The organism is Streptomyces sp. NPDC055189 (genome assembly GCF_053606765.1).
Map to the genome: position 1 here is coordinate 1 of NZ_JBSGSG010000009.1, position 57,671 is coordinate 57,671.

At 69.9% G+C, this 57,671-nt stretch carries 46 protein-coding genes (1 of these 46 running past the window's edge); 32 read left to right on the forward strand and 14 right to left on the reverse strand.

From position 1 onward, the window contains the following. Positions 1-63 precede the first annotated feature (63 nt). From ACWFR3_RS08980 to ACWFR3_RS08995, 4 genes are all read right to left on the reverse strand, one after another. Entirely contained in the window at positions 64-1,011 is a 948-nt protein-coding gene (locus ACWFR3_RS08980) for an amino acid ABC transporter permease (protein WP_453733893.1), read from the reverse strand. Next, positions 1,008-1,655: an amino acid ABC transporter permease gene (locus ACWFR3_RS08985; protein WP_453733894.1), complete on the reverse strand. Its 648-nt coding sequence runs from the start codon at positions 1,653-1,655 to the stop codon at positions 1,008-1,010. The genes ACWFR3_RS08980 and ACWFR3_RS08985 overlap by 4 nt, the downstream gene beginning before the upstream one ends. A 168-nt stretch (positions 1,656-1,823) precedes the next feature. After that, positions 1,824-2,744 carry a glutamate ABC transporter substrate-binding protein gene (locus tag ACWFR3_RS08990; RefSeq protein ID WP_453733895.1) on the reverse strand — a complete coding sequence of 307 codons (921 nt, stop codon included), beginning with the start codon at positions 2,742-2,744 and terminating at the stop codon, positions 1,824-1,826. Between the two features lie 46 nt (positions 2,745-2,790). Continuing rightward, complete coding sequence (locus tag ACWFR3_RS08995; RefSeq protein ID WP_365858116.1) at positions 2,791-3,570, reverse strand: amino acid ABC transporter ATP-binding protein; 780 nt, start codon at positions 3,568-3,570, stop codon at positions 2,791-2,793. A 287-nt stretch (positions 3,571-3,857) separates the two neighbouring features. Here ACWFR3_RS08995 and ACWFR3_RS09000 point away from each other — a divergent pair, with 287 nt between their 5' ends. Both ACWFR3_RS09000 and ACWFR3_RS09005 read left to right on the forward strand, forming a co-directional pair. Next, entirely contained in the window at positions 3,858-4,547 is a 690-nt protein-coding gene (locus ACWFR3_RS09000) for a response regulator transcription factor (RefSeq protein ID WP_453733896.1), read from the forward strand. Between the two features lie 16 nt (positions 4,548-4,563). Next, positions 4,564-5,979: an ATP-binding protein gene (locus ACWFR3_RS09005; protein WP_453733897.1), complete on the forward strand. Its 1,416-nt coding sequence runs from the start codon at positions 4,564-4,566 to the stop codon at positions 5,977-5,979. A 33-nt stretch (positions 5,980-6,012) separates the two neighbouring features. On the opposite strand, the gene ACWFR3_RS09010 is transcribed toward ACWFR3_RS09005, so the two are convergent. Continuing rightward, positions 6,013-7,008, reverse strand: a complete 996-nt coding sequence (locus ACWFR3_RS09010; RefSeq protein WP_453733898.1) for a TAXI family TRAP transporter solute-binding subunit — start codon at positions 7,006-7,008, stop codon at positions 6,013-6,015. An 86-nt stretch (positions 7,009-7,094) separates the two neighbouring features. Here ACWFR3_RS09010 and miaB point away from each other — a divergent pair, with 86 nt between their 5' ends. From miaB to ACWFR3_RS09025, 3 genes are read left to right on the forward strand one after another with little or no spacing between them, the layout of a single operon-like run. Continuing rightward, entirely contained in the window at positions 7,095-8,615 is a 1,521-nt protein-coding gene (gene miaB, locus ACWFR3_RS09015) for a tRNA (N6-isopentenyl adenosine(37)-C2)-methylthiotransferase MiaB (protein ID WP_453733899.1), read from the forward strand. A gap of 34 nt (positions 8,616-8,649) precedes the next feature. Then, on the forward strand, positions 8,650-8,934 hold the full coding sequence (locus tag ACWFR3_RS09020) for a hypothetical protein (protein ID WP_160507594.1): 285 nt from the start codon (positions 8,650-8,652) through the stop codon (positions 8,932-8,934). Positions 8,935-8,962: 28 nt separating this feature from the next. Beyond that, on the forward strand, positions 8,963-9,703 hold the full coding sequence (locus tag ACWFR3_RS09025; protein ID WP_453733900.1) for a class III extradiol dioxygenase subunit B-like domain-containing protein: 741 nt from the start codon (positions 8,963-8,965) through the stop codon (positions 9,701-9,703). Between the two features lie 271 nt (positions 9,704-9,974). On the opposite strand, the gene ACWFR3_RS09030 is transcribed toward ACWFR3_RS09025, so the two are convergent. Continuing rightward, positions 9,975-10,241 carry an antitoxin gene (locus tag ACWFR3_RS09030; protein WP_453733901.1) on the reverse strand — a complete coding sequence of 89 codons (267 nt, stop codon included), beginning with the start codon at positions 10,239-10,241 and terminating at the stop codon, positions 9,975-9,977. A gap of 25 nt (positions 10,242-10,266) precedes the next feature. Continuing rightward, complete coding sequence (locus ACWFR3_RS09035) at positions 10,267-10,602, reverse strand: hypothetical protein (protein ID WP_453733902.1); 336 nt, start codon at positions 10,600-10,602, stop codon at positions 10,267-10,269. A gap of 182 nt (positions 10,603-10,784) precedes the next feature. Here ACWFR3_RS09035 and miaA point away from each other — a divergent pair, with 182 nt between their 5' ends. From miaA to hflX, 6 genes are all read left to right on the forward strand, one after another. Then, positions 10,785-11,723, forward strand: coding sequence for a tRNA (adenosine(37)-N6)-dimethylallyltransferase MiaA (miaA, locus tag ACWFR3_RS09040; protein WP_453733903.1), 939 nt, complete (start codon positions 10,785-10,787; stop codon positions 11,721-11,723). A gap of 101 nt (positions 11,724-11,824) precedes the next feature. Continuing rightward, on the forward strand, positions 11,825-12,286 hold the full coding sequence (locus ACWFR3_RS09045) for a hypothetical protein (RefSeq protein WP_453733904.1): 462 nt from the start codon (positions 11,825-11,827) through the stop codon (positions 12,284-12,286). Positions 12,287-12,361: 75 nt separating this feature from the next. Then, positions 12,362-13,243: a diaminopimelate epimerase gene (gene dapF / locus ACWFR3_RS09050; RefSeq protein ID WP_453733905.1), complete on the forward strand. Its 882-nt coding sequence runs from the start codon at positions 12,362-12,364 to the stop codon at positions 13,241-13,243. A gap of 142 nt (positions 13,244-13,385) precedes the next feature. Further along, positions 13,386-15,539, forward strand: a complete 2,154-nt coding sequence (locus tag ACWFR3_RS09055) for a RelA/SpoT family protein (protein WP_453733906.1) — start codon at positions 13,386-13,388, stop codon at positions 15,537-15,539. A 113-nt stretch (positions 15,540-15,652) separates the two neighbouring features. Next, positions 15,653-17,140 (forward strand): M1 family metallopeptidase, encoded by a 1,488-nt coding sequence (locus ACWFR3_RS09060; protein ID WP_453733907.1) that lies wholly within the window; start codon positions 15,653-15,655, stop codon positions 17,138-17,140. Positions 17,141-17,321: 181 nt separating this feature from the next. Next, positions 17,322-18,821 carry a GTPase HflX gene (hflX, locus tag ACWFR3_RS09065; protein ID WP_453733908.1) on the forward strand — a complete coding sequence of 500 codons (1,500 nt, stop codon included), beginning with the start codon at positions 17,322-17,324 and terminating at the stop codon, positions 18,819-18,821. 105 nt (positions 18,822-18,926) lie between these two features. On the opposite strand, the gene ACWFR3_RS09070 is transcribed toward hflX, so the two are convergent. Further along, complete coding sequence (locus ACWFR3_RS09070) at positions 18,927-20,153, reverse strand: trypsin-like serine peptidase (RefSeq protein ID WP_453733909.1); 1,227 nt, start codon at positions 20,151-20,153, stop codon at positions 18,927-18,929. A 247-nt stretch (positions 20,154-20,400) separates the two neighbouring features. Beyond that, positions 20,401-21,642, reverse strand: coding sequence for a trypsin-like serine peptidase (locus tag ACWFR3_RS09075; protein WP_453733910.1), 1,242 nt, complete (start codon positions 21,640-21,642; stop codon positions 20,401-20,403). Between the two features lie 327 nt (positions 21,643-21,969). Between ACWFR3_RS09075 and ACWFR3_RS09080 the strand changes: the two genes are divergently transcribed. The 5 genes from ACWFR3_RS09080 to ACWFR3_RS09100 all read left to right on the forward strand — a co-directional run bounded on the left by ACWFR3_RS09080 (position 21,970) and on the right by ACWFR3_RS09100 (position 30,628). Then, positions 21,970-23,478 (forward strand): diaminobutyrate--2-oxoglutarate transaminase family protein, encoded by a 1,509-nt coding sequence (locus ACWFR3_RS09080; protein WP_453733911.1) that lies wholly within the window; start codon positions 21,970-21,972, stop codon positions 23,476-23,478. 98 nt (positions 23,479-23,576) lie between these two features. Further along, a complete protein-coding gene (locus ACWFR3_RS09085) occupies positions 23,577-25,703 on the forward strand; it encodes an IucA/IucC family protein (RefSeq protein ID WP_453733912.1) in 2,127 nt (708 codons plus the stop codon). Between the two features lie 36 nt (positions 25,704-25,739). Continuing rightward, positions 25,740-26,621 carry a GNAT family N-acetyltransferase gene (locus ACWFR3_RS09090; RefSeq protein WP_453733913.1) on the forward strand — a complete coding sequence of 294 codons (882 nt, stop codon included), beginning with the start codon at positions 25,740-25,742 and terminating at the stop codon, positions 26,619-26,621. A gap of 58 nt (positions 26,622-26,679) precedes the next feature. Continuing rightward, complete coding sequence (locus tag ACWFR3_RS09095) at positions 26,680-28,560, forward strand: IucA/IucC family protein (RefSeq protein ID WP_453733914.1); 1,881 nt, start codon at positions 26,680-26,682, stop codon at positions 28,558-28,560. Positions 28,561-28,600: 40 nt separating this feature from the next. Beyond that, positions 28,601-30,628, forward strand: a complete 2,028-nt coding sequence (locus ACWFR3_RS09100) for an ATP-dependent DNA helicase (protein ID WP_453733915.1) — start codon at positions 28,601-28,603, stop codon at positions 30,626-30,628. A gap of 99 nt (positions 30,629-30,727) precedes the next feature. On the opposite strand, the gene lexA is transcribed toward ACWFR3_RS09100, so the two are convergent. After that, a complete protein-coding gene (gene lexA, locus ACWFR3_RS09105) occupies positions 30,728-31,510 on the reverse strand; it encodes a transcriptional repressor LexA (protein ID WP_190085118.1) in 783 nt (260 codons plus the stop codon). Positions 31,511-32,005: 495 nt separating this feature from the next. On the opposite strand from lexA, the gene nrdR reads away from it, so the two are divergent. Both nrdR and ACWFR3_RS09115 read left to right on the forward strand, forming a co-directional pair. Next, positions 32,006-32,560, forward strand: a complete 555-nt coding sequence (nrdR, locus tag ACWFR3_RS09110) for a transcriptional regulator NrdR (protein WP_371526810.1) — start codon at positions 32,006-32,008, stop codon at positions 32,558-32,560. 133 nt (positions 32,561-32,693) lie between these two features. Then, on the forward strand, positions 32,694-35,591 hold the full coding sequence (locus tag ACWFR3_RS09115; RefSeq protein ID WP_453733916.1) for a vitamin B12-dependent ribonucleotide reductase: 2,898 nt from the start codon (positions 32,694-32,696) through the stop codon (positions 35,589-35,591). A gap of 152 nt (positions 35,592-35,743) precedes the next feature. Here the strand turns inward: ACWFR3_RS09115 and ACWFR3_RS09120 are convergent, their stop codons facing one another. After that, a complete protein-coding gene (locus ACWFR3_RS09120; protein WP_453733917.1) occupies positions 35,744-36,271 on the reverse strand; it encodes a TerD family protein in 528 nt (175 codons plus the stop codon). A 191-nt stretch (positions 36,272-36,462) separates the two neighbouring features. Here ACWFR3_RS09120 and ACWFR3_RS09125 point away from each other — a divergent pair, with 191 nt between their 5' ends. The 5 genes from ACWFR3_RS09125 (at position 36,463) to ACWFR3_RS09145 (ending at position 41,582) form a co-directional block, all read left to right on the forward strand. After that, the gene (locus ACWFR3_RS09125) at positions 36,463-37,299 is read left to right on the forward strand and encodes an arylamine N-acetyltransferase family protein (protein ID WP_453733918.1); all 837 of its coding nucleotides are present in this window, start codon (positions 36,463-36,465) and stop codon (positions 37,297-37,299) included. Between the two features lie 33 nt (positions 37,300-37,332). Continuing rightward, the gene (locus ACWFR3_RS09130; protein ID WP_453733919.1) at positions 37,333-37,938 is read left to right on the forward strand and encodes a YdbC family protein; all 606 of its coding nucleotides are present in this window, start codon (positions 37,333-37,335) and stop codon (positions 37,936-37,938) included. 133 nt (positions 37,939-38,071) lie between these two features. Beyond that, positions 38,072-38,731 carry a histidine phosphatase family protein gene (locus ACWFR3_RS09135; protein WP_453733920.1) on the forward strand — a complete coding sequence of 220 codons (660 nt, stop codon included), beginning with the start codon at positions 38,072-38,074 and terminating at the stop codon, positions 38,729-38,731. Between the two features lie 12 nt (positions 38,732-38,743). Next, a complete protein-coding gene (locus tag ACWFR3_RS09140; RefSeq protein WP_453733921.1) occupies positions 38,744-39,652 on the forward strand; it encodes an ADP-ribosylglycohydrolase family protein in 909 nt (302 codons plus the stop codon). A gap of 448 nt (positions 39,653-40,100) precedes the next feature. Beyond that, a complete protein-coding gene (locus tag ACWFR3_RS09145; RefSeq protein WP_453733922.1) occupies positions 40,101-41,582 on the forward strand; it encodes a DUF4153 domain-containing protein in 1,482 nt (493 codons plus the stop codon). Between the two features lie 59 nt (positions 41,583-41,641). Here ACWFR3_RS09145 and ACWFR3_RS09150 read toward each other — a convergent pair whose 3' ends face one another. Further along, a complete protein-coding gene (locus ACWFR3_RS09150; protein WP_453733923.1) occupies positions 41,642-43,198 on the reverse strand; it encodes an MFS transporter in 1,557 nt (518 codons plus the stop codon). Positions 43,199-43,324: 126 nt separating this feature from the next. Between ACWFR3_RS09150 and ACWFR3_RS09155 the strand changes: the two genes are divergently transcribed. From ACWFR3_RS09155 to ACWFR3_RS09165, 3 genes are all read left to right on the forward strand, one after another. Beyond that, positions 43,325-43,939 (forward strand): TetR/AcrR family transcriptional regulator, encoded by a 615-nt coding sequence (locus tag ACWFR3_RS09155; protein WP_453733924.1) that lies wholly within the window; start codon positions 43,325-43,327, stop codon positions 43,937-43,939. Positions 43,940-43,986: 47 nt separating this feature from the next. Next, the gene (locus ACWFR3_RS09160; protein WP_453733925.1) at positions 43,987-44,688 is read left to right on the forward strand and encodes a ribonuclease HII; all 702 of its coding nucleotides are present in this window, start codon (positions 43,987-43,989) and stop codon (positions 44,686-44,688) included. Between the two features lie 77 nt (positions 44,689-44,765). Further along, complete coding sequence (locus ACWFR3_RS09165; RefSeq protein ID WP_453733926.1) at positions 44,766-45,440, forward strand: hypothetical protein; 675 nt, start codon at positions 44,766-44,768, stop codon at positions 45,438-45,440. Between the two features lie 293 nt (positions 45,441-45,733). On the opposite strand, the gene ACWFR3_RS09170 is transcribed toward ACWFR3_RS09165, so the two are convergent. Together ACWFR3_RS09170 and ACWFR3_RS09175 are read right to left on the reverse strand one after the other, a co-directional pair. After that, a complete protein-coding gene (locus ACWFR3_RS09170) occupies positions 45,734-46,372 on the reverse strand; it encodes a hypothetical protein (protein ID WP_453733927.1) in 639 nt (212 codons plus the stop codon). Between the two features lie 213 nt (positions 46,373-46,585). Next, positions 46,586-48,775, reverse strand: coding sequence for a RecQ family ATP-dependent DNA helicase (locus ACWFR3_RS09175; RefSeq protein ID WP_453733928.1), 2,190 nt, complete (start codon positions 48,773-48,775; stop codon positions 46,586-46,588). Between the two features lie 133 nt (positions 48,776-48,908). Here ACWFR3_RS09175 and ACWFR3_RS09180 point away from each other — a divergent pair, with 133 nt between their 5' ends. The 6 genes from ACWFR3_RS09180 to ACWFR3_RS09205 all read left to right on the forward strand — a co-directional run. Continuing rightward, the gene (locus tag ACWFR3_RS09180) at positions 48,909-50,336 is read left to right on the forward strand and encodes a DUF4192 domain-containing protein (RefSeq protein ID WP_453733929.1); all 1,428 of its coding nucleotides are present in this window, start codon (positions 48,909-48,911) and stop codon (positions 50,334-50,336) included. 492 nt (positions 50,337-50,828) lie between these two features. Continuing rightward, complete coding sequence (locus ACWFR3_RS09185; RefSeq protein WP_453733930.1) at positions 50,829-52,733, forward strand: glycogen debranching N-terminal domain-containing protein; 1,905 nt, start codon at positions 50,829-50,831, stop codon at positions 52,731-52,733. 153 nt (positions 52,734-52,886) lie between these two features. Then, on the forward strand, positions 52,887-53,648 hold the full coding sequence (locus tag ACWFR3_RS09190; protein ID WP_453733931.1) for an NUDIX hydrolase: 762 nt from the start codon (positions 52,887-52,889) through the stop codon (positions 53,646-53,648). Between the two features lie 190 nt (positions 53,649-53,838). Then, the gene (locus tag ACWFR3_RS09195) at positions 53,839-55,899 is read left to right on the forward strand and encodes an ABC transporter ATP-binding protein (RefSeq protein ID WP_453733932.1); all 2,061 of its coding nucleotides are present in this window, start codon (positions 53,839-53,841) and stop codon (positions 55,897-55,899) included. A 161-nt stretch (positions 55,900-56,060) separates the two neighbouring features. Then, positions 56,061-56,948 (forward strand): FadR/GntR family transcriptional regulator, encoded by an 888-nt coding sequence (locus tag ACWFR3_RS09200; protein ID WP_453733933.1) that lies wholly within the window; start codon positions 56,061-56,063, stop codon positions 56,946-56,948. Between the two features lie 418 nt (positions 56,949-57,366). Next, positions 57,367-57,671: the start of an RNA polymerase sigma factor gene (locus tag ACWFR3_RS09205; RefSeq protein WP_453733934.1), read on the forward strand. It continues 1,240 nt past the right edge of the window; 305 of the gene's 1,545 nt are visible here — the first part of the coding sequence; the start codon lies at positions 57,367-57,369; its stop codon lies beyond the right edge, outside the window.

Below are 57,671 nucleotides of genomic sequence, written 5' to 3' on the forward strand. Positions count from 1 at the left end.
AACGAATTCGACGGGCCCTGACGCATGTACCGACGGCAGAGGTTCACCGACGCTGAGGGCGCGTCAGTTCTTCTTCTCCGTGGGGCTGTCGCCCGGCTCGGCGTCCGCTGCCGCGGTGTCCCCGGCGGTGGGGCCGAGCGGCGCGGAGGGATCGAGCACACCGGGTGCCTCGGCCGGTTCGGCGGCCGCGGCGACGGCGATTCCGGTCTTGGCGCGGCGTCCGCGCTTCTCGATCCAGGTGGCAAGCGACGAGAGGAGCAGGCAGAGCCCGATGTAGATGGCGCCGAATACAGTGACCGTCTGGACGAACGGGTAAACGCCGTTGACCGGGGTGTTGTTGGCGATGAGCCGGGCCGAATGGAGCAGCTCGGGGTAGAGGACCATGAACCCGAGCGAGGTGTCCTTCAGCGTGACCACCAGCTGGCTGATGATGGTCGGCAGCATCGACCGGACCGCCTGCGGGAAGAGCACCGTGGTCATGACCTGGGTCTTGCGCAGGCCCAGGGCGTAGGCGGCCTCCATCTGCCCCTTGGGCACCGCGTTGATGCCTGCACGGAGGACCTCGGCCTGGACACATCCGTTGTAGATGGTCAGGCCGATCACCAATGCCCAGAACGGGGTCATGTCGCCGAGCAGGCCGACCCAGAGGGCGAAGATGGTGATGAGCAGCGGGATGGACCGGAAGAGGTCGATGAAGGCGACCGCGATCCAGCGCACGGGCTTGTGCTCGGAGAGTCGTGCCACGCAGAGCACCACGGCGAACGCCAGGGAAAATACGCCGGCGAAGGCGAACACCTTCAACGTGGCGACAAGGGCGTCCAGAATATTCTGCTGGATTCCGGTGTAGTTGAAGATGTCCCACAAACCGGCTTCGAACTCGCCCTTGTCGTTCAGGCGCAGAACGATCCAGGCAAGGCCGCCCAGAAGGGCCGCAGTGCCGATGATGCTGTAGATGATGTTCCGGACACGCGCCTTGGGGCCGGGGGCGTCGAAGAGGACGTTGGCACTCATCGGGCGACCTCCAGGCGGTGCTCCAACAGCCGGAAGACTCCGCTGATGGCGTACGTGATGACCAGGTACCCGAGGGTGATCCAGACGAAGATCACCGCGATGTCGTAACCGTCATTGCTCAGCGTCTTGGAGACGTTGAAGAGATCGACGTTGTCGAAGGCGCCCGCGATCGCGGTGTTCTTCGTCAGGGCGATGAAAATGCTGGAGAGCGGCGGCACCACCGTGCGCGTGGCTTGGGGCAGGACGACGAGCCGCATCGTCTGGGTGAAAGTGAGGCCGATCGCGCGGGCCGCCTCGGCCTGCCCGAGCGGCACGGTGTTGATGCCCGAGCGGACCGCCTCGGCCACGAACGCGGAGGTGTAGAAGCCGCAGGCGAGTGTGGCGAGAAGGAACGAATCCAGGTCGGGGAAGAGCACCTTGGGGACAATGAAGAACGCCACAAGGAAAAGCAGAGTCAGCGGGGTGTTCCGCAGCAGCGTTACCCAGAGAGTTCCGAATATTCGCAGCGGCGGTACGGGGGATACCCGGAACCCGGCGATGATGACCCCGGCCACCACAGCCACGAGCGCGCTGGATGCGGTCAGCTTCAGAGTCCCCAAAAACCCTTCGCGGAAAAGCGACAGGTTGTCGAGCAGTACGTCCATGAATTCTCCGCGAGGTCTTTCGCGACGGGTCGCAGGTGATCGCGACGGGCCCCGGCCGTCAGGCTCGGGGGCGGTGGCAGGGTTTCGCGACGGGTCCGGCAGCGATGCGCGCAGCGAACGTCCCGCTCCGTACCGCAGGCGAGTGCGGACGGAGCGGGGCGTGCCGGATTACTTCGGGTCGGTGAAGGCCGGCGGGTCCTTGTAGTCGGAGCCGGACTTGCCGAGGGTGGCCTCGTAGGCCTTCTTGTAGTCGCCGTTCTCCTGGTGGGCCTTGATGGCGTCCGCGACGGCCGTCTGCAGGGCCGCGTCGCCCTTCTTGAGGCCGACACCGTAGGGCTCGTCCGAGAACGGCTTGCCGACGACCTTGAGCTTGCCCTCGTTCTGCGCCGCGTAGCCCATCAGGATCGCGTCGTCCGTGGTGACGGCGTCGATCTGGTTGTTCAGGAGCTGGGCGACGCACTCCGAGTACTTGGAGAGCTCGGTGACCTTGGCGCCGTACTCCGGCTTCTTGATGTTCTGCAGCGGCGTGGAGCCGACGATGGAACAGACCTTCTTGCCGCGGACGGTCTCCGGGCCCTTGACGTCCTTCTCGTCCTTGCGGACCAGGAGCGAGGCGCCGGCGTGGAAGTACGGTCCCGCGAAGTCGATCTGCTTCTTGCGCTCGGGGTTGATCGTGTACGTGCCGATCATCAGGTCGACGTCGCCCTTGGAGACCGCGGTCTCACGCGCGCCGGAGTCGACCGTCTTCCACTCGATCTGCTTCGTCGAGAAGCCGAGGTCGGCCGCGATCATCTTGGCGATCTCGATGTCGAACCCGGAGTACTCCTTGGTCGACTGGTCCTGGAAGCCCAGGTACGGCTGGTCGGCCTTTGCACCGATGACGATTTTCCCGCGCTTCTTGGCGGCCTTGAAGACGGCAGAGTCGACCGCCGCGTCCTTCTTGACCTCGTAGCTGAGGGCCTTGGAACCGGAGGTGTTCGGGCCCTCGGGCTTGTCGCCGGCGGAGCCCTCCTTGCCGCCGCAGGCCGTGGCGGCGAGCGAGAGCGCGGCGATCGCCGCGGCTGCGGCGGCGGACTTACGGAGCTTCATGGTGAACATCCTTTGTTTCGACTGGCGTTGAGACGACGTAGGAGCCTCAGTGTTTAAGGATCTTCGACAGGAAGTCCTTGGCCCGGTCGCTGCGCGGGTTGCTGAAGAACTGGTCCGGCACGGCCTCTTCGACGATGCGGCCGTCCGCCATGAAGACGACGCGGTTGGCCGCGGATCGTGCGAAGCCCATCTCGTGGGTGACCACGACCATGGTCATGCCGTCGCGTGCGAGCTGCTGCATGACTTCCAGGACCTCGTTGATCATCTCCGGGTCGAGCGCCGACGTGGGCTCGTCGAAGAGCATCACCTTGGGGTCCATCGCCAACGCGCGTGCGATCGCGACGCGTTGCTGCTGGCCGCCGGAGAGCTGCGCGGGGTACTTGTCGGCCTGCGAGGCGACACCCACGCGGTCCAGGAGGCCGCGTGCCTTTGTCTCTGCTTCCGCCTTGGACGTCTTGCGCACCTTGGTCTGGCCCAGCATCACGTTCTCGAGCACGGTCTTGTGCGCGAAAAGGTTGAAGGACTGGAAGACCATGCCCACGTCCGCACGGAGACGGGCGAGCGCCTTGCCCTCCTGGGGCAGCGGCTTGCCGTCGATCGAGATGTCTCCCGACTCGACGGTCTCCAGGCGGTTGATGGCGCGGCACAGTGTCGACTTGCCCGAGCCGGAGGGGCCGATCACGACGACGACCTCACCGCGCTTGATGGTCAGGTCGATGTCCTGGAGGACGTGCAGAGCGCCGAAGTGCTTGTTGACGTTCTTCAGCACGACCAGGTCGTCCGCCCCGGGCGGTATGGCGTCCTTGGTCACCGATACTTCGGTCACGGCTTGTTGCTCCATCCTCCTCGGTTGGGAGGACAGTAATAACCCGGTGCGACCAGCGTCATTACATCTGAGGGGAAATTGAGCATAACGATCCGGCCGCAACCGGACACTCCGTGTGAAGGGGACGCAGTCGCGCGTACCGGCTGCATAACGGAACGTGTCCGTGACCCGAACCCTCTTGACGCGGTCCTTATGTATCGGCGTGGATGCCTTGGTGCCTGTGCACGCGCGCGTACCGGCCATCGGCTAGCGCGAACGGAACGACCGATGAACCGGAGGGGGCCCGCATGAGACTGCTCCTCGTCGAGGACGACGATCACGTGGCGGCCGCTCTGTCCGCGGTCCTGGCCAGGCACGGCTTCGACGTCGTGCACGCACGCAGCGGCGAGGAAGCCCTTCAGGCCCTGCTGCCCGGCAAAACGGCACCCTTCGGAGTCGTGCTCCTCGATCTGGGGCTGCCCGACCAGGACGGCTACGAGGTGTGCGGAAAGATCCGCAAGCGCGGCTCGATCCCCGTGATCATGGTGACGGCGCGTGCCGACGTGCGCTCGCGGATCCACGGCCTGAACCTCGGAGCCGACGACTACGTAGTGAAGCCGTACGACACCGGGGAGCTCATCGCCCGTATCCACGCGGTCATCCGGCGGCCCCCGTCCGGCGCCGCCGCGGGCCCAGCGGACAGTGAACTGCGCCTCGGTTCCGTACGCATCGAACTGCCCACCCGCCAGGTCAGCGTGGACGGAACGACGGTCCAGCTGACCCGCAAGGAGTTCGACCTGCTCGCGCTCCTCGCGCAGCGGCCCGGTGTGGTGTTCCGCCGGGAGCAGATCATCAGCGAGGTGTGGCGCACCAGCTGGGAGGGAACGGGGCGCACCCTTGAGGTGCACGTCGCTTCCCTGCGCTCCAAGTTGCACATGCCGGCCCTGATCGAGACCGTACGGGGCGTCGGCTACCGGCTCGTCGCCCCGGCCGTGTAGCCAGTAGCGAGGACAGGTGCGCTCTCGCCTTCTCCCGCTGCTCATCGTCCTCATGGCGGGTGTGCTGCTCGCGCTCGGCTTCCCGCTCGCGGTGAGCGTGGCCGCGGCACAGCAGCAGAAGGTGGTCGTCGACCGGATCGACGACACGGCGCGGTTCGCGGCACTCGCGCAGTTCGTCACGAAACGTCCCACCGGCTCGCGCCTTCGGGACAAGGACGAACGACGCGAGACCCTCCAGACCGAACTCGACTACTACCACGAGATATACGGGATCAAGGCGGGCGTCTTCTTCAGGGACCGTGAGCCCATGGCTCACGCGCCCGGGAGCTGGTTCCTGCCTCCCAGGGGCGCCGAGGTGCGGGAGGCCTTCGAGGAGGCCCTCAGGTCCCGTGGAAGCCACGATCCGCAGCAGGTGTGGCCCTGGCAGCACGGGCGGCTCGTCGTCGCCTCTCCGGTGATCAGGGACGGTGACGTCATCGCGGTCGTCGTCACCGAATCACCTACGGGGCGCATGCGTTCCAAGACGCTGCAGGGGTGGCTGCTCATCGCCGCCGGTGAATCGGCGGCCATGCTGCTCGCCGTCGGTGCGGCGCTGCGCCTCACCGGCTGGGTGCTGCGCCCGGTGCGGGTCCTGGACGCGACGACGCACGACATCGCGACCGGGCGCCTGAAGTCGAGGGTGGCGGCTGCGGGCGGACCACCGGAACTCCGGCGCCTGGCCGCGTCGTTCAACGAGATGGCCGACAACGTCGAGGACGTCCTCGAGCAGCAGCGGGCCTTCGTCGCCGACGCCTCGCACCAACTGCGCAACCCGCTCGCCGCCCTGCTGCTCCGCATCGAGCTGCTCGCCCTCGAGCTGCCCGACGGGAACGAGGAGATCGCCTCCGTCCGCACCGAGGGCAAACGCCTCGCTCAGGTCCTCGACGACCTTCTGGGGCTCGCGCTCGCTGAGCACACGGCGGCCGACCTGCGGCTCACCGACATCGGCGAACTCGCGGCCGAACGGGTCGGTGCCTGGCGGCCGCTCGCCGAGGAGCGCGGGGTGCGGCTGACCGGCACCTGCCCGGCCACGACCGGCTGGGCCGATCCGATCGCACTGTCCAGCGCCCTGGACGCGGTGATCGACAACGCCCTCAAGTTCACGCCCGAGGGCGAGGAGGTGCGGGTGGCGGTCTCTTGGAGCGGTCAGCTGACGACCGTGGTGGTCACAGACGGCGGCCCCGGTCTCACGGAGGACGAACTCGGCCGCATCGGCGACCGCTTCTGGCGCAGCAACCGCCACCAGAACGTGCAGGGCTCGGGCCTCGGCCTGTCCATCTCGCGGGCCCTGCTCACTGCGGGCGGCGGTTCCATCACGTACGAGCCGCATGAGCCGCACGGGCTGCGGGTAACTGTAGGCGTCCCGCGCGGCGAGCCCGTCCCCGCGCGCTGACACGGCCTGACGGCTGCTGATACGGCCTGACGGCTAAGGCTTGACCGACTGGTAGTAGCGGCGTGCGCCCTCGTGCAGGGCGAGAGGGTCCGTGTACAGCGCCGTGCGCAGGTCCACCAGCTGGGCCGCGTGCACCTTCGCGCCGATGTGGTCACGGCTGTCGATCAGGGTCCGGGTCAGCCCCTCGGTCAGCTCCGGATCCGCCCGGTCGGTGGTGACCAGGAGGTTTGCCACTGCCAGGGTCGGGACGGCGTCGTTCTGCTGGGCTGCGGGATAGGCGTCGGCGGGCATCACGGCCGCCCGGTAGTAGCGGGAGGCTCCACCCTGTTTGTGCAGGGCGTCCACAAGGGTGCCGAGCTCCACGAGACGGATGTCGAACTTCTCGGAGAGCTCCCGCACCGTCGTGGTCGGCAGCCCGCCCGACCAGAAGAAGGCGTCGATGTCGCCCGTCTCGAGAAGATCCGGGGCCTTGTCGATGCCCGCGTCCACCGACGTGAGGTCCTTGTCGATGTCGAGTCCGGCGGCCTTGAGCACCCGGCCCGCTATCAGCCGCACACCCGACCGCGGCTGGCCCACGGCCACCTTCTTGCCCTTCAGGTCCCGCGCTTTCCCGATGTCCGAGGAGCGCCGTACGACGAGCTGGACGTAGTCGTCGTACAGCCGTGCGCATCCCCGCAGGCGGTCCGAGCCCGCACGTCCCTCCAGGCGGTATTTCTCGACGGCGTCGGCGGCGGCGATGGTGAAATCGGCCTTCCCTTTGGCCACCCGCTCGACGTTCTGCTGCGAGCCCTCACTGTTGAGCAGCTCCACGTCCACCTTGGGCATGTCATGGGAGACCGCGGTGCGCAAGAGCTTTCCGTACCGCTCGTACACCGCGTTCTTCACGCCCGTACTGAACGTCATCCGGCCCGTCGGGGAGTCGTCGCCCGCCGGGACGAGCCACCACATCAAGAGCCCGAAGACCACAAGGGCGGCCGCGGCACCCTGGAGTGCGCGGCGCCTGCTGACGTGGGGGAGTGCCTTGAGCATGCGCGCGATCCTGCCAGGCCGCTCGCCAAGATGGCCAGGGCCGAGCTCCCGGCGGGGACACTTCCCCGACCGCCTACCCTTGTCACATGAGCAGCGGCGACCGGGGACAGGCAGTGGGCGTTAAAGGAACGTACGAGGTACGCACCTACGGGTGCCAGATGAACGTCCACGATTCGGAGCGCCTCTCCGGTCTCCTTGAGGGCGCCGGCTACGAACGAGCGCCCGAGGGCTCGGACGGCGACGCCGACGTGGTCGTCTTCAACACCTGCGCCGTGCGGGAGAACGCCGACAACAAGCTGTACGGCAACCTCGGCCGCCTGGCGCCGATGAAGACCAAGCGGCCCGGCATGCAGATCGCCGTCGGCGGCTGCCTGGCCCAGAAGGACCGCGACACCATCGTGAAGAAGGCGCCCTGGGTGGACGTCGTCTTCGGGACGCACAACATCGGCAAGCTGCCGGTGCTCCTGGAGCGTGCCCGCGTCCAGGAAGAGGCGCAGGTGGAGATCGCCGAGTCCCTCGAAGCGTTCCCCTCGACGCTGCCCACGCGCCGCGAGAGCGCGTACGCGGCGTGGGTCTCCATCTCCGTGGGCTGCAACAACACCTGCACGTTCTGCATCGTGCCCGCCCTGCGCGGCAAGGAGAAGGACCGCAGGACCGGCGACATCCTCGCCGAGATCGAGGCGCTCGTCGCGGAGGGCGTCTCCGAGATCACGCTGCTCGGCCAGAACGTGAACGCGTACGGCTCGGACATCGGTGACCGCGAGGCCTTCAGCAAGCTCCTGCGGGCCTGCGGGAAGATCGAGGGCCTGGAGCGCGTGCGCTTCACGTCCCCGCACCCGCGCGACTTCACGGACGACGTGATCGCCGCCATGGCCGAGACCCCGAACGTGATGCCGCAGCTGCACATGCCGCTCCAGTCCGGCTCGGACCCGATCCTGAAGGCGATGCGCCGCTCGTACCGCCAGGACCGCTTCCTCGGCATCATCGAGAAGGTCCGCGCCGCCATGCCCGACGCGGCGATCTCCACCGACATCATCGTCGGCTTCCCCGGAGAGACCGAAGAGGACTTCGAGCAGACGATGCACGCGGTCCGCGAGGCCCGCTTCGCCAGCGCCTTCACCTTCCAGTACTCCAAGCGCCCCGGTACGCCCGCGGCGACCATGGAGGGGCAGATCCCCAAGGAGGTCGTGCAGGAGCGCTACATGCGTCTTTCCGCCCTCCAGGAGGAGATCTCCTGGGAGGAGAACAAGAAGCAGGTCGGCAGGACCCTGGAGCTGATGGTCGCCGAGGGCGAGGGCCGCAAGGACGGCGCCACCCACCGCCTCTCCGGGCGCGCCCCCGACAGCCGCCTGGTCCACTTCACCAAGCCGGACACCGACGTCCGCCCCGGAGACGTCGTCACGGTCGAGATCACCTACGCGGCGCCGCACCACCTGCTCGCCGAGGGCCCCGTCCTGAACGTGCGCCGCACGCGCGCGGGTGACGCCTGGGAGAAGCGCAACGCCGAGGAGGCGGCCAAGCCCGCCGGCGTGATGCTGGGCCTGCCCAAGGTGGGCGCCCCCGAGCCGCTTCCGGTGGCCGCGGGCAGTGGTTGCGGCTGCGACTGACCGGGCCGAGCGGCGGGGGACGGGGGAGAGGCTGATGGCGCGCTGGGCGCTGATGATGGAGAACCCTCCGGGGCCGGGGGCGTGGCATCTTTTCGAGCTGATGGCCACGGTGGACGGCACGCACGAGGAAGCGGTGGAGCGGTTCGCGGAGTTCGTCCGCCTGTACCGCCCCAAGCACCCGCGCTATCCCGTACGGATGCGGCGCTACCGCACGGCCGACGGGTGGATGGTGATCGGCGACGGCTCGTCCGGCGGCTCTTTCCCGTACCGCTTCTCGATCTCCGAGCTGGAGTGGGACTCGGGCCCGATCTCCTACTAGCGCGCGGGCGCGCGTTACGCTGCGGATCATGCTTGTCGCCGCAGCCGTCTGCCCCTGCCCGCCCCTGCTCGTCCCCCGGGTCGCCGCAGGCGCTGCCCCCGAACTGGACGCCGCACGCGCCGCGTGCACGGACGCCATCGGGGTGCTCGCCGCCTCTCGGCCCGACCGGCTCGTCGTGGTCGGCCCCGCCGAGCAGAGCGGGCGTGGCCCGCATCCGCAGGGCGCCTGTGGGTCCTTCCGCGGGTTCGGCGTCGACCTCGACGTGCGGCTCGGGCGTCGTGACGACGAGGCAACGGACGGCTCCCCGGCCGACGCCGCGGCGGAGCGCGGACTTCCGTCTTCGCTGGCCGTCGCCGCCTGGCTGCTCGACCGTACGGAGTGGTCGGCGGCCCCGCTGGAAGGGCTCGGGGTGGGGGAACCTCTGGCGGCCGAGCGGTGTATTGAAGTGGGAGGGGAAATCGCGGCGCGGGGCGACCGGGTGGCCTTGCTGGTGATGGGCGACGCCAGCGCGTGCCGCACGCTGAAGGCGCCGGGGTATCTCGACGAACGGGCGGCCGGGTTCGACGCGGAGGTGGCCCGTGCGCTGGGGGCGGCGGACGTCGGGGCACTCAAGGCGCTGGACGCGGAGCTGGCGTACGAACTGCAGGCGGCGGGCCGGGCGCCGTGGCAGGTACTCGCGGGTGCGGCCGAGGGCGCGGGCCTGAGCGGCGAGCTGCTCTACGAGGACGCTCCTTACGGCGTCGGGTACCTGGTCGCTGCCTGGTCGTAGCGGTCTGGCAGCCGGGCCCACCAGGGTGTGCCGGCTGACGGACTGCTGACGGACTCATGACAACGGCCGGGCGCATGGTCACGGCTGCGCACGCGGCCGATGCGGAGCACGGTCGTGCACGCTGCTGGGGGCGGGCCGCGGCGACGGCCGCAGAGCTGGTGGCGCTCCACGGCCGTCCGCCGGTGTCGTTCAGTGACCCGGTCGGCTGGCTCAGCCGGTGCTCCGGTGCCGGGCAGGCGCCGGTGAGCCGACGAGTGATCCAGCCGGTGGTTCAGGGAGCCGGAGGGCGCGTGGGAGGGGCGGCGCCGCCGCCTTTGTCCTTGCCCTCGGGCGTCCCGGCGAGGCGGTCCACGGCGTCCTTCGCCTTGCCCGTCCCGGTCTGGATCTTGTCGCTGTACTTGCCCTTGGTCTTGCCGTCGACCACCTTGGCGGCCTTGTCGAGACCTTGGTCGATCTTGTCCCCGTGCTGCTGCGCGAGGCCCGCGACCTTGTCCTTCGCCGGGGCGAGCTTGTCTTTCAGGCTTTGCAGGAAGCCCATCGGTTACCTTCCCTCGCTGGGAGAGTCACTTGCGGGCGCCCTCGTCGGCCTCGTCGTTGTCGGCGGCCTTCTCGGCGGACTGCTGCTTGGGGATGTCCACGTTCTCCGCGGCAGCCTCTTCGGAGCTCTCCGTCTTGTCCTCGGTCTTGCCCTCGGTCTCGGCGTCGCCGTCGGCCTTCGCGTCGGCCTTGGTCTCGTCCTCGGCGGCGGCCTCGACCTTGGCCTCTTCCTTGCCGGTCTCGGGCTCGGGCGCCTCCCCGTCCGCTTCCGGCTCGGCCGTCAGGGTCCCGGCTGCCGCTTCGGTTGTTGACGCCTCTTCCGTGTCCTTGGACTTCCTACGGAACCGTGCAAAAACGCCCATATCTACTCCATACGGTACTCGTGTGGGCGAAATCCCGCGCCGCCCGGTGCGCCCTGTTGCGCCTCCCGGGTCGCCGGTCCTCAAAACCGGCGGCCGGAACCTCGCAACAGGCAACGACCCCGGACGTGTGACGTCACGTAGCTCGTTCGGGAAGTGGTCGCGGGGTTTGCGAGACTGGGGCGGTGAGTAGAGCAGCTCCCGCACCGCGGGTCATCGCCGTCGTCGGGCCGACCGCGGCCGGAAAGTCCGATCTGGGCGTTTTCCTTGCCCAGCGTCTCGGCGGCGAAGTCGTCAACGCCGACTCCATGCAGCTCTACAGAGGGATGGATATCGGAACCGCCAAGCTGACGCTCGAAGAGCGTGACGGAGTGCCTCACCACCTCCTCGACATCTGGGACGTCACGGAGGCGGCGAGCGTCGCCGAGTACCAGAAGCTGGCGCGAGCCGAGATCGACCGCCTCCTCGCCGACGGGCGCTGGCCGATCCTGGTGGGCGGCTCCGGGCTCTACGTCAGGGGCGCCGTCGACCAGCTGGAATTCCCGGGCACGGACCCCGCGGTCCGGGCCCGCCTGGAGGAAGAGCTCGAGCTCCAGGGCTCCGGCGCGCTCCATGCCCGCCTGGCCGCCGTCGACCCCGGAGCGGCCCGGGCCATCCTGCCCAGCAACGGCCGCCGGATCGTCCGCGCCCTCGAGGTCATCGAGATCACCGGCAAGCCCTTCACCGCCAACCTCCCCGGACACGACTCCGTCTACGACACCGTCCAGATCGGTGTCGACGTCGGCCGCCCCGAACTCGACGAACGCATCGCCACGCGCGTGGACCGCATGTGGGACGCGGGCCTCGTCGACGAGGTGCGTGCCCTGGAGTCGGTGGGGCTGCGTGCGGGGCGCACGGCGTCGCGTGCGCTCGGATACCAGCAGGTGCTCGCGGCGCTCGCGGGGGAGTGCACCGACGGCGAGGCGCGCGCGGAGACGGTGCGCGCGACCAAGCGCTTCGCACGTCGTCAGGACTCGTGGTTCCGCCGCGATCCCCGCGTGCACTGGCTCAGTGGTGCCATGGCCGACCGAGGGGAACTCCCAGGACGGGCAATGGCGTTGGTCGAACGAGCGGTCACAGCCTGATCACGTGATGGCATCGGGACGCTCCGGCGGTCATCCCGGCCCCCGGCGCCGTGCCATCATCGACCATCGATCGACCAGTGGAGTCCGAAGTGGGAGGGCGGATGGCGATGGAGGCCGGCCCTCGTGACACCGCACATGGCGGCGGCGAGCTGACTCCGGACGGCCCTGACGGGGCGCCGGACGGCGTGACCGACGACGGTCCCGGCGCGGACCAGATGGCCGTGGCCGAGGTCGAGGTCGAACTGCGCCCGCAGCGCCGTCTGCGCATCTGGCAGCTCGCGCCGATCGTCGTCCTCGCCGCGGCGGGTTCGCTGATGTTCGCCTTCCCGCTGGCCTTCGAGTTCGGTGACGGCGGCGCCGTCGTCGCGATGCTCGGACTCCTGATCAGCTGCTGCGCCGCGGGCTGGGGCATGATGGCCGCGCGCCGCGTGGGGCACACCTGGCCGGGGCTTCCCGAGCGGGGCTCCGGAAGGCGTCCGGACTGGCGGATCGTCTCCGCGTACGCCCTGGTGTTCCTGGCCGTGGCCGTTCTCGCCGTGTGGCGCGTCGCCCGCCTTCGCTGACGGCGTCGTACCAGGTCAGGGCCCTGACGGGTACCGTACGGACCGAGTGTCGTAGCCACCCCGTACGATCGAGGAATGAGCACGCCGATCGCCTTCCTCAAGGGGCACGGGACCGAGAACGACTTCGTGATCGTCCCGGACCCCGACAACGCCGTCGAGCTGCCCCCGGCCGCCGTGGCCGCCCTGTGCGACCGCCGCGCGGGCATCGGTGGCGACGGCCTGCTGCATGTCGTGCGTTCCGCCGCACACCCCGAGGCGCGCCATCTGGCCGCCGAGGCCGAGTGGTTCATGGACTACCGCAACGGCGACGGCTCGATCGCCGAGATGTGCGGCAACGGCGTGCGCGTCTTCGCCCGTTATTTGCAGCACGCCGGACTGGTGGGCGAGGGTGATCTGGCCGTCGCGACCCGTGGCGGCGTGAAGACCGTGCACATCGCCAAGGCCGCGGCCGGCGGGGACGTCACCGTCGGCATGGGCAAGGCCTTCTTCCCCGAAGGCCAGGACGTCACCGTCTCCGTGGCCGACCGCCACTGGCCGGCCCGCAACGTGAACATGGGCAACCCGCACGCGGTCGCCTTCGTGGACGACCTGGCCCACGCGGGCACCCTGTACGACCCGCCGCCATTCAGCCCCGCCTCGGCCTACCCGGACGGCGTGAACGTCGAGTTCGTCGTCGACCGTGGTCCTCGTCACATCGCCATGCGCGTGCACGAGCGCGGAGCCGGCGAGACCCGCTCGTGCGGCACGGGCGCGTGCGCCGTCGCCGTCGCGGCGGCCCGCAGGGACGGGGCGGACCCTGCGGCGACCGGTTCGCCGGTCACCTACACCGTCGATCTGCCTGGTGGGCGCCTGGTGATCACCGAGCGCCCCGACGGCGAGATCGAGATGACGGGTCCCGCGGTGATCGTCGCCGAAGGCGAGATCGACGCGGAATGGCTCGAAACTGTAAACCCGTGAACTGTCGCTCGAATGGGTGATCCGTTTCACGCTCGGCGAGAGGCGGTCAGCGGCGCGTGATGGGCTCGGTAGCATCAAGCACCGGCCCGGACGGAGCACGCCGTCGTCCGCTCACCGCCGGTCGGAGCAGCCGGAGGTGCCCATGAGTGCGGAGGCTACAAACCCTGCGATGTCTGGCCCAGCGACGCCCGCAGGGCAGCGCAGGCGCGGTCGTCCGCGGCTTGACCTGCGCAGGCTCGGCCGGGCGGCCCTCATGGGGCCCGCCACCCGGGACCGGTTGCCGGACGCGATCGGCCATGTGGCGGAAGCCCACCGAGCCCACTATCCGGACGCGGATCTGGAGCCGTTGCGGCGCGCGTGGGTCCTTGCGGAGTCCTCCCACCGCGGCCAGATGCGCAAGAGTGGTGAGCCGTACATCACACATCCGCTCGCGGTGACGCTGATCCTCGCGCAACTGGGCGCCGAGACCACGACCTTGACCGCGTCGCTGCTCCACGACACCGTCGAGGACACGGACGTGACCCTCGACCAGGTGCGCAAGGAATTCGGCGACGACGTCTGTTATCTCGTCGACGGCGTCACGAAACTGGAGAAGGTCGACTACGGAGCGGCCGCCGAGCCGGAGACCTTCCGCAAGATGCTCGTGGCCACCGGCAACGACGTACGCGTCATGTCGATCAAGCTGGCCGACCGCCTGCACAACATGCGCACGCTCGGCGTCATGCGCCCCGAGAAACAGGCGCGGATCGCCAAGGTGACGCGGGACGTGCTCATTCCGCTCGCCGAACGCCTCGGCGTACAGGCGCTCAAGACCGAGCTTGAGGACCTCGTCTTCGCCATCCTCCACCCGGAGGAGTACTCCCGGGTCCAGGAGCTGATCGCGGCCAACGCGGTGGGTGGCGGCGACCCCCTGGAAGGGACGGCCGACGACGTCCGGACGGTGCTGCGCGAGGCGGACATCGCGGCCGAAGTCCTCATCAGGCCACGGCACTTCGTCTCGGTCCACCGGGTGCACCGCAAACGCGGCGAGATGCGCGCGGCGGACTTCGGGCGGATCCTGGTCCTGGTGAACGAGGACGCGGACTGTTACGGCGTGCTCGGTGAACTGCACACATGCTTCACGCCGGTGGTCTCGGAGTTCAAGGACTTCATCGCCGTACCGAAGTTCAACCTCTACCAGTCGCTGCACACGGCAGTGGCCCGCCCGGACGGAGAGGTCGCCGAAGTCCTCATCCGTACGCACCAGATGCACAAGGTGGCCGAGGCCGGGGTCGTCGCTCTGCGCAATCCCTACGCTCCTCCTACGGAGGAGCAGTCCGATTCCGGTTCCGACGCCCCTTCGGACGATGCCGTCGAGGGCGAGCGCGCCGACCCGACCCGGCCCGGCTGGCTCTCCCGGCTGCTCGACTGGCAGGAAGCGGCCCCCGACCCGGACACGTTCTGGTCCACCCTGCGCGAAGACCTCGCCCAGGACCGCGAGATCGCCGTCTTCCGCCCCGACGGCGGCACGCTCGGGCTGCCCGCCGGCGCGAGCTGCGTGGACGCCGCCTACGCCCAGTACGGCGAGGACGCCCACGCCTGCATCGGTGCACGTGTCAACGGCCGCCTGGCGACGCTCAGCACGGTCCTGCGGGACGGCGACACGGTCCAGCTCCTCATGGGTCAGGACGCGGCGTCGGGACCCTCCCGCGAGTGGCTCGACCACGCGCGCACCCCCGGCGCACGTATCGCCATCCGGCGCTGGCTCACGACCCACCCCACGCCCGCATCGGCCCCTTCGGCGTCGACCCCGGAGAAGCCCGTGCCCCCGCCGCAGGCCTCCGACTTCCCGCGCCCCGCCGCGGCGAACGCCGTAGTGGACAGGGAGGGCGCGAGCGTACGCCTCGCGGGCTGTTGTACGCCCGTGCCGCCCGACGACGTGACCGCCTTCGCCGTGCGCGGCGGCGTCGTCACCGTGCACCGCGTCGAGTGCCCCGCGGTCGCCCGCATGAAGGAAGTGGGGCGCGCCGAGGTCGGAGTGCACTGGGGGGACAGCGCGGAGTGCCGGGTCACGCTGATCGCCGAATCGTTCGGGCGGGCGCATCTGATGGCCGACCTCACCGAGGCCATCGCCATGGAGGGCGTCGAGGTCATGTCGGCGACCGTCGAGCCGCCGAGCCAGCAGCGCGTGCGCCACACGTACACGCTGCAACTGCCGGACGCGGACCATCTTCCGGGGCTGATGCGCGCGATGCGTGCGGTGCCCGGGGTGTACGACGTCAGCCGTGCGCAGCACCCGGCGTCGGCGACTTCCTAGCAGCGCGTCGCGGGGCGCCAGGACGTCGCGGCAGCCGCCTACTGGCGACTCGTTCGAGTGGCCCGGCGCGCGTTGACACCGGCGCGGTAGGTCCGCGCTGATAGCGGTAGTTCATGCTGCTCACCCCCCGGGTCAGGGCCTCGCGGCCGAAGACCCTTCGCATCGCGACCGCGCTCCTGGCCGCGGTCACCTCCGCCACCCTCCTCGCCGCGACCGCACCGGCACCGGTCAAACCGCTCGGCATCGGCGACCGGCTCTTCCCGCACCTGGGCAACCCCGGCTACGACGTCATGTCGTACGACATCGCCTTCACCTACCGCGGCTCCAACAAGAAGCCGCTGGACGCCACGACGGTGATCGACGCCCGCGCCACTGCTCCGCTGGAGCGGATCAACCTCGACTTCGCGCACGGCAAGGTCCGCTCCGTGGAGGTCAACGGCGCCGCCGCCCGCTTCGAATCCACCGGTGAGGACCTGGTCGTCACGCCGTCGAGGCCGCTGAACCAGGGCGAGGGGATGCGGATCACCGTCCGGCACACCAGCGATCCCCGGCCCACGAAGGACCAGGACGGCGGTTGGGTGCCCACCGACGACGGGCTCGCCATGGCCAATCAGGCCGACGCCGGGCACCGCGTGTTCCCGTCCAACGACCACCCCGCCGACAAGGCGATGTTCACGTTCCGCGTCACCACTCCGAAGGGGCTCACCGCCGTCGCCAACGGCCTGCCCGTCGCCACGGAGCGCTCCGGGGCGAACACGACCCGGGTCTTCCGCACCCACCACCCCATGGCGACGGAACTGGCGCAGGTCTCCATCGGCCGCTCCACCGTGGTGCAGCGCTCCGGGCCGCACGGCCTCCCCGTACGCGACGTGGTGCCCACCAAGGACCGCAAGGCGATGGAGCGCTGGCTGAAGAAGACGCCGGGCCAGATCGGCTGGATGGAGGAGAAGGTCGGCCGCTACCCCTTCGAGGCGTACGGCGTCCTGATGGCGCAGGCCCGGACCGGCTTCGAACTCGAGACGCAGACCCTCTCCCTCTTCGAGAGCGACCTGTTCAAGCGGCCCGAGTTCCCCGAGTGGTACGTGGACTCGATCATGGTGCATGAGCTGGCGCACCAGTGGTTCGGCGACAGCGTGAGCCCTGCGACCTGGTCCGATCTCTGGCTCAACGAAGGGCACGCCACCTGGTACGAGGCGCTCTTCGCCGAGGAGAAGGCGGACAAGCCCCTCCAGAGGAGGATGCGCGAGGCCTACCGCCTTTCGGACAACTGGCGCGCCGCGGGCGGACCGCCGGCCGCCCCGAAGGGGCCCGCGCCGGGGCAGAAGATCAGCATCTTCCGGCCGGTCGTGTACGACGGCAGCGCGCTGGTGCTCTACGCGCTGCGGCAGGAGATCGGGCAGCCGGACTTCGAGCGCCTGGAGCGGCTCTGGGTGCGGACCCACCGGGACGGGAACGCGACGACCGCGGACTTCGTGCAGCTCGCCTCGTCGGTCTCCGGCCGTGATCTGGGCGGATTCTTCGACGCCTGGCTGTACGGCGCGAAGACACCGGCGATGCCGGGCCACCCGGACTGGCGTAAGGCGGCTCCCGCCGGGAAATAACCGGGGAATAACCCACGTGACGAGACGGGCCGTTCCGTGCAACCATCTTCAGGTCGGCGCCGCTGCGGGTCCGGGAAAACCCTTCGGGGGTATCTCAGGGCCTGTGCCGGCCGGTCCGGGGAATCACGGGGCGGCCCCGAGCGTTGACCACCATGAAGAATCCCATCGACGTAAGGATCCAATGACCTCCTCTTCTTCCCCTTCCCAGGACGCGCAGAGCTTCGCGCAGAACTACCCCGAAGGTCTTCGGGCCGATGCCCTGATGGAAGAGGACGTCGCCTGGAGCCACGAGATCGACGGAGAGCGGGACGGCGAGCAGTTCGACCGCTCCGAGCGCGCGGCTCTGCGCCGCGTCGCCGGCCTCTCCACCGAGCTCGAGGACGTCACCGAAGTCGAGTACCGCCAGCTCCGTCTGGAGCGAGTGGTCCTCGTCGGGGTGTGGACCTCGGGCACAGTGCAGGACGCGGAGAACTCCGTCGCCGAGCTGGCCGCCCTCGCCGAGACGGCGGGCGCGCTCGTGCTCGACGGCGTCATCCAGCGCCGCGACAAGCCCGACCCGGCCACGTACATCGGATCCGGCAAGGCCCAGGAGCTGCGTGACATCGTCCTCGAGACCGGGGCCGACACCGTCGTGTGTGACGGTGAGCTGAGCCCTGGCCAGCTGATTCACCTCGAAGACGTCGTCAAGGTCAAGGTGGTCGACAGGACCGCCCTGATCCTCGACATCTTCGCCCAGCATGCCAAGTCCCGAGAGGGCAAGGCGCAGGTCGCCCTTGCCCAGATGCAGTACATGCTCCCGCGCCTCCGGGGCTGGGGTCAGTCGCTCTCCCGTCAGATGGGCGGCGGCGGATCCAGCGGTGGCGGCGGCATGGCCACGCGTGGTCCCGGTGAGACCAAGATCGAGACGGACCGCCGTCGGATCCGCGAGAAGATGGCGAAGATGCGCCGGGAAATCGCGGACATGAAGACGGGCCGCGAGATCAAGCGCCAGGAGCGCAAGCGCAACAAGGTGCCCTCGGTCGCGATCGCCGGTTACACGAACGCGGGCAAGTCCTCCCTGCTCAACCGCCTCACGGGCGCGGGTGTCCTGGTGGAGAACTCCCTGTTCGCCACCCTCGACCCGACCGTGCGCCGGGCCGAGACGCCGAGCGGCCGGATCTACACCCTGGCCGACACCGTCGGGTTCGTACGGCATCTGCCGCACCACCTCGTCGAGGCGTTCCGTTCCACGATGGAAGAGGTCGGCGAGTCCGACCTGATCCTGCACGTGGTGGACGGTTCGCACCCGGTGCCGGAGGAGCAGCTGGCCGCCGTGCGCGAGGTGATCCGCGATGTGGGCGCGACGAACGTGCCCGAGATCGTGATCGTCAACAAGGCGGACGCGGCCGATCCGCTGGTCCTCCAGCGGCTGTTGCGCAACGAGAAGCACGCGATCGCGGTCTCCGCGCGCACGGGCGCGGGCATCGAAGAGCTGCTGGCCCTGATCGACGCCGAACTGCCGCGGCCCGAGGTCGAGATCGAGGCGCTCGTGCCGTACACGCACGGCCAGCTCATCTCGCGGGCGCATGCCGAGGGCGAGGTGCTCTCCGAGGAGCACACCGCCGAGGGCACGCTGCTCAAGGCGAAGGTGCACGCGGAACTGGCGGCGGATTTCGCGCCGTACGTTCCGGTCGCGGGCTGACAGGCTCTGGCAGGCGCATCACGCATGGCGAAGGCCCGCCCCCTCTCGTAGGGGGCGGGCCTTCGCCGCGTCATGCGCGAGGTGCGGCGGTTGCCCGCCGTACGGCTACTGGGAGCCGTACTTCTTGCTCATCATGTCGTAGACCTGCTCGGCGCCCTTGCCCAGCTGCGGTCCTGCCAGCCAGGTGTTCTCGGCCGGGCCGATCGAGGTGTTCGAGACGAGCTGGGTCTTGCCGCCCACCATCCGGAACCAGCCGCCGCCGGACGAACCGCCGGTCATGGTGCAGCCGATGCGGTACATGGTCGGCTGGGCGGAGGTCAGCGAGAGACGGCCCGGCTTGTCGATGCACTTGTGCATGATCTGGCCGTCGTACGGGGGAGCGGCGGGGTAGCCCCAGGCGCCCATCGAGCTCACGCTCTGCGTCGCCGGAGCCGTGAAGTCGACGGCCAGCGCGTTGCCGACGGTCTCCTCGAGGGACTTGGAGCCCTGCTTCGGCTTCACGTGCATCACGGCGTAGTCGTACGGCGCACCGGCACCGCCCGAAGAGGCGCCCTGGTCGATCCACTCGGCGGAGGTCGAAACCCAGTCGGCCCAGTACTGGCCGTAGGGGGCGACTTCCTGCGGAGCGGCGTTGCTCAGCTCGGCCTCGGACTTGCCGAGGTCGTTGTAGGCCGGCACGAAGGTGATGTTGCGGTACCAGCCGCCCTCGGCGCCGGCGTGCACACAGTGGCCCGCCGTCCATACGAGGTTCGACTTGCCGGGGTTGCGCGGGTCCTTCACGACCGTGCCGGAGCAGACCATCGAGCCTGCGGGAGCGTCGAAGAAGATCTTGCCGACCGGGGCGGCGTTCTCGTGGTACGGCGTCTTCTCGCGCTTGGCCTGGACCGGCGACGGCTCGGGGTCGGTCGCGCCCTGGTCGGAAGGGGCGTCCTTCGCGGCGATCGTCTTCTTCGGGTCCTTGGCGTCCTTCATCCGCTCGGGCTTCCAGAGCCCCTCGATGACCGGGTTGACGAAGTCCTTGGCCTCGCGGAGCCAGCTCTCCTTCTCGAACTTCTTCCAGCCACCGTCCTTCCACTTGTCCGGGTCGATGCCGTGCTTCTTCAGCTTGTCGGCGAGGCCGCCGGGCAGCTTGGCGTCGGAACCGTTGTCGGAGCCGGTGTCGGAACCCTTGTCGGCGCCCTGCTCGGTGCCGGAATCGGCCTTGCCGCCGGCCTTGTCCTCGCTGGGACCGCAGGCGGTGGCGGTGAGTGCCAGAGTCGCGGCGAGCCCGGTGGCGGCGAGTGCGAGACGCTGCCCGCGACTGCGCGCGTAGGGCGCACGTATGGAACGCATGAAGCTGTAACCCCCGAATTGAACGTGTGATTGCTGCGGTTGCTGCTGTTGCCATGTACGTGTCATGTGCGGGCGCGGAGGCCGCGAGAGCTTCCCGCCGAACGCAACACCTCACTATGCCTGTGTGATTGGGGACGAATGACGACGGGGTCGTGAAGGTTTCAGGCGACCCCGCCGTCATGCATCAGGCATTTACCGGTCTCTTGCCGGTCTGCTCTCGGTTCGCTGCCGGTTCGCTATCGGTCGGCTACTGGTCGGCGAACTTCTTGCTGACCGCGCCGTAGATGCCCTTGGCCTCCTTGCCGAGGCGCGGGCCGGCGAGCCAGCCTGCCGTCACCGGGCCGATGGAGGTGTTGGACACCAGCGCGGGCTTGCCGTCCGAACCCTCGGCGACCCAGCCGCCGCCGGACGAACCACCGGTCATCGTGCAGCCGATGCGGTACATCGTCGGGTCGGGCTTGCTGATCGAGAGCCGGCCCGGCTTGTCGGCGCACTGGAACGCCTTCTGACCGTCGAACGGCGGAGCGGCCGGGTAGCCGGTCGCCGTCATGTCGGCGATCTGGGGCACGGCGGGGGCGTTGAAGTCGACCGGGAGCGCCGAACCGACCTGCTCCTCGAGGGACTTGCCCTCGCTGCCCTTTTCGGGCGTCACGTGGATGACCGCGAAGTCGTACGGCGCGCCGGTGCCGCCCGTCGGGCCGCCCTTCTCGATCCACTGGTCGGAGGTCTGTGCCCAGTCACCCCACCAGACACCGTGCGGAGCGACCTCTTCCTTGGGCGCGCTCTCCAGCTCGGCGGTCGACTTGCCGGTGTTGTTGTACGAGGGGACGAAAGCGATGTTGCGGTACCAGCCGCCCTTGGCGCCGGCGTGCACACAGTGGCCCGCGGTCCACACCATGTTGGACTTGCCGGGGTGCGCGGGGTCCTCGACGACGGTGGCGGAGCAGACCATCGAACCCTCGGGGCCGTCGAAGAACAGCTTGCCCGAGGCCGGGGCGCTGGCGTCGTACGGCGTCTTCAGGGCCGCCGCTTCCACCGGCTCGGGCGTCGGGTCGGTCACGCCCTGGTCACCGGAGATGTCGTTCTCCTCGACGCCGCGGTCGGGGTTCTTGTCCGCGTCCCGCATGCGGTCCGAGTCCCACAGGCCCTCGATGATCGGGTTGACGTAGTCACCGGCCTCGCGGAGCCAGTCGTCCTTGTCCCAGTTCTTCCAGGCCCCGTCCTTCCACTTGTCCATGTCGATGCCGTGCTCTTTGAGCCGGTCCTGGAGGTCCTGCGGAATCTTGACCTTGTCGTTGCCGTCGCTGTTGCTGTCGTCGGCGGGCTGCGACGCGGACGATTCGTCGCCCGCGTTGTCCTCGCTCGGGCCGCAGGCCGTCGCGGTCAGAACGAGTGCCGCACCGATGGCGACAGCGGCCGCCACAGGGGAGGTTCTGCCGCGCGCGCTCCTCCCACGACGAGCGGTATTGAGCGGGCGTATGGGTCGCATAGAGAGATTCCCCCTGGGCTTCGAGATCGTTCGCATGCCGGACACCGCTCGCCGAACGGTGCGTTGAGCACGTTAATTCCGTTGCGCTGCCCATCCTGTCGTCGGATGAACGGCACCTCACACTATGCCGGTGCCGTGAGGGACTGCCGACGGAACGGCAACGGTTCCGTCACGGCAAGGATCTTCCGATTACCCGTGTTCCTCCGCAGCCCCAGTCGTTGGTACGTACGGGGGGCTGGCGGCCTGTGTTCATCTCCCCTGCCAAGTCGTCGGCGCGCCGGTCCAGATCGAGCGCGAAGCGCCCACCCAGCGGGAGGACCAACAGTCGTGGCCGTGACCGAGCCGGCACCCGCGGCGGTTTCCGCGGCGCACTCCGCAGCACACGAGGGGATCCTGCGACGCCAGTCGGCGCGCGAGTCGGCGGCGCGCACCTATGCGCGCGCCCTGCCGATCGTGCCGGTACGCGCGCGCGGCCTGACGATCGAGGGCGCCGACGGCCGGCGCTACCTCGACTGCCTCTCGGGTGCGGGGACCCTGGCCCTCGGGCACAACCATCCGGTCGTGCTCGAGGCGATCAGAAAGGTCCTCGACTCGGGGGCACCGCTCCATGTCCTCGACCTGGCCACGCCGGTCAAGGACGCTTTCACCACCGAGTTGTTCCGCACGCTGCCCTGCGGACTCGCGGACCGCGCGCGGATCCAGTTCTGCGGACCCGCAGGCACGGACGCGGTGGAGGCGGCGCTCAAACTCGTGCGCACGGCGACCGGGCGCGACGGCATGCTCGCCTTCACCGGCGCCTACCACGGGATGACGGCAGGGGCGCTCGCAGCATCCGGGGGCGCTACCGACGTACGCGTCGCGCGATTGCCCTACCCGCAGGACTACCGCTGCCCCTTCGGCGTCGGCGGCGCGGACGGCGCCGAACTGGCGGCCCGCTGGACCGAAAGTCTCCTGGACGACACCAAATCGGGCGTGCCCCGGCCCGCCGGGATGATTCTTGAACCCGTGCAGGGCGAGGGCGGCGTGATCCCAGCCCCCGACGACTGGCTGCGCCGGATGCGGGCGATCACCGCCGCACGCTCGATCCCGCTCATCGCGGACGAGGTCCAGACCGGCGTCGGGCGCACCGGCGCCTTCTGGGCAGTCGAGCACAGCGGCGTCGTCCCGGACGTGATGGTGCTCTCCAAGGCCATCGGCGGCAGCCTGCCCCTGGCCGTCGTGATCTACCGCGATGACCTGGACGTCTGGCCGCCCGGCGCCCATGCGGGCACCTTCCGGGGCAACCAGCTCGCCATGGCGGCAGGCGCGGCCACCCTCGCGTACGTCCGGGAGAACGGCCTCGCGGAACGCGCCGGAGTCCTGGGCGCCCGCATGCTCACCCAGTTGCGCTCCCTGGCCGCCGAACATCCCTGTATCGGCGACGTCCGCGGCAGAGGCCTCATGATCGGCGTCGAACTCGTGGACCCGGCTGCCGCGGACCGCCACGGGCCCGGCGCCCGGCCGACGAGCCACGAACAGGTTCCGCCCGCCCGCGACCCGGGCGGTCCTGGCGCTCCCGGCGGTCCTGGCGGTATTTCGGGCCACCCCCTGCCTGCCGCCTCCGTCGGCATCCTCTCTTCGGGCCACTCCCCGCGACCGCTTCCCCCGGCACCCGAACTCGCTGCCGAGGTGCAGCGGGAATGCCTGCGCCGCGGACTCATCGTCGAGCTGGGAGGGCGGCACTCCAGTGTCGTACGCCTCCTTCCTCCTCTCACGATCACCGACGAGCAGGCGGCAGCGATCCTGGACCGCCTCTCCGACGCGATCTCCGCCGCGGCCCGCCCGCACCACGGATAGCCACGCCGGAACCGGGCCGTCCCGCGGACGGCCGAGAGACATCAGCAGAGCTCCAGCCCGTCGCCCCGGAGCCCGAACGACTGCACAAGGAAGCCCTCTTGAACGCCACTCCCGCATCCGACGGCCCACCCCACCTCCACGCCCCAAAGGCGTGCGGCAAGCAATCCGCGCTGGTGGCGGAGCCCGGTACGGTCCCCCGGCAGAAGGAAGGCCGGCAGACCGAGCGGCTGCGAGGCGCGACCGCCGATCTTCTGGAGCATCCGGATCCGCACACCGCCGCGCAGGTGGCAGCCATCGAGAACCTCCTGCGCTGCTGGGTACGCGAGAACAACTTCCCCGCCCCCGAGCAAGGCGCCCTGCGCATCCCGCTCTACGCCAGCGGCACCGCCCTCCTCGTCCCCGTCCTCTACTGGTCGGCCACCGGCTGGCACCGATTCGGCCTCCCGTACCTGGAAGACGGCCCTCAGAGCGCGCCCCCGGCGGACGCCGTCACCGTCGCCGCCCTCCTGGGACGTGAGACCGGCAGGCGGAACGAGGCCGCCGATCCGGACGGGTACGCGGAGGAGTGCGCAGAGGGGTCGGGGGAGCCCTGGGCGCAAGGTGAGCCCGGCGCACAGGAGGGGCAGGCAGGACAGGAGGAGCAGGAGGTTCAGGAGGAGCAGGAGGAGTACGGAGTGCCGACCGCGCCTGCGCCGGATGAGCCCGGTCGCACCGGCTTCGGCATCGGCACATACTCCGGCACCGGCTCCGGCATCGACGGTGAGCGGGTCGAGGGAGGGGACCTCGTCGGCCGCGTCGCCGACTCGGTGCGGCGCACCGCCACCTTCATCGCCGACCGCCGGAACAACCCCGTCGACGAGCCCGATCTCTTCCTTGCCGCCGAACAGTCCTTGGTACTCGGCCACCCCCTGCACCCCACCCCCAAGAGCCGCGAGGGGCTCTCCGACACCGAATCCCGGCTCTACTCACCGGAGTTGCGCGGGGCCTTCGCGCTGCACTGGCTCGCCGTCGATCCCTCGGTGCTCGCCGCGGACTCGGCCTGGACCGAGCGTGGCCGCACCCTCCCCGCCGAGCAGCTCACCGCCCGCCTCGCGGGCCCCGACCTGGCGCTGCCGGACGGCCGCGCCGCCCTGCCCCTGCACCCGTGGCAGATCCGCGAGCTCAGGCACCGCCCCGCGACCGCCGCGCTCCTGGAAGCCGGGCTCCTGACGGACCTCGGCCCCCACGGCGCACCGTGGTACCCGACCTCCTCCGTACGCACCCTCTACCGCTCGGGCGCCGCAGCCATGCTGAAGCTCTCGCTCGGCCTGCGCATCACCAACTCCCGTCGTGAGAATCTCCGCAAGGAACTCCACCGTGGCGTCGAGGTCCACCGGCTGCTGCGCAGCGGCCTCGCCGAGCAGTGGCAGGCGGTCCACCCGTGCTTCGACGTGATCCGTGATCCCGCCTGGCTCGCCGTGAACGGCCCCGACGGCGCGCCCGTCCCCGGACTCGACGTCATGATCCGGCACAACCCCTTCGGCCCCGGCGACGACGTCACCTGCATCGCAGGACTCGTCTCGCCCAGACCGTCAGCGCAGTCCACCGGCCACGACCACGCCCCGATGCTCTCCCGGCTCGGCGAGATCGTCACCCGCCTCGCCGGTCGGACGGGCCGCCCCCGGGGAGCCGCAGCCACGGAGTGGTTCCTGCGCTACCTGGAGAACGTCGTACGCCCCGTGCTCTGGCTGGACAGCGAGGCGGGTGTCGCCCTGGAGGCCCACCAGCAGAACACGCTCCTGCTGCTCGACCCCGACGGCTGGCCGGTGGGCGGCCGGTACCGCGACAATCAGGGCTACTACTACCGCGAGTCCCGGCGGGCCGAACTGGAACGACGGCTCCCCGGCATCGGCGAGCACAGCGACTCGTTCGTCTCCGATGAGGTGGCGGACGAGCGCTTCGCCTACTACCTCGGCATCAACAACGTGCTCGGCCTCATCGGAGCGCTCGGTGCCCAAAACCTGGCCGACGAGCGGCTGTTGCTCGCGGCGTTCCGCCGCTTTCTCGGCGATGTCGCCTCCGGTCCGGCTCCCCTGCGTACGCCTCTGCCCGCCCTGCTTCTCGAGTCGCCCAAGCTGCGATGCAAGGCCAACCTGCTGACCCGGCTTCGCGGGCTCGACGAGCTCGTGGGCCCGGTGGACACCCAGTCCGTCTATGTCTCCATCGCCAACCCCCTTCATTCCTGAGGAACATGACCCGCCTTTTCTGAGAGGAGCGACGCCGTGCCTCCGCCTGATGCGAGTACCGACGCCGGAACCGAGACTGACCCCGAGTCCGCCACCGAGTCCTCCACCGCCGACAGGGCGGACGCCCAGGACGCCCAGGACGCGCAGGACACCCTGGACCTGCGCCTCCCGGACGAACTCATCGCCCTGTTCGGTGCGGGCGATGCGAGCGATGCGGGCCATGCAGGCAGTGCGGGCGGTGCCGGTGATGCGGACGAAACAAGAGGGACGAACGCCGCAGGACACGTCGGTGCCGATGCGAGTAGGGCAGGTCGTGCCCCGACACCTACGGCCGCCTCGTCGGCCGATGACCTGCTCGACAACGTCGCCGACTGGGGCCCCGCGACCACCCCTGCCGGTGTCTTCCAACTCGTCCCCGTGTGCGTCCAACGCGATCTGCCCCTCATCGGCCGGTGGATGAACGACCCCGCCGTGGCGGCGTTCTGGGAGCTGTCCGGCCCCGATGCCGTCACGGAGGCGCATCTGCGCGGCCAGATCGACGGTGACGGCCGCAGCGTCCCCTGTCTCGGAGTCCTTGACGGCACACCAATGAGTTACTGGGAGATCTACCGCGCGGATCTGGACGGCCTGGCCCGTCACTATCCGGCCCGCCCGCACGACACCGGTCTTCACCTCCTCATCGGCGGTGTCGCCGACCGCGGCCGGGGCCTCGGCACCTCTCTGCTGAGAGCCGTCGCCGACCTCGTGCTCGACCATCGAGCCGCGAGCGCACGCGTCATCGCGGAACCCGACCTGCGCAACACCCCCTCCGTCTCCGCATTCCTGAGCGCTGGATTCCGCTTCGCCGCGGAGGTGGATCTCCCCGACAAGCGCGCGGCGCTCATGGTCCGTGACCGGGCCCTTCGCGCAGTGCTCTGACCCGTTCACTCTTAGTACACCGCTCGACCTGATCCGGTTCCCTCCCTGAGGAGTCCCCGTGCCGAATCCGACCGTTCCGCCGACATCCCGAGAACCGTCCGTTCTCTACGACCCACCCGAGCTGACTCCGGACAGGTGGGCGAGGGGAGGGCGCCGCCTCCTCGCCAAGATGGTCGGCGAGTTCGCTTATGAGGAGATCATCGAGCCCATCCCGGCCACGGCCGGACCGGACAAAGGTGAACCGGATGAAGCCGGATCGGACAAAGGCGAACCGCAGAGCTACAGCCTCCGCCTCGACGCCGAGGACGACCGGGGATGTCTCTTCTTCCGCGCCCGCCGCGGCTCGTACGGCAGTTGGCGCGTCGACCCGGCAAGCCTGACCCTGGCCGAGGGCGAGGGACCGCCGCTCCCCTTCAGCGACCCTCTCCGTTTCCTCACACGGGCCCGCCGCACCCTGGGAATCGACGGCGCCACGCTCGGCCACCTCATCCGCGAGCTGACCGTCACGCTCTCCGCCGACGCCCGGCTCGACCAGACCGCCCTCACCGCGGCGCAGCTCGCCGATCTCGACTACGCGGAACTCGAAGGGCATCAGACCGGCCACCCCTGGCTCGTCCTGAACAAGGGCCGCATCGGGTTCTCCGCGAGTGACACCGCCCGCTGGGCACCCGAGGCCCGCCGCACCACGCGGCTTCCCTGGATCGCGGTCCACACCGACCTCGCCGCCTACCGAGGCGTCGCCGGCCTGGACTCCGCGGATGAGCTCTACGCACGGGAACTCACCCCCGACACAAGGGACTCCTTCGCGGGCATACTCAGGGCACGCGGTCTCGATCCGCACGCCTACCTCTATTTGCCGGTGCATCCGTGGCAGTGGGACGACATCGTCCTGCCGCTCTTCGCCCCCTCCGTAGCCGCGGGAATGATCGTCCCTCTTGTCGCCGACAGCGATCTGCGGCTGCCCCAGCAGTCCATTCGTACGTTCCTGAACTTGTCCCGCCCCGACCGGCACACCGTCAAACTGCCGCTGTCGGTCCTCAACACCCTGGTGTGGCGCGGGCTCCCGACCGAGCGCACCCTGGCCGCCCCCGCCGTCACCGCCTGGATGCACGCCGTGCGTGACGCGGACCCCTTCCTGCGGGACGAATGCCGGGTGATCCTGCTCGGCGAGGTCGCGTCGGTGACCGTCGAGCACCCGCTCTACGAAGGGCTTCCCGAGGTCCCTTACCAATACAAGGAACTGCTCGGTGCGATCTGGCGCGAGCCGATCACCCGTTATCTCGCACCCGGCGAGCGCGCCCGTACGCTCGCCTCCTTAACTCAGACCGACCCGCAAGGAAGGGCCTTCGTCGCCGAACTGGTCGAGCGCTCACGCCTCGCCCCCGAGGCGTGGCTGCGGCGGCTCTTCGCCGCCCTGCTCCCTCCGCTCCTGCAGTTCCTGTACCGGTACGGCACGGTGTTCTCCCCTCATGGGGAGAACGCCATCGTCGTCTTCGACGACAAGGACGTGCCCGTCCGGCTGGCGGTGAAGGACTTCGTCGACGACGTCAACGTCAGCGCCGATGCCCTTCCGGAGCACGCGTCGATGCCGGACGACGTCCGGGACGTACTGCTCACCGAACGCCCCGATTTCCTCACGCAGTTCATCCACTCGGGGCTCTTCGTGGGCGTCTTCCGCTATCTCGCCCCCCTGTGCGACGAGCAGCTTGGCGTCCCGGAGACCGACTTCTGGGCCCTCGTCCGCGCCGAGATCCTGCGTCATCAGGCGCGAGCCCCGCAGCTCAGGGAGCGATACGACATGTTCGACCTGCTCACGCCCCGCATCGAGCGGCTGTGCCTCAACCGGAACCGGCTCCACCTCGACGGGTACCGGGACCGCCCCGAGCGCCCGCACGCCGCCGTACACGGGAGCGTGCCCAATCCCCTCCACCGGCCTTGACCGAGGGATTGTCAGTGGAGACCCGTAGGGTGGTCGCGCTATGACAAAGCCCTCCCTTCCCGAGCTCCTGCACGCCGCCGTCACCGCCGTCGGCGGCACGGAGCGCCCTGGCCAGGTGACGATGGCCGAGACCGTCGCCGAGGCGATCGACGACGGCTCCCATCTCCTGATCCAGGCCGGTACCGGCACGGGCAAGTCCCTCGGCTATCTGGTGCCCGCCCTCGCGCACGGCGAGCGCGTGGTGGTCGCGACCGCGACGCTGGCGCTGCAGCGCCAGCTCGTGGAGCGCGACCTGCCGCGGACGGTCGACGCCCTGCATCCCCTGCTGCGCCGCCGCCCCCAGTTCGCCATGCTCAAGGGCCGCTCGAACTACCTGTGCCTGCATCGCCTCCATGAAGGCGTGCCGCAGGAAGAGGAGGAGGGCCCCGGGCTCTTCGACCAGTTCGAGGCCGCCGCGCCCACCAGCAAGCTGGGCCAGGACCTGCTGCGGATGCGCGACTGGGCGGACGAGACCGAGACCGGCGACCGCGACGACCTCACCCCCGGGGTCTCCGACCGCGCCTGGTCCCAGGTGTCCGTCTCCTCCAGGGAGTGCCTGGGAGCGTCGAAGTGTGCGTACGGAGCGGAGTGCTTCGCCGAGGCGGCGCGTGAGCGGGCCAAGCTCTCCGAGGTCGTGGTCACCAATCACGCACTCCTTGCGATCGATGCCATCGAGGGCGCTCCCGTCCTTCCCCAGCACGAAGTGCTGATCGTGGACGAGGCCCATGAGCTGGTCTCCAGGGTCACCGGCGTCGCCACCGGAGAGCTCACTCCGGGGCAGGTCAGCCGTGCCGTGCGCCGAGCGGCAAAGCTCGTCAACGAGAAGGCGGCCGATCAGCTCCAGACCGCCTCCGAAGGCTTCGAGCGGGTCATGGAGCTGGCCCTCCCGGGGCGCCTCGAGGAGATTCCGGAGGACCTCGGGTACACCCTGATGGCTCTGCGTGACGCCGCCCGCACGGTCATCTCGGCGCTCGGCTCCACTCGCGACAAGTCGGTCCAGGACGAGGACGCCGTACGCAAGCAGGCCCTCGCCTCCGTCGAGTCGATCCACGACGTGGCGGAGCGCATCTCGAACGGCTCCGAGTGGGACGTCGTCTGGTACGAGCGTCATGACCGCTTCGGAGCCTCGCTGCGGGTGGCGCCCATGTCCGTGTCGGGCCTGCTCCGCGAGAAGCTCTTCAGCGACCGCTCCGTGGTCCTCACGTCCGCGACCCTCAAGCTCGGGGGCGACTTCAATGGCGTGGGAGCCTCTCTGGGCCTCGCTCCCGAGGGCACCGAGTCCGAGGACGCGCCGGCCTGGAAGGGCCTCGACGTCGGCTCGCCCTTCGAATACCGCAAGCAGGGGATCCTGTACGTGGCCAAGCACCTGGCCCGGCCGGGCCGTGAGGGCACGCGCAGCGACATGATCGAGGAACTGGCGGAACTGATCGAGGCGGCAGGCGGCCGGACGCTCGGTCTGTTCTCGTCCATGCGCGCCGCTCAGAACGCAGCCGAGGAGCTGCGGGGCCGCCTTGACATGCCGATCCTGCTGCAGGGCGAGGAGACGCTGGGCGAGTTGATCAAGAACTTCGCCGCGGACCCGCAGACCTGCCTGTTCGGGACGCTTTCCCTGTGGCAGGGGGTCGATGTGCCGGGCGCCAGCTGCCAGTTGGTGGTCATGGACAAGATCCCCTTCCCGCGTCCCGACGACCCGCTGATGAGCGCACGCCAGAAGGCCGTGGACGACGGCGGCGGCAATGGCTTCATGGCCATCGCCGCGACCCATGCGGCGCTCCTGATGGCGCAGGGCGCGGGGCGTCTTGTGCGGGCCTCCGCGGACCGCGGAGTCGTCGCCGTCCTGGACCCCCGGCTCGCCACGGCGCGCTACGGAAGCTATCTGAAGGCTTCACTGCCGGACTTCTGGTACACGACGGACCGTAATCAGGCGCGCCGTTCCCTGGCCGCGATCGACGCGGCGGCCAAGGCCACGGTCACGATCAAGGACGCCGACGAGGGAACGGCCGACGAGGGAACGGCCGACGAGGAGTAGCGAAGGGGCGCGGGGGAGCGGCTTCGGTCCCGGCCCTCGGACGCAGCAGGGCCCCGGAACCGGCGCAGTTGGTTCCGGGGCCCGGTCGGGGGCGCGGCCTCACACGCGCCGCAGCACCGCCACCACCTTGCCGAGGATCGTCGCCTCGTCACCGGGGATCGGCTGATACGCGGAGTTGTGCGGCAGCAGCCATACGTGGCCGTCTTCGCGCTTGAACCGCTTGACCGTGGCTTCGCCGTCGAGCATGGCGGCGACGATGTCGCCGTTCTCCGCGACCGGCTGGCGGCGGACCGTCACCCAGTCTCCGTCGCAGATCGCGGCCTCGATCATGGAATCGCCGACGACCTTGAGGACGAACAGCTCACCGTCACCGACGAGCTGCCGGGGGAGCGGGAAGACGTCCTCCACCGACTCCTCGGCGAGGATCGGGCCACCGGCCGCGATGCGGCCGACCAGCGGGACGTACGAAGCGGCCGGCTTGCCCGCGGTGTCGGTGGGCTGGCTGCTCGGCTGGTCCGAGCCGCGCACCTCGTACGCTCGCGGGCGGTGCGGGTCACGGCGCAGGAAACCCTTGCGCTCCAGGGCCATCAGCTGGTGGGCGACCGACGAGGTGCTGGAGAGGCCCACCGCCTGACCGATTTCCCGCATCGACGGCGGGTAACCACGCCGCTGCACCGAGTCCCTGATGACCTCGATGACGCGGCGCTGCCGGTCGGTGAGGCCCGAGCTGTCGGCGCGGATTCCTGGAGGTCGGCCCGGTAGGGAGCGTGTGGGCTTGGCGCCCTCCTGGTTCGTGTCTGCGTCACTCATTGCATGCACCGGCTCGAGTCGGCTCTGGCGGTCCTGAGCAGTGATGGTGGCACTGTCTGCGGTGGTGGTCACGTCGGTCGGCCCCTCTCGAGAATGTTCTCCCTAGTTAGCCAACGGTAGTTGCTTTCGAAAGGTTGCGCCAAACACACGTTCGAGTGAAAAATCGCAGAAGGTCTGCCGTGATCATGCGTCTGGGTGTATGGCTAACGTTCGAGCCGAATGGCATTTCGGTTGATTACGGTACGCTTCACCGCCGGGACCGAGGCCCCCTCGGTGGGGCTCCCATACTGCCATTCGTTGCTCGGCCGATCCGGTACCGCCCCCCTTCCTGTGGGTCGCGCGAGGCGGGCTCGTAACCTTCACGACGTGCCGTGGGCGCGCGACACGCGATGGGGTCGGATTTACGGCCAAACCCCAGATCTAGTGGTTGGATTGCAACCACGGCCCAGAAGTTGTGGTCCCCGGTCTTTCCAGGCCCCGGGCATCGCCTATGCTTGGGGCTGCTTCGAGGGCCTCATGGGCCCGGTGAGGCCTACGAGTCGTGTCTTGAAGGAGGGTTGGGAGTTCATGCACTGCCCCTTCTGCAGGCACCCCGACAGTCGCGTGGTCGACAGTCGCACCACCGACGACGGGACGTCGATCCGCAGGCGCCGTCAGTGCCCCGACTGCTCCCGTCGTTTCACGACGGTGGAGACGTGTTCGCTGATGGTGGTCAAGCGCAGCGGCGTGACCGAGCCTTTCAGCCGTACGAAGGTGATCAACGGCGTACGCAAGGCGTGTCAGGGGCGTCCGGTGACCGAGGACGCGCTCGCTCAGCTCGGCCAGCGGGTCGAGGAAGCGGTGCGGGCCACCGGAAGCGCCGAGCTGACCACGCACGACGTGGGTCTGGCCATACTCGGTCCGCTGCAGGAGCTGGACCTGGTGGCCTACCTGCGCTTCGCGTCCGTGTACCGGGCGTTCGACTCGCTCGACGACTTCGAGGCTGCCGTCGGGGAGCTGAGGGACCAGCGGGAAAAGCGGCTCGACGAAGAGCCGCAGGGCGCCGGCGGGGAGCCCGGCGTGAATGACTGCGGGCCCGGAGGGACTGTCGAAGTCCCGGTGCCCGCCACTGCCGCCGACTGACCGGCCAACGGCCGACGGCGACACACACAGACCTGTTGCGGATGCCTTCGCGGCTTTCGCGGCACCAGACAACACCGTGTCACGGGAACATCGTGGCACTTCAGGGCGTTTTAGCCTGATACAGGGAGGCGGCATGACCGAGACGACGAGCGGCCCGGCACGAGGTTCCCGCGCCAAGGGATCCAAGGCCAGCAAGGGTCTGCGTATCGAGCGCATCCATACGACGCCCGGCGTGCATCCGTACGACGAGGTGGTCTGGGAGCGCCGAGACGTCGTCATGACCAACTGGCGCGACGGCTCGGTCAACTTCGAGCAGCGTGGCGTCGAGTTCCCCGACTTCTGGTCGGTGAACGCGGTCAACATCGTCACCAGTAAGTACTTCCGCGGGGCCGTTGGCACCCCGCAGCGCGAGACCGGCCTCAAGCAGCTGATCGACCGCATCGTGAAGACGTACCGGAAGGCCGGCGAGGACTACAACTACTTCGCGTCGCCCGCCGACGCCGAGATCTTCGAGCACGAGCTGGCGTACGCCCTCCTGCACCAGATCTTCAGCTTCAACTCCCCGGTCTGGTTCAACGTCGGCACGCCCCAGCCGCAGCAGGTCTCCGCCTGCTTCATCCTGGCCGTGGACGACTCCATGGACTCGATCCTGGACTGGTACAAGGAAGAGGGGATGATCTTCAAGGGCGGCTCCGGTGCCGGCCTGAACCTCTCCCGCATTCGTTCCTCCAAGGAACTGCTCTCCTCCGGAGGCAACGCCTCGGGACCGGTCTCCTTCATGCGCGGTGCCGACGCGTCCGCGGGAACCATCAAGTCGGGCGGCGCCACGCGCCGCGCGGCCAAGATGGTCATCCTCGACGTCGACCACCCCGACATCGAGGGCTTCATCGAGACCAAGGTGAAGGAAGAGGAGAAGATCCGCGCCCTGCGTGACGCGGGCTTCGACATGGACCTGGGCGGCGACGACATCACGTCCGTCCAGTACCAGAACGCCAACAACTCGGTCCGCGTGAACGACACGTTCATGAAGGCGGTCGAGGAGGGCGGCAAGTTCGGCCTCACGTCCCGTATGACGGGCGACGTCATCGAGGAGGTCGACGCCAAGTCGCTCTTCCGCAAGATGGCCGAGGCCGCCTGGGCCTGCGCCGACCCCGGCATCCAGTACGACGACACCATCAACGCCTGGCACACCTGCCCGGAGTCCGGCCGGATCAACGGCTCGAACCCGTGCAGCGAGTACATGCACCTGGACAACACGTCCTGCAACCTCGCCTCGCTGAACCTGATGAAGTTCCTGAAGGACGACGGCCTGGGCAACCAGTCCTTCGAGGTCGAGCGCTTCGCGAAGGTCGTCGAGCTCGTCATCACCGCGATGGACATCTCCATCTGCTTCGCGGACTTCCCGACGCAGAAGATCGGCGAGAACACCCGCGCTTTCCGTCAGCTCGGCATCGGTTACGCCAACCTCGGCGCCCTGCTGATGGCGACCGGCCACGCCTATGACTCCGACGGCGGCCGCGCGCTCGCCGGTGCCATCACCTCCCTGATGACCGGCACCTCGTACAAGCGTTCCGCCGAGCTCGCCGCGGTCGTCGGCCCGTACGACGGCTACGCCAAGAACGCCACGCCGCACAAGCGCGTCATGAAGCAGCACGCCGACGCCAACGCCACGGCCGTCCGCATGGACGACCTGGACACGCCGGTCTGGGCCGCCGCCACGGAGGCATGGCAGGACGTCGTCCGCCTCGGCGAGAAGAACGGTTTCCGTAACTCCCAGGCGTCGGTCATCGCCCCGACCGGCACCATCGGTCTCGCGATGTCCTGCGACACCACCGGCCTGGAGCCGGACCTCGCCCTGGTCAAGTTCAAGAAGCTCGTCGGCGGCGGCTCGATGCAGATCGTCAACGGCACCGTGCCGCAGGCCCTGCGTCGCCTGGGCTACCAGGAGGAGCAGATCGAGGCGATCGTCGCCCACATCGCCGAGAACGGCAATGTGGTCGACGCCCCGAGCCTGAAGACCGAGCACTACGAGATCTTCGACTGCGCGATGGGCGAGCGCTCCATCTCCGCGATGGGTCACGTCCGGATGATGGCGGCCATCCAGCCGTGGATCTCCGGCGCGCTCTCCAAGACGGTCAACCTCCCGGAGACCGCCTCCGTCGAGGACGTCGAAGAGGTCTACTACGAGGCGTGGAAGATGGGCGTCAAGGCGCTCGCCATCTACCGCGACAACTGCAAGGTCGGCCAGCCCCTCTCCGCCAAGAAGAAGGAGCAGGAGAAGGCCGCGGTCACCGAGAAGGCCGAGGACACGATCCGCACCGCGGTCGAGAAGGTGGTCGAGTACCGCCCCGTCCGCAAGCGCCTTCCCAAGGGCCGCCCGGGGATCACCACCTCCTTCACCGTAGGTGGCGCCGAGGGCTACATGACCGCCAACTCCTACCCGGACGACGGTCTCGGCGAGGTCTTCCTGAAGATGTCCAAGCAGGGCTCGACCCTCGCGGGCATGATGGACGCCTTCTCGATCGCCGTCTCCGTGGGCCTGCAGTACGGCGTTCCGCTGGAGACGTACGTCTCGAAGTTCACGAACATGCGCTTCGAGCCGGCCGGCATGACGGACGACCCGGATGTGCGGATGGCGCAGTCGATCGTCGACTACATCTTCCGCCGCCTGGCGCTGGACTTCCTGCCCTTCGAGACCCGGTCCGCGCTCGGCATCCACTCGGCCGAAGAGCGTCAGCGCCACCTGGACACCGGTTCCTACGAGCCGTCCCTGGACGGCTCCGACCTGGACGTCGAGGGTCTGTCCCAGTCGGCTCCGCAGCAGCCGGAGCCTCTGAAGGCGGTCGCCGCGCCGAGGACCGAGGCCGAGAAGCCCGCTCCGCAGCAGGCGCACACCAGTGCCGAGCTCGTCGAGATGCAGCTGGGCATCCAGGCCGACGCACCGCTGTGCTTCTCCTGCGGGACGAAGATGCAGCGGGCCGGTTCCTGCTACATCTGCGAGGGCTGCGGCTCGACCAGCGGTTGCAGCTGAGCCGTCGCGGCTGATCCCGCACGTGCCGGGAGCTCCTGGCGATAGCCGGGAGTGAAGCCTGAACGCCAGGGCGGTGGTGCCGAGAAATCGGCGTCACCGCCCTTGGCGTTTCCCGTGGCACGAAGGGCCGAGGGGGTCTGCGAGCGCCGTTCTCAGAGCGCGGAGCCCATCACTGCCGCGAAGGACGTCGGGTCGGCGTCGAATCCGCGGACGATCTCCCGGAACGACCATGCGCCCGACTCGCTCCGGGTGAACTCGGCGATCGTCGCGGCCGTGGACCCGGAGACCGCGGAAAGGTCGCTCAGCGCCAGATCCGTGTGTCCCGTGCGGATGCGCACCGCGGTGTTCGGGATGTCGCCGAAGACCTTCTCGCCCTCGTGAGGCTGTATGGCCACACCGACCACCACGCGCGCGTACGCGGCCGCGAGCCGGTCGAGCTCCAGGGTCATGACCTCGTCGAAGCCGAAGCCCTGACCCGTCTTGCTGTCCCTGTTGAGGGTGATGGTCCCGTCGGGGGCGCGGCTGTCGAAATGCACCAGGTACACGGGGCTGTCGTACGGAGCGTCCGCCAAGTAGGTCGCGGCGATGATGTCGAGGTCGTGCGGCGGCGATCCGACAGGGCTCGGATCCCACTTGAGCCCCACTTCGACCTTCTTGATCCCCTTGCTGACACTGCTCACAGAGTCTCCCCTCCTCGTGTCCCGGCTGACGCCGACGCTCCAGACATGTCCACATGTCTTCACGGCATGCCCTGCGGACACGCTACGGCGTATGACTGACATCTCTGAAGTTTCCGAGTGTGCGGGGGCGTTGAGGCCGCCGCGGGCATTTCTGGTGGCGTGTGTACGCGGGCTCGTAGATCATTGGCGCCATGACGTGGAACGGGGAAGAACTGGACATCGACGCCTACTTGGCCAGGGTCGGCCACGAGGGCGAGGCGAAGCCCGACTTCGAGACGCTCCGGGCGCTGCACCGGGCGCATGTGGCGTCGATCCCCTTCGAGAACCTGGAGATGATGCTCGGGCGGCCGGTGCCGCTGGATCTGGCGGCGCTGCAGGACAAGCTGGTGCGGCAGCGCAGGGGCGGCTACTGCTACGAGCAGAACCTGCTGTTCGCGGCGGCCCTGGACCGGATCGGCTTCGCCGTCACCGGGCTCGGTGCCCGTGTCCGTGCGGGCGCCTCCTCGCGTCGCGCGGTGACGCACATGCTCCTGAAGGTGGAGGCGGACGGGCGGCAGTGGCACTGTGACGTCGGTTTCGGCGGCGAAGGGCTGCTCGAACCGATCCCCATGGGGGAGGGCGGAAACGACGTACGGCAGGACGTGCGACAAGGAGAGTGGCGGTTCGGGATCGTCCAGGAGGCAAACGGTGCACGGGTGTTGCGGACCGAGCACACGGACGGCTGGTTCGATCTCTATGAATACACGCTGGAAGAGCGCCTTCCCGTCGACTACGTAGTGATGAACCACTACACATCGACCCACCCGGGGTCGTCGTTCATCCGCCGTCCTGTGATCCAGAGGACCGCTCCGGACGTGCGCCGCACCCTGGTCGGCGAGCGCTTGACGGTGACCCGGCCGGACGGCACATCGGACGAACGCGACGTATCCGCACACGAGTTGAACGATGTCCTCGTCCGGGAGTTCGGTATTGAACTGAACGCCGATGACGGCGCGGAGCTGATCCGGGCGCACTACGCCGGAGCGTGACCCGGGCCACGTCCGGCGCCGTACGATGGCGCGGTGCTGGTCAAGTGGATTCGCTGCACCGTGGTGGACCGACGGGGGTTCGAACGGGGGCAGCGAAAGTGGGCGGGGCTTCTGGGGGAGCCGGGGTTCCGGGGACAGGGTGGAGGGTGGAGCCGTGAGCGGCCGGGCGTGGCGCATGTCTTCGCCTTCTGGGAGAGCCGGGCCTTCTACGACTCCTTCATGGCACGCTCCCACGACCGGCTGGCCGCCGCGCAGTCGGGCACCTTCAAGGACATTCAGAGCAAGCTCTTCGACCACCGTTTCGACGTGAAAACAGGTTTCGAGCCGCGCTTCACGGACGCCGACGTGGTGCGTGTGGCGCACCTCCGGGTCCGTGAGGCGCGCGTGGAGCACTTCGCGCTGATGCAGGAGAAGGTCTGGAACCCGGCGATGGCGGGCTCTCCGGGCATGGTGCGCGGGCTATTCGGAGAGGCGCCGGGGCACGAGTTCCTCGTCCTCTCGATGTGGCTGTCGGCCGCCGAGCACGGCAAATACCGCAGGGAACGGGTGGAACGCCTCTCGCTTCGCGCCCAGACGGAGGCCGATGTCGCGGCGCTGGCCGGTGACATCGTGGAACTGGAGCCGTCGTGGACGGTGTGACGGCACGCGCCCGCAGCGTGTGTCCGCCGTATCCGCTGGGCGCGCCGGAGAGGGCGCCCCTCGTATCCGCCGGATGGAGCTGGGGCGGCTGACCGGTTGGGCCGTCCGGCAGGGGGCGATCTAGGGTTTCCCTATGGCACGTCCGCAGCGCATCTTCCTTGTCCGGCACGGCGAGTCGGCCGGAAACGCCGACGACACCGTGTACGAACGCGAACCCGACCACGCGCTGGCGCTCACCGAGAAGGGGTGGCGGCAGGCGGACGAGACGGGCGAGCAGCTACGGGACGCCGTCGGCCTGGAGCGGGTCAGTGTGTACGTCTCGCCCTACCGCCGCACCCACGAGACCTTCCGGGCCCTGCGGCTCGATCCCGACCTCGTGCGGGTGCGCGAGGAGCCCAGACTGCGGGAGCAGGACTGGGGGAACTGGCAGGACCGGGACGACGTCAGGCTGCAGAAGGCATACCGCGACGCGTACGGGCACTTTTTCTACCGCTTCGCCCAGGGTGAGTCCGGGGCCGACGTGTACGACAGGGTGGGCGCGTTCCTGGAGAGCCTCTACCGGAGCTTCGAGGCCCCGGACCATCCGCCGAACGTCCTCCTCGTCACCCATGGCCTGACCATGCGGCTGTTCTGCATGCGCTGGTTCCACTGGTCGGTGGCGGAGTTCGAGTCGCTGTCGAACCCCGGGAACGGCGAGATGCGGACGCTTGTGCTCGGCGATGACGGCAAATACACGCTGGACCGGCCGTTCGAACGCTGGCGCGAACCGGAACCGTACGGCGTCACCGGATAGAGTGGGAAAGCGATGACCGCTGACTCCTCTCCCGAACGGCGCCTGGCCCGCGCTCTGGCCAGCCTGCGTGGACTGGCGGTGGGGGACGCGCTGGGCTCTCAGTTCTTCGTGCCCGCGAACTACCCGCTGCTGAAGCGCCGGGAAACGCCCCCTGGCCCCTGGCAGTGGACCGACGACACCGAGATGGCCTGCTCCGTATTCGCGATCCTGGTCCGGCACGACCGGATCGACCAGGACGCGCTCGCCCTCTCCTTCGCTGAGCACCACGACTTCGACCGCGGCTACGGCCCCGCCGTGAACCGCCTGCTCAGGCTGGTCCGGGAGGGCGGGGACTGGCGGGAGCTTGCCTCCGCGCTCTTCAAGGGGCAGGGCTCCTGGGGGAATGGCGCGGCCATGCGGATCGCCCCGCTCGGCGCCTGGTACGCGGACGATCCGGAGCAGGCGACGCACCAGGCGGAGATCTCCGCGTACCCCACCCATCAGCACCGTGAGGCGGTCGTGGGAGCCATGGCGGTGGCTGCCGCCGCGGCACTGGCCGCCGATCCCGCGGGGCCGCCCGCACCGAAGGCGCTGCTCGACGGCGTCATCGACCTCGTGCCCCGCAGTGCCGTCGGAGCGGGTCTTCGCCGGGCGCGGGACATGCTCGACTACGGGGACGCGGCGACGGTCGCAGCGGTCCTCGGCTGTGGCCGCCGCACGACGGCCCATGACACGGTGCCGTTCGCCCTGTGGTCGGCCGCCCGTGGCCTCGGCGCCTACGAGCGGGCCATCTGGACCACCGCCCGGGTAGGCGGCGACATGGACACGACCTGCGCCATTGTGGGCGGAGTCGTTGCTTCCGGTGAGGGCGGTGCGCCTCCCGGCGCGTGGCTGGAGCAGACCGAGGCGCTGCCCGGTTGGGTGCCGCTCGCGGTGGGCTGAGGTCCCGGTCCGGCCCTCGTGTGACTGTCACGGTCATGCCACAGATCTACGGGTGCGGGGGCCGTCGTCGGCCGCCCGGCTACTCTTGCCGCAGGCCGCGAGTTGATCATGACTTGCGTGTCCTCAACGAGATGCCGGTCCCCGGCAGCCCCGCCACGCGTGCGTGCCGTCTGCTGCATGCGCGGACCGGCCGGGAGGGGGTCCCGTGTCCGAAACACCGTCCGTGCCTGAGCCATCAGATCCAGATGTGGAAGATCCACCGAGAGGTCTGCCAAGGGATCTGCCGAAAGAACTACCGAAGGATCTGCCAGGAGATCCAGCGAGACGTCCCGCAAGAGGTGCACGAGCGGACAGCGACGGCGAGGCCGTCGAAGAGCCCGAGGACGCCGTGCCCGGGCCGCGTGCCGCTCGGGGGAACCCGGGGCCCCATGCCGACTGGGCGTACCCCGTGGGCAAGCCGGAGCCCCTGCTGGCCGACCTACGGGCCGAACCGCCCGGTCCGATCCCGACGGGCACGCTCGGCGCGGTAGCCGCGACCGGCCTGCTGAGCATGCTGCTGCTCGGCGACGGGCTCGCGCTCAACCTGCTGATCGTCGCCCTGCCGGCCGCGCTCGCCGCGTACTTCGCCGCCGTGCAGGCAGGCCGCAGACCGCGCCCCTGGACGCTGGCGTGGGCGATCGGCGGCCTCGGGCTGCTGGTCGTGCCGGCTCTGCGTGACGCGGCCTGGCCCTCGTTCCTCGCCGTCGTCTCCGCCGTCGCGCTCGGCTCGCTGGCCCTGCACGGCTGCCGTACCTGGCCCGGCGTCCTGCTCGGCCCGCTCGGGCTCTTCGAAGCGGTGCTCTCGGGACCGGCCTGGGGCTGGCACGGGGTGCGCAGTCGCGCGAGCGGGTCCAAGAGCGGGCCCATTCTGCGGGCGGTCGTGGTGACCGCCGTGCTGCTGCTGGTCTTCGGCGCACTGTTCGCCGGGGCCGATGCCGCCTTCGCGGGGCTGCTGGGCGATCTGCTGCCCGATGCCTCCGTCGGCGAGGGGCCGTGGCGCCTGCTGCTCTTCGCGGCCGGTGTCCTCGGAGCGCTCGCGGCGGCGCGCACCGCTGCCGCGCCCGTGCACTGGGACCGGCTCGTCGTGGGTCCTGGCCGGGAGCGGGGCCGCGTGGAGTGGGCGCTGCCGCTGATCGTCCTGAACCTGCTGTTCGCGGCGTTCAACGTGGTGCAGCTCGCGGTGCTCTTCGGCGGCTACGACGCGGTCCTGGAAAAGACAGACCTCTCCTACGCCGCGTACGCGCGCCAGGGCTTCTGGCAGCTGCTGCTCGCCACGCTGCTCACTCTGGTCGTCATCGTCCTCGCCCTGCGCTGGGCGCCGCGTGACGGGGTCGGCGACCGTCGTCTGGTGCGGGCCGTGCTCGGCACGCTCTGCGCCCTCACGCTGGTCGTCGTGGCGTCGGCGGTGCGCCGTATGGACATGTACGTCGATGCGTACGGTCTGACCCGGCTGCGGGTGTCCGTCGTGGCCGTGGAGCTCTGGCTCGGCCTGGTCATCGTGCTGATCATGGCGGCGGGGGTGTGGGGCGCCCGTTGGCTGCCGCGCGCCGTTGCCGCGAGCGCGGCGGCCGGTGTGCTGGCCTTCGGGCTCCTTTCCCCCGACGGTCTTGTCGCTGAGCGCAATGTCCAGCGCTACGAGGACGCCGGGAAGTTCGACCTGGAGTACGCGCGCGGGCTGTCCGCCGATGCCGCACCGGCCATCGACGAGCTGCCGGAGCCGCTGCGGTCCTGCGCCCTTGAGGGCATCGCGAACAGCCTCGGTTCCGAGCGCGGGCCTTGGTACGCCACCAGTCTCGGTGAGGCGCGCGCCAGGGAGATCATCGAGGAACGGCCGCCCAAGGCTGCCCCGGGGGACTGTGAAGGGTCCGACCGGGAGAGCTCGTACCGCTGAGGCGTGCTTTGGCGGGCCGGTGGCCTGATGGGGCCACCGGCCCGGCTCGTGCGCCCCCGTCAGCCGCCCGCAGGGCCCGCCGCGCTTGCCGTACCGGACAGCGCGTCCATGTCGCTCTTGCGCACCCGGACCAGCACCACGGCGGTGACCAGGGCGAGCAGAGCCATGGCGACGGCCGGTATGAAGGCCGTGGAGATTCCCTCGGACAGCACTTCGTGTCCCCAGGGCGCCGGCAGCTCACCGGTCTTGGCGAAGGCGGCCTTCTGTTCCGGCGACGCGTTCGCCATGAAGTCCGCCATCTGTTCCTTGCCCTCGTCCCGGCTCGCCGTGCCGAACACCGTGGTCAGGATGGAGAGGCCGAGCGAACCGCCCACTTGCTGCGTCGCGTTGAGCAGGCCGGACGCAGCGCCTGCCTCGTGTGGGGCCACTCCGGAGACAGCCGTCAATGTAAGGGTCACGAAGTTCAGACCCATGCCGAAGCCGAACAGCAGCATGGGGCCGAGCACGCCGCCCACGTACGTACTGTCCGGGCTGATGAAGGTCTGCCAGCTGAGCCCGACGGCGACGAGGGCCGAGCCGATCACCATGAACGGTTTGGGGCCGAGAACCGGAAGCAACCGCTGGGAGATGCCCGCGCCCGCCACGATCGCGACCGTGACCGGCAGGAAGGCCAGGCCCGCTTCGATCGGTGTGTAGCCCAGTACGTTCTGGACGAAGAGCACGATGAAGAAGAACATGCCGAACATCGCCGCTGCCAGGCTCAGCATGATCACGTACGAGCCCGAGCGGTTGCGGTCGGCGAACATCTTCAGCGGAGTGATCGGTTCCTTTGCCCGGCTCTCGATCAGGGCGAAGGCGACGAGCAGCACGACCGCCGCGCCGAACGACCCCAGAGTGAGACTGTCGCGCCAGCCGTCTTCGGCCGCCCGGATGAATCCGTAGACCAGGGAGGCCATGCCGAGGGTCGACGTGAGGGCGCCGGCGATGTCGAACCGGCCCGGATGGCGTTCGGACTCGCTGATGTAGAGCGGGGCGAGGAAGGCGATCAGGATGCCGATGGGTACGTTCACGAACAGCACCCAGCGCCAGTCGAGCCACTCCGTGAGCATGCCGCCTGCCAGCAGGCCGATGGCACCGCCGCCCGCGGAGACGGCCGCGAAGACACCGAACGCGCGGTTGCGCTCGGGGCCTTCGGGGAACGTCGTGGTGATGAGTGCGAGGGAGGTGGGCGATGCGATCGCGCCACCTACGCCCTGCAGAGCCCGCGCTGCCAGCAACTGCCAGGGTTCCTGGGCGAATCCGCCGAGCAGCGAGGCGAGGGTGAAGACCAGGATGCCGGTCATGAAGACGCGGCGGCGGCCGAGGATGTCACCGGCGCGGCCACCGAGGAGCAGCAGTCCGCCGAAGGTGAGGGTGTACGCGCTGACGACCCAAGTGAGGTCAGTCGTCGAGAACTTGAGCGCGTCCTGAATGTGCGGGAGCGCGATGTTCACAATCGTCGCATCGAGGACCACCATGAGTTGGCAGGCCGCGATGACGGTCAGGGCGATTCCGGGCCGGCTTCCCCTGCGTGCGGCTCCGGGCTTTTGATCTTGAGTTAATTGAGAGGTTGTCACTATGGATCCCCCACAGGTGCGTTAGTGAACGTCACCGTTCACTGTCCCGTCAACGGTAGTGACTCCCCATCAGTGAACGCAACCGTTCACTGAACACTGCCTCGTTCGCTCAACGGAGAGATTTCGATGGTTACTTCGCGCTGGAGCGCCGCCTCCGCTCCGACGGCCTCCCTGCGCCGGCGGGGCCCCGTACTGGAACGGGCGATCCTCGAAGCCGCACTCGAGCAGCTCAGCACCGTCGGCTGGAACGGTCTGACGATGGAGGGGGTGGCCGCGGGCGCCCAGACCGGCAAGGCGGCCGTCTACCGCCGCTGGCCCTCCAAAGAAGACCTCGTCGTGGACGCCCTGCAGGCCGGTCTTCCGAAACTCGACTCCGCGCCGGACTGCGGCGGGGTCAGGGAAGATCTCCTGCAGCTGTGCCGGCAGATGCGCGAGGCAATGTTCTCGCGGCCCGGATTCGCTCTGCGTGCCGTGCTTCACGAATGCGACAGCGTGACTGCGGAGCGGTTCCACGGAGTGATCTTCGACGGAGTCGTCGGGCCGAGCGTGGAGCTGATCAAAGAGGTCGTACGCCGTGGGGTCGAGCGCGGAGAGGTACGCGCCGAGGCTATGGACCCGTACGTGTGCGACGTCCTTCCGGCGATGATGATGTACCGCTCCAAGGTGTGCGGGAGCGAATGGGCGGACGAAGAGTTCACCGAACTGATCGACCAAGTCATGGTTCCGCTGCTTCGTCGGTAGGCCTGGGTGTCGCGGGTGGCAGGCGGCGGCGTACGCTGTCTGGCGCCATGCCGTACGAACCACCCACCCACACCGTCGAGCGCTCCCTTCGCGCTACCACCGGAGCGAAGATCGTTGCCGGTGTCGACGAAGTCGGGCGCGGCGCGTGGGCGGGACCGGTCACCGTATGTGCGGCGATCACGGGACTGCGCAGGCCGCCCGAAGGACTCACCGACTCCAAGCTGATCACTCCCAAGCGGCGCACCACGCTCGCCGGGGAGCTGGAGGGCTGGGTCACGGCCTATGCCCTGGGGCACTCCTCGCCGGAGGAGATCGACGACATGGGGATGACCGCCGCGCTGCGGCTCGCCGCGGTGCGCGCCCTGGAGGCGCTGCCGGTGCGTCCGGATGCGGTGATCCTCGACGGGAAGCACGACTATCTCGGGATTCCCTGGCGGGTTCGTACGGTGATCAAGGGCGACCAATCCTGTGTGGCCGTCGCTGCGGCGTCGGTGATCGCCAAGGTTCGGCGCGACAAAATGATGGCCGAACTGGGTATCGAACATGCAGACTTCGGTTTTGCGGCCAACGCCGGCTATCCGTCGCCGGTGCACAAGGCCGCGCTGGCGGAGCGGGGGCCCACCCCGTACCACCGGATGTCGTGGGCGTATCTTGATGCGCTGCCCCAGTGGCGGCACCTCAAGAAGGCCCGCAGCTGGGCGGATGGAGGCGTTCCGGAAATCGAGGGCCAGCTCGGCTTCGATTTCTGATGCTTCCGGCAGTTCCACTCGCACTCATGTGCCACCCGCCGATGCGACCCGCATCGGCATTTGATAGACAACAACGCATGCCTCTCAGTCCCGAGGAGCCTCAGATTCACGAGAGTGCCCAGGGTCCCCGCGTGACCCCGGCCAGTGGCCGCATCACGCCGACCCCCCGCCCCGTACCCGGCCCGCGTCCCGCGGCCGTGCCGCGTCCAGGCCGACCGGGCCCCGCCCGGCCGACGCCGCCGGCGCAGCGCACGTCGCGTGAGCCGGCCGCACAGCCCGGGCCGTCCGCCCCGGCTGCTTCCGGATCCTCCGCCGTTCCCGCTGGTTCCACCGCGGGCTCCGCCACGGCTGCCGGTGCTTCGGTTCCGCAGATCCAGTTGATCCCGGCTTCCGCCGAGGGGGCGCTCGACGCCGCCGAGGAAGCTGTCGACCTGCTGCTCGACTCGGGCCGCGCTCCGGGTGAGGTCCTGGTGATCACCACCGGCGACCCGCACCCGTGGGCCACGCACGAGCTGTCGTTCGGCGAAGCCTCCTACTGGGCCCAGCACGATGCGGGTGACGACGTCTTCTACGCCGACGCCGCCGCCCTGAACCGTGCCGTGTCCCGTCCCGTGGTCGTCGTCGCCATCAATGGCGGCAGCGAGGAGACCGCGGTCGGCGCACTGCCGACGGCGCTCACCCGGGCCGGAGTCCTGTTGATCGTCTGCGGAGACCCGCAGCGGATCAACGCGATGCTGGGCGCAGGCGTCTGACGTTCACTGTCCGGCACCTGCGCTGCGGTGCTCCGGCTTCGACTGCCTGAGGTCTGGTGCCTGAGGTCTGGTTCCGGATGCCCGAGGGCGGGTGGACGGTGTCGGGGTGGTCGGTGTCGGGTGGTCGGCGTCCGTGGCATGGCCGGGTTGGCTCGAGCTGTGCTCGTACGGGCGTGTGCGTACGTGCGTGTGCGTCGCGTTCGCGGGACACGGGTGACGGCGTGCTCCGGCCCATGCCGGTAGCCCGCCCCGCCTCGCGGTGTCCCGCTTGGTGCGGCAGGCCGGAGGGCGCCTCAGCGCGCCGCCGCTCGGCGCAGTACGTCGGACGCGGCGCCGCCGGTGCGTGGTGGTGGGGGATCGGTTTCGGCGAAGGCCTCGGGGCGTGAGCCGGAACTCGGCCGACGGCCGCCACGGCCCTCGCCGAGCACCTGCCAGCCGTCGCGGGTCAGCGTGATGTAGGCGCCGCACCGCAGGCCGTGCAGCGTGCACGCGTCCCGCAGCCCCCACATCCACGCCCCGTCCTCCTGCGTCCAACGCGCGTCACCGTCACGGCAGTAGAGCAGGACGGCGGTACGCACCGGAGTGCGGCGCCGCAGGTCGTGCGGGATGACCCGACGCAGCTGCGCGAGCAGCGCGTTACGGAACACCCAGCCGTCCGCCGCGCTCGGCCGTCGGGTGAACGAAGCGCTCGCCCGAAGCCGTTCCTCCGGATCGAGCACGGCGACGACGGCTGTCGCGGGCGTCGGGCGATGCCGGGCATGCAGGCCACTGACGACTTCACGCGGATTGCGCAGCAGTGGGATTCCCGCGGCTGACCACTCCGCGGGCTCGAGCATCCGGGCCAGTCGGTTGGCGGAATCGGCGGACAGCTCAGCCGATGTCGAGAACTCCGACATCGATGCCGCACCGGACGGAGAGAATCCGAAGGTCACGGTCCTCCCTTCGGCTACGCGCCCAGAGGGCGGGGTCGGACTGTGGAGCGCACCGCGGCACAGCCCTGCCGGACCACGGGAAGGCGCGCGGGGAGCGGTTCCAATTCTTCCCGTCGTACTGCCCTGCGGCAACGAGCAATTGGGTCCGCCGACCGGTATCTGACGATGCGCCACCTATATCCCTGCCCACGGCGCCGCGCCTTGACGCTTGAGTCAGCCTTGTACAGCCAGGACCAGCGGCAACACCCCCTTGGCTCCGGCCCGTCGGAGCATGCGAGCGGCCACTGCCAGGGTCCAGCCGCTGTCCGTCAGATCGTCGACGAGCAGAACGGGACCGCCCGCTTCCTGGAGTGCCGCGGCCACCTCAGGGGGCACGGTCAGCGCTCCGTCGAGGGCGCGCAGACGCTGCGCGCTGTTGCTCCTCGGTACATGTGCCGTATCGGCTCCGGCGGCGTACTCGATGGAGCCGAGGAGCGGCAGGCGGCCCACCTCGGCGATCCGCGCGCCCAGGGTCTGGATCAGCTGGGGCCTCGTATACGACGACATGGTCACGACTCCGGCCGGCCGCGCCTGGGCGTCGGCGCTGCCCGAGGCCCAGCCGCCGGGGCCCTTGGCCCAGTCGGCGAGGACACCGACCACGGCATTCGCCACGTCGTCGGGCACGGGTCCGTCAGGAGCCTGCGGGGCGAGCATCGGCCGGAGCCGGTTGCCCCATCCGATGTCCGAGAGCCGCCCCAAGGCCCGTCCTTGGGCTGCCTGCTCTCCCACAGGGATACGTCCCTTGAGGTCGACGCCGACCGCGGCGAGCCCGGTCGGCCACATCTTCCGGGGTTCCACGTCGACACCCGCGCGGACCAGCTCGCCCCGTGCCGTGTCCAGCGCACCGGAGGACACGGCGTCGGTGAAGCGCGCGCCCGCGCAGTTGTCGCAGCGGCCGCAGGGGGCTGCTCCCTCGTCGTCCAGCTGCCGCCGCAGGAACTCCATGCGGCAGCCGGGAGTCGTGGCGTAGTCACGCATCGCCTGCTGCTCCGCCTGCCGCTGCTTGGCGACCCAGGCGTAACGCTCGGCGTCGTATGCCCAGGGCATCCCCGTGGAGATCCAGCCGCCCTTGACGCGCCGGACCGCGCCGTCCACGTCGAGGACCTTGAGCATTGTCTCGAGCCGTGACCGGCGCAGTTCGACCAGTGGTTCCAGGGCGGGCAGCGACAGCGGCCTTCCCGCCTGTGCCAGCACGTCCAGCGTGCGCCGGACCTGCTCCTCGGGCGGGAAGGCGAGCGAGGCGAAGTAGTTCCAGATCGCCTCGTCCTCCTTGCCCGGAAGGAGCAGCACCTCCGCGTGATCGACACCGCGGCCCGCGCGGCCGACCTGCTGGTAGTAGGCGATCGGCGATGAGGGGGAGCCGAGATGCACCACGAAGCCGAGGTCCGGCTTGTCGAAGCCCATCCCCAGGGCGGAGGTGGCGACCAGGGCCTTCACACGGTTGGCGAGCAGGTCCTCCTCGGCCTGCTGCCGGTCCGCGTTCTCCGTCTTTCCGGTGTACGAGGCGACGGTGTGCCCGCACTGCCGGAGGAAGGCGGTGATCTCCTCGGCGGCCGCGACAGTGAGCGTATAGATGATTCCCGAGCCCGGCAGCTCGTCCAGGTGGTCGGCGAGCCAGGCCAACCGGTGCGCCGCGTTGGGCAGTTGCAGCACATTCAGGCTCAGGCTCTCCCGGTCGAGAGGTCCGCGCAACACGAGCGCGTCCGAGCTGCCGCCGGTACCCAACTGCTCGGCCACATCGGCCGTCACACGCGCATTGGCCGTCGCGGTGGTGGCCAGAACGGGGACCCCCGGCGGCAGGTCGGCGAGCATGGTGCGCAGCCGTCGGTAGTCGGGCCGGAAGTCGTGGCCCCAGTCCGAGATGCAGTGCGCCTCGTCGACCACGAGCAGGCCGGTGGCCGCGGCGAGCTTGGGCAGGACCTGATCGCGGAAGTCCGGGTTGTTCAGCCGCTCCGGGCTGACGAGCAGGACGTCCACGTCGCCGGAGGCCACCTCGGCCTGGATGGTCTCCCACTCCTCCGTGTTGGAGGAGTTGATCGTGCGGGCGCTGATTCCGGCTCGCGCGGCTGATTCCACCTGGTTGCGCATGAGTGCGAGCAGCGGGGAGACGATCACGGTGGGGCCGCTGCCCCGCTCCCGCAGCAGCGCGGTCGCGACGAAGTACACGGCGGACTTTCCCCAACCCGTGCGCTGCACGACAAGCGCCCGGCGCTTGTCGGCGACCAGTGCTTCGATCGCGCGCCACTGGTCCTCGCGCAGTCGTGGACCGTCCGACGGTGGCGCCTCGCCGTTCGCGGGCGCGGGGCCGCCGACGAGGCGGGCGAGTACGGCATCGGCCGCCGTGCGCAGCTCTTCGTTGCTCATGCCCCCATGCAACCCGATGGGTCTGACATTCGGCGAACGGGTCCGCCGGCTTGTGGATAACTCTTGGCGTGCCCCTGTCCGTAGTTATCCACAGGCCAAACCGGAATCTGGTGATCCGCGGGAGAGTCGGCGCATGGCGAACCACAGCGAGCACAACGACCCGATCGATCCCACCAACTCCGCCGACGCCGTCAGTTCCACCGGCTCAGGCGACTCCACCGGCTCCACCGGCTCCGTCGACCCGATCGACACCATCGCTTCCGTCGGCGAGACCCTGGTCACCTTGCGCACTCCGGCCGAACTCGCGGACGCGCTCCCGTACTTGCTCGGGTTCCGGCCCGAGGAGAGCGTCGTCCTCATTGCTCTGCACGGCGAGCGGGGGCGGTTCGGCGGACGGGTGCGCCTCGGTATTCCGGGGCGCGCGGAGGACTGGCCGCCCATCGCGGAGCAGCTCGCGCAGTGTCTGGTGGGTGGCTGCGAGCGGCGCGGGGCCCGGCCTGACGGCATCGTCGCGTTCCTGTGTGCGGAGCCCGTCGGCGCCGAATCGGGACGGGAGGTCATGGAGCGCCTGCGCCCGCTGGCGCAAGTGCTCCGCACCGCCTGCGGAAGCCTCGACGTCCCCGTGTTCGAGGTCGTGTGCATCACCGCGGGCCATTTCTGGACCTACTGCTGCCCGAACGAGCAGTGCTGCCCGCCGGAAGGCGTACCGCTGCTGCGGCCCGGCACGTCGGTCCTGGCCGCGGCCACGGCCTACGCCGGCGTCCAGGTGGGCGTCACGCCGCGGGAGATGCGGGCGCGGCTCACGCCATGGGAATCGGCCGCCGCACCTCATCAGGAGGCCGCTCTCGATGCGGCGGGCATGGAGATCGTGCGCCGGATCATGGAAGAGGGCGGGCACGGGGAGGTCGCCGCCGACACGCTCGACCTGGCCCGCAGGATCATGGGGCGGATGACCGACGCGCCGCCGGTCAGCGACAGGCTGGAGGCGGATCTGCAGGACGACGAACTTCTCGCGCACGACGAGGCCGCAGCGCTGATCCTCGGCCTGCAGGACCGTACGACACGCGATCGGGCGGCGGAGTGGATGGAAGGCGACGTCGCGACACCAGCGCTTCGTCTCTGGAGGGCGCTGGCCCGTCGCTGCGTCGGCGCCTACGGAGAGCACGCCGCTGCGCCCCTGTCCCTGGCGGGCTGGGTCGCCTGGTCCCTCGGCGACACCACGGAGGGGCAGGAAGCACTGGACATGGCGCTGTGCGCCGACCCCAGCTACACCTTTGCGCAGCTCCTGCACCATGCCTGCACCGGGGATCTGGACCCCGAACCGATCCGCCGCTGTTTGCGCAGGGAGCGCACCGGACGTGACGCAGAGGAGGCCCAGACCGAACTGCCGCGCGCTGCGGGGGCCCTGGACTCTGAGGGAGAGCCGGTCGGCGCCGCTCCACTACGCCGCCGCCCCGCACGCCCGAAGGGCGGCAGCGGCGCACGGTCCACCGACAGGCCGAGCACAGGACCGCAGAACCGCCGCCGCACCATCCGGCGTGCGGCGAGGAACGACACGTGAACGCGGGGCTTCGGCACCGAAGGGCAATTTGGAGGTCACGACAGAGGGCAGATCAAGGGACGGATCAAGGGAGGGATCGGAGGAGGGGTCGGAGGACGGATCGGAGGGCTGGGGCGCGATGGCCGCCGGTGGGGATGCCGTACGCGGAAGTCAGGGGCCGGCCGGGTGGCTTACCGGCCTCGGGGCGTGACTCCGGGAGGGGCCGGTCCGTTCACCTGAGTGGCGGTACCTGTGCCCGGATCGGGCCGCCGAACGACCTCCGACTCCCCGTAGCGCGGACAGCGCGGAAGAAGCCGCCTCATGCCCCGGCCCGCCTCGTCTCCTGTATCCGGTGCCTCCGGTCCTGTCTCCGGCCCTGCCTCCGGTGCCTCCGGCAGAGAGGGGCGCCAGCGCCCCGCGCCGACTCCACCGCGTCTGTCCGGTGGGCAGGCTCCAGCGCCGCGCCGTCCCGCGCAGTTGCCGCCCGCGCACGCCGCACTGATCTGTGTCGCCATGCCCGCGCTCGCGATCTCCTCGGACCAGGGGCAGTTGACCGGCCGCGGACTCGAGGGTTTCTACCGCGCGGGGCGCAGGCTGCTGTCGCGCTGCGAAGTGCGGGTGGCGGGGCGCGATCCGGTCGCCGTGCAGGCCCGGATGCTCTCGGCCGACAGTGCCCGTTTCGTCGCGACGCTGCGCCCGTTCGCGGACGGTGGCCCGGATCCGGACGTGGTCGTCGAGCGGACCCGGCACGCGGACGGCACGGAGCGGATCCTCCTGCGCAGCGCCGCAGGCCGTCCGCTGCGGCTGCCCGTAGAGGTGTCGCTCGGCACGGACCTGGCGGAGCTCGGAACGGTCGCGTCCGGCAACACTGGTCCCGAACTGCCCGCCAGTGTCCACGACTCCGGCATGCGCTGGTCCTCGCCCGCGGGCCACTGTCTGGTCACCGCGCACCCTGCGCCCGCGGACGCACTGGCCTCCGCAGGACTGCTGCGCTGGGACGTGGAGCTGCCGCCGGGCGGTACCTGGAGCCTGGAGCTGCGGGTCCGGCCGGAGGGTGCGGGTCCTGTGAGAGCGGTCGGGCAAGGGGCGTCGCGCTCCCTCGCCACGGCGCGGGCCGCGGGCGACGATCCCGGGGCCCGGGCCCTGCTGGACCGATCCGTGGAGGATCTCCAGGCGTTGCTGATGCGGGACCCCGAGCACCCGACCGACGTCCACCTGGCCGCGGGGGCGCCGTGGCGCTGCGGTCTCGCGCCGGCCGAGGCGCTCGCTGCCGCCCGGATGGCGCTGCCGCTGGGCACGCGGATCGCCGTGGGCACGCTGCGTACCCTTGCCCGCCGTCAGCTCGCGGGCAAAGGACCACGGGCGGGCATGATCCCCGGGCCGCTGCGGAACGCGGGACCGCATCTGCCGCCCGGATGCACGGGGGTCGAGGCGACGCTGCTCTTCCCGGTGCTGTTGGCGGAGGCGTGGCGTTGGGGGCTCTCGGCGCCGGAGACGGAGGAATTGCTCCCGGCAGCCGAACGCTGTCTGCGGTGGCTGCTTGCGGCGGCCGGCGACGGAGAACACCTGCCGGACCCGTATCCGGGCGGCCCCGCGCGCTGCGAGACCCAGGCCCATGCCCACCGGGCCGCGCTGCTCGGCGCCGACCTGCTCGACGCGCACGGCCGGTCGGGCGCCACCGAGCTGCGGCAGTGGGCGGAGCGGCTGCGGGACACCTTCCGGGAGAAGTTCTGGGTGGAGGACCGGACGGGCGGGCGGCCTGCGGCAGCCCTTCTGGCCGACGGCCGCCCCGTGCCCCTCCTCACCGGCGGTGCCGCCCACCTCCTCGACACAGGTCTGCTCGGGTCGGGCGTGCTCGCGGCGGGGCTGCTGGACAAGGTGCAGACCGAGCAGCTCGCCCGGCTGCTGGGAGGGCCCGCCATGGACTCGGGATGGGGGCTGCGGAGCCTGGGCGTGAAGGAAGCCGCGTACAACCCGTTCGGGCATCGGGGCGGAGCGGTCCGTGTCCATGAGACGGCGGTCGCCGTCGCGGGTCTGGCCGCCGCCGGCTACGAGAAGGAGGCGGGTGGACTGCTGCGAGGGGTGCTGGCGGCGGCCGAGGCGTTCGGCCACCGGCTGCCCGAGATGTACGCGGGGGAGCAGCGTGCGGAGGGTGGTGCTCCGTTGCCGCACCCCGCTGCCTGTCGCCCGGCGGCCACCGCCGCAGCCGCCGGGGTGCACCTCATCACGGGGCTCGCCGGGATCCGGCCCGACGCCCCGTCGCGCACGGTGACGCTCAGCCCGGTCCGCGGCGCACCCTTGGGGGAGCTGGGGCTGACGGCGCTGCGCGTCGCGGGCGCTCCGTTCTCCGTACGGGTCAGCAGGCTCGGTCTCGCCATGGTCGAGGAGGCCGCTGAGGGGCTGCAGCTGGGGGTGTGACGCACGGGAAAGGGATCTGCTGCTGGGGCACGACGCATGCGAGGGGGACGTGCGGCAGGCGTGGCGCGAACCTGACGCGGGAGCCGGTGAATCCCGCCGGGATCGGTTGCCGGAGGAGCTGTTTATCGTCAGGCAGACGACTATGATCGCGGCATGTCGCCCTACGACCCGTCGGCCTTCCCGCCCTTCGCTGTCACCGTCGATCTGGTCGTGCTGACCGTGCGCCGTCACGCGCTCTGCGCGCTTGCCGTACGGAGGGGGGAGCCGCCGTTCCAGGGGCGTTGGGCGCTCCCCGGTGGCTTCGTGCGCGACGACGAGGATCTGTCGTCGGCCGCCGCGCGGGAGCTGGTCGAGGAGACGGGGCTGCGCGCGCATGATCCGGACACTCCGGTCCAGGCGAACGGCGCGCACCTCGAGCAGCTCGCCACGTACGGAGATCCCAAGCGCGATCCGCGGATGCGGGTCGTCAGCGTCGCCCATCTCGCGCTCGCTCCCGATCTGCCCGCGCCGCGGGCAGGCGGTGACGCGAACAGCGCGCGCTGGGCGCCGGTCGAGGCGCTGCTCCACCAGGGCGGATACGGCCGCGAGGACGAGCAGGCGGCGCCGCTCGCCTTCGACCACGCTCAGATCCTGGCCGACGGCGTGGAGCGCGCGCGTTCGAAGATCGAGTACTCCTCCCTCGCGACGGCCTTCTGCCCGCCCGAGTTCACCGTCGGTGAGCTGCGCAGGGTGTACGAAGCCGTGTGGGGCGTCGTGCTCGACCCGCGCAACTTCCACCGCAAGGTGACGGGCACACCGGGCTTCCTCGTCCCCACCGGCGGTACCACCACCCGCCAGGGCGGCCGACCCGCCCAGCTCTTCCGTGCGGGCGGCGCGACGCTGCTCAACCCGCCGATGCTGCGCCCCGAGGTCTGAGGCCCGCGCCGCGGGGCACGTGCTGGTCAACTGCCGGTCCGGACACGTGATGGACACCCGCGGCCCGCACCCTGAACGAAATGACGGAAATATCGCGTTATCTTGCTGAAGTACCCACGGGGTTCATCCGCCCCCGACCCGGTGGACTGACCCCGGCCGCCGAGCGGTCGCACATCCCGCGAGAGAAGCGATGATCCAGGCCATCGGACTGACCAGCAATCCACGTCAGGAGCTGTCGCCCGCCGTCGACGACGTGTCCTTCGAGGCGCGAACAGGCCGTGTCACGGCGCTGCTCGGCGCGCAGGGCGCCGGTAAGACGACGGCGCTGAGGCTGATGCTCGAAATCCAACAGGGCCGAGGAGTCACCTACTTCAGAGGGCGCCCGCTGCACCGCATCACGCATCCGTCGCGCGAGGTGGGAGTCCTTCTGGGGGAGGTGCCGGGGCACCCCGGCCGCACGGTCCGCGGCCAGCTGCGCATGCTGTGCGCCGCAGTCGGTGTGCCCGTCCAGCGGGCCGACGACGTACTCGAAGTGGTCGGTCTCGTCAGCCTCCGCGATCAGCGGCTCGGCATGCTTTCGCGCGGCATGGACCGCCGCCTCGGCCTGGCCTGCGCGCTCCTGGCCGACCCGCACACTCTCGTCCTCGACGGTCCCGCAGACGGGCTCTCGGCGCGGGAGGCCACGTGGCTGCACAGCGTTCTGCGCGCGCACGCCACCCAGGGGGGAACCGTCCTGTTCTCCACGGCCGATCCCAAGGAGGCCGCACGGACCGCCGACCGGGTCGTCACGCTGGAAGCGGGCCGTCTGGTCGCCGACCAGGAAGCCGGCGACTTCGCCCGCACCCGGCTGCGCCCCCGGGTCGCGGTGCGCAGCCCGCACGCTGCACGCCTCGGTGCGCTGCTGTCCAAGGAAGCCCGTGCCGGGCAACGTTCGATCGAGGTGGTGAAGGAGGACGGGAACCGGCTTTCGGTATACGGCAGCCATTGCGCCGAGATCGGAGAGACGGCGTTTCGCCACGGCATCCTCGTCCATCAACTCGCCGACGAGATCGGGGATGCGGGGCCTGTAGCCGCGGCGCCCGCGCCAGCGCCCGAACGCGTAATCGAAACCTCTGGGGCGGCTGCTACGGGCGGGACGGAAGAGAGCCCGGCAGGACTCAATTCGGTGGAGGGTGGGTCGGCTGCAGTCGCCGATGTGCTGCCCGATCCTGGTACCGGTACCGATCCTGGTACCGGTACTGACCTTGAGGCCGGGGCCGGGGCCGAGACCGGCACCGGCACCGAGACCGGCACCGAGACCGGCGCCGAGACCGGCGCCGAGACCGGCGCCGAGACCGGCGCCGAGACAGAGACCGAGACCGCGGCTACGACCAAGATCCTCATCCCCCTCGCCACCACAGACTCGACCGGCACAGGCGCAGGCGCCCCGCGGGCGGCCGTGGACCCAGCCCCCTTGCCACCCCCCATCTCGATCCGTCCTGCCCGCAGCCCTCTCCGCCCCTTGCGCTACGAGCTGCGCCGAGTCGCCGGCATCGGCACCGGGTACCTCACCACGGCCGCAGTGCTCGTGGTCTCTGCCGTCCTCTGCGTCTTCCTCGCCAGGAGCGGGCACACGCCACAGCCGCTCCTGCTCGCTGCGTGGCCCCGGGAACTACCCTTGCCGCCCGCGGCGCTTGGCGCCGGGCTACTGGGCGCACTCGCCTTCGGTGAGGAGTTCCGCCACCCCGCACTCGCCGTCGACCGGGGCACCGTCCCCCGCCGCTTGGGGCTGCTGTGCGCCAAGTTGATCGTCGCGGCGGCCACCGCGCTCCTGCTGAGCCTGCTCGTCCTGGTCTCCGACGGCGCGCTGCTCCACCTCGTATACGGAGACGAGGTCGCGAAAGTTCCCGCTGACTGGCTGTCACTGAGCGCGAGTTGGATCGCCCTGGTGGCGGGCTGCGCATGGGCGGGGGTGCTCGCCGGAGGGGTTTTCCGGTCCACGGCCGCCGGCCTGGCCGCCGTTCTCGCGGTGCCGATCGTCGTCGTACCGCTCGTACAAAAGGCCTTGGAGGGACCGTCTGTGCGATCGGCGGCGGGGCTGCCGGGGCGGCTGCGCGACCTCGCTCTGGTGCAGTGGCCGTTCGGCGTCGAGCGATATCTGGCCGGTGGAGTCCGGATGGTGGCCCAACCTGTGGGCAGTGCGCTGATGTTGTCCGTTACCGCTCTGCTCTGCGCATTTCTGCTCACGGGCATGCGAACCAGGGCCCGATAGCGACCACCCGGCGCTTCTGATCCCGCGCTGCGCACAACTCCTCGCAGAACGGCCACTTCTTTCCGATAAGGCGTCAATTGCGGCGGGGTAAGCGATCACCCTTTCGTGTGCTTTTCACCAAAGACCTCAAGGGACTTGGGAGCGACGCCGACAAAGGTTCCGTGAGTACCCTTGCGCACACCATGATGACCGCCGCCCGCTCCGCCGACTCCGGCCTCGCCGGCCCGGGCGAACTCGACCGCTACCCCTACGCGGAGGCCCACGGTGCCGATCGCGTCGTCGCTCCCTCGTGGGACAGCGCCGACCAGGATCTCGGCCGCGTCGGCCGCCGCACCGCAGGCAGCCGCGGCCGTGGACTGCACGGCCAACTCGTCCAGCAGCTCGGCCAGATGATCGTCTCCGGTGACCTGGGCGCCGACCGCCCGCTGGTCCCCGAGGAGATCGGCCAGCGTTTCGAGGTCTCCCGCACCGTCGTCCGGGAATCGCTGCGCGTGCTCGAAGCCAAGGGCTTGGTCAGCGCCAGGCCCAATGTCGGCACGCGCGTGCGCCCCGTCAGCGACTGGAACCTCCTTGACCCGGACATCATCGAGTGGCGTGCCTTCGGGCCGCAGCGCGACGACCAGCGCCGCGAACTCGGTGAGCTTCGCTGGACGATCGAGCCCCTCGCCGCCCGGCTCGCCGCGGGCCACGGCCGCGAGGAGGTGCAGCAGCGGCTCGCCGACATGGTCGAGATCATGGGCCACGCCCTGAGCCAGGGCGATGGGATCACCTTCTCCCGTGCGGACGCGGAGTTCCACTCGCTGCTCATCCAGCTCGCGAGCAACCGCATGCTGGAGCACCTGTCCGGGATCGTCTCGGCCGCGCTCCAGGTCTCGGGCGGTCCGATCACCGGCTGTGACCGCCCCACCGAGGCGTCCCTGGTCCACCACTCGCGCATCGTCGACGCTCTCGGAGCGGGCGACGGACCCGGCGCCGAGGCTGCCATGCGCCAGCTGCTCACGGTCCACCCTGAGGTGGAGCGCGTCGTGCCCGCCCCCCGCGAGCACTGACGGGCCGGGTCTGCGTCCGTACGGCCGGATCATGCGCCTCGCGGCCCGACCTCATCACTCAGTTGGCGCGGTGCTGTCGCCGGGCCTCTGCGGGTTCCTCGGGGATCCGTCAGAGCCCGGCGACGCGGTTGTTGCCGTCCGGGCGGCCGCCAGAGCCTAGGTCTGGACACTTCTGACCGTATCTGGCAGCTTTTGAGTGCTTACGGGGTGTGACTCGGGCCACGTAGATTGGGCGTAACGCTCCTCGGGGCAGCGCGATGACCTAAGAGGTGATAGCCGAGGAGGGAATACAGCAGTCGTTCGCGGCGCTGTGTAGCTCCCCGGCCCGCCTGCGCCGTCGGCCCATCCCCAGTCGTCGGTCGTCGGTCCTGGTCCACAATGGACGGGGCCGGAAGCCGTTTTCCAACGTTCCGAGAGGTTGTTCGTGTCGGCCAGCACATCCCGTACGCTCCCGCCGGAGATCGCCGAATCCGTCTCTGTCATGGCGCTCATCGAGCGGGGAAAGGCTGATGGGCAGATCGCCGGCGATGACGTGCGTCGTGCCTTCGAAGCTGACCAGATTCCGGCCACTCAGTGGAAGAACGTTCTGCGCAGCCTCAACCAGATCCTCGAGGAAGAGGGTGTGACGCTGATGGTCAGTGCCGCGGAGCCGAAGCGCCCCCGCAAGAGCGTCGCAGCAAAGAGCCCGGTCAAGCGCACCGCGACCAAGACTGTCGCGGCCAA

Coding starts and splice junctions, on each gene's coding strand:
- ACWFR3_RS08980 (WP_453733893.1), bottom strand. CDS start 1,011: ATGAGTGCCAACGTCCTCTTCGACGCCCCCGGCCCCAAGGCGCGTGTC.
- ACWFR3_RS08985 (WP_453733894.1), bottom strand. CDS start 1,655: ATGGACGTACTGCTCGACAACCTGTCGCTTTTCCGCGAAGGGTTTTTG.
- ACWFR3_RS08990 (WP_453733895.1), bottom strand. CDS start 2,744: ATGAAGCTCCGTAAGTCCGCCGCCGCAGCCGCGGCGATCGCCGCGCTC.
- ACWFR3_RS09000 (WP_453733896.1), top strand. CDS start 3,858: ATGAGACTGCTCCTCGTCGAGGACGACGATCACGTGGCGGCCGCTCTG.
- ACWFR3_RS09010 (WP_453733898.1), bottom strand. CDS start 7,008: ATGCTCAAGGCACTCCCCCACGTCAGCAGGCGCCGCGCACTCCAGGGT.
- miaB (WP_453733899.1), top strand. CDS start 7,095: ATGAGCAGCGGCGACCGGGGACAGGCAGTGGGCGTTAAAGGAACGTAC.
- ACWFR3_RS09020 (WP_160507594.1), top strand. CDS start 8,650: ATGGCGCGCTGGGCGCTGATGATGGAGAACCCTCCGGGGCCGGGGGCG.
- ACWFR3_RS09025 (WP_453733900.1), top strand. CDS start 8,963: ATGCTTGTCGCCGCAGCCGTCTGCCCCTGCCCGCCCCTGCTCGTCCCC.
- ACWFR3_RS09030 (WP_453733901.1), bottom strand. CDS start 10,241: ATGGGCTTCCTGCAAAGCCTGAAAGACAAGCTCGCCCCGGCGAAGGAC.
- ACWFR3_RS09035 (WP_453733902.1), bottom strand. CDS start 10,602: ATGGGCGTTTTTGCACGGTTCCGTAGGAAGTCCAAGGACACGGAAGAG.
- ACWFR3_RS09045 (WP_453733904.1), top strand. CDS start 11,825: ATGGCGATGGAGGCCGGCCCTCGTGACACCGCACATGGCGGCGGCGAG.
- dapF (WP_453733905.1), top strand. CDS start 12,362: ATGAGCACGCCGATCGCCTTCCTCAAGGGGCACGGGACCGAGAACGAC.
- ACWFR3_RS09055 (WP_453733906.1), top strand. CDS start 13,386: ATGAGTGCGGAGGCTACAAACCCTGCGATGTCTGGCCCAGCGACGCCC.
- ACWFR3_RS09060 (WP_453733907.1), top strand. CDS start 15,653: ATGCTGCTCACCCCCCGGGTCAGGGCCTCGCGGCCGAAGACCCTTCGC.
- hflX (WP_453733908.1), top strand. CDS start 17,322: ATGACCTCCTCTTCTTCCCCTTCCCAGGACGCGCAGAGCTTCGCGCAG.
- ACWFR3_RS09070 (WP_453733909.1), bottom strand. CDS start 20,153: ATGCGTTCCATACGTGCGCCCTACGCGCGCAGTCGCGGGCAGCGTCTC.
- ACWFR3_RS09075 (WP_453733910.1), bottom strand. CDS start 21,642: ATGCGACCCATACGCCCGCTCAATACCGCTCGTCGTGGGAGGAGCGCG.
- ACWFR3_RS09100 (WP_453733915.1), top strand. CDS start 28,601: ATGACAAAGCCCTCCCTTCCCGAGCTCCTGCACGCCGCCGTCACCGCC.
- nrdR (WP_371526810.1), top strand. CDS start 32,006: ATGCACTGCCCCTTCTGCAGGCACCCCGACAGTCGCGTGGTCGACAGT.
- ACWFR3_RS09115 (WP_453733916.1), top strand. CDS start 32,694: ATGACCGAGACGACGAGCGGCCCGGCACGAGGTTCCCGCGCCAAGGGA.
- ACWFR3_RS09125 (WP_453733918.1), top strand. CDS start 36,463: ATGACGTGGAACGGGGAAGAACTGGACATCGACGCCTACTTGGCCAGG.
- ACWFR3_RS09135 (WP_453733920.1), top strand. CDS start 38,072: ATGGCACGTCCGCAGCGCATCTTCCTTGTCCGGCACGGCGAGTCGGCC.
- ACWFR3_RS09140 (WP_453733921.1), top strand. CDS start 38,744: ATGACCGCTGACTCCTCTCCCGAACGGCGCCTGGCCCGCGCTCTGGCC.
- ACWFR3_RS09155 (WP_453733924.1), top strand. CDS start 43,325: ATGGTTACTTCGCGCTGGAGCGCCGCCTCCGCTCCGACGGCCTCCCTG.
- ACWFR3_RS09160 (WP_453733925.1), top strand. CDS start 43,987: ATGCCGTACGAACCACCCACCCACACCGTCGAGCGCTCCCTTCGCGCT.
- ACWFR3_RS09165 (WP_453733926.1), top strand. CDS start 44,766: ATGCCTCTCAGTCCCGAGGAGCCTCAGATTCACGAGAGTGCCCAGGGT.
- ACWFR3_RS09175 (WP_453733928.1), bottom strand. CDS start 48,775: ATGAGCAACGAAGAGCTGCGCACGGCGGCCGATGCCGTACTCGCCCGC.
- ACWFR3_RS09180 (WP_453733929.1), top strand. CDS start 48,909: ATGGCGAACCACAGCGAGCACAACGACCCGATCGATCCCACCAACTCC.
- ACWFR3_RS09185 (WP_453733930.1), top strand. CDS start 50,829: ATGCCCGCGCTCGCGATCTCCTCGGACCAGGGGCAGTTGACCGGCCGC.
- ACWFR3_RS09190 (WP_453733931.1), top strand. CDS start 52,887: ATGTCGCCCTACGACCCGTCGGCCTTCCCGCCCTTCGCTGTCACCGTC.
- ACWFR3_RS09195 (WP_453733932.1), top strand. CDS start 53,839: ATGATCCAGGCCATCGGACTGACCAGCAATCCACGTCAGGAGCTGTCG.